Here is a 57,113-nt window from a genome sequence, read left to right as displayed (position 1 = left end):
CTCACCGCGCGTCAGGGCCGAGTGCATCCGCTCCACCTGAATGACGACTTCGCGCACGGCCATGCCTGCCAACGCCTCTACCCGCTGGGTCACATGACGACGCACCTCTCCGCACCGCGCGCCGACATCGCACGGGTACTCCAGATCGAGACTGATTCGCACCCGGGCCGTGTCGTGGCGACAGGCGACCGTCGCGTGCGGGGCGTTGCCGCCGCGCGGCACCGCCCCCAGCGCCTCACGGGCCGCCTGGGAGGCGATCTTCGCGACCACCCGGTCGGCGATCCGGGTGCCGCCGCGCTCCGCGGGGCCGACGGTCTGACCGGCCACCCGCGTCACCGCCGCCGGCCGCCGCGCGAGCGGAAGAAGTCGCCGGCTTCGAGGTCGCCGTCCACGAACCGCCCCGCGACGAAACCGATGGCGCCCAACGCCGCCACCAGTAGAAACGCTGGGAATCCGCCCCAGAACCCGGCGAACCCCAGAACCATGCCGTACACCATGCCGACCACGGGCATGCTCATCCTGTGCTCCTTGGTGAGTGGCGGCCGAACCGTGTGCGGGACGGGTCATCGCCTTCGTGACGCTATTGGAGGCGGGTCTCGCCCTCTTCCTCCTCCTCGTCCGGGAGCTTCACATCGCTGACGGCGATGTTGACCTCCACGACCTCGAGTCCGGTCATCCGCTCCACGGCCGCGATCACGTTCTCCCGGACGTCCCGGGCGACGTCGGAGATCGCCACGCCGTAGTCGATGACGATCTCCAGGTCGAGCGCGGTCTGCACCTCGCCGACCTCGGCCTTGACGCCTCGCGACACGGACGGGGTGCCGCCCGGCACCCGCTCTCGCATGGCGCCGAAGGTGCGGGCGATGCCGCTGCCCATGGCGTGTACGCCGATGACGTCCCGGGCGGCGAGCCCGGCGATCTTCTCGACGACGCCGTCGGCGATCGTGGTGCGGCCACGGACGGCGGGCTCGCCCAGCCGCCGCGTGGCCGTCTTGCGCTGCTGGTCGGTCTGGCGGTCCGGAGAGCTCTTCTCGGCGGTCCCCTGCCCGCTCCATCCCTGGGTGTCGGCCATTGCGATTCATCCCTTTCATCAGGAGATGTACTCCTTGGCGGGGAAATCAACCTCTTTCACCACAGTAAGGGCGCGGGTCCGGCTCCGCGCTGGGGATACGGCCGATACGGCAGTATGGGGGCGTTCGGCGCTGTAGCCGGCGACCATGGCCGGCCATACCTGCGCTTCCCGGAGAGCCGGCCTTGGGGCTCATACAGCCTCGGACTGCCCCTTGAGGCTCGTACGGCCTCGGACTGCCCCCCTTGGGGCTCGTACAGCCTGGGACTGGCCCCCTTGGGGCCGGTACAGCCTCGGACTGCCCCCCCTTGAGGCTGGTACAGCCTGGGACTGGCCCCCTTGGGGCCGGGGGCCGGAGCGACCGTCTCGTCGCGGACTGTCGCTCCCCCACTGCCTTCAGGGCGGGGGAGGTACCCCCCGCGCCGCACCCTTTTCGGGCGCTTCGCGCATCGGCCAGGCGGCGGGGGATAAAGCGGGGCCGCCACAGCGGCGCGAGAGGCGCCATCCGGCCCTCGCGGCCCTGGCGGCCCGGCGCGGTCTACTCCCCCACGCCCGCCAGATCCCGGAGCCGGCGTGCCTGGGCGGCGCGCTCGGCGGCGCGCTGCTCGTCGTAGGAACGCCCCGCCGCGCCCTGGAGCAGGGCCTTGGTCTCGATGACGGCATCACGCGGCGCGGCGAGCAGGGCCGCCGCCAGGTCGTGGGTGGCGGCATCCAGCTCCGCGCGGGGCACGACCAGGTTCACCAGGCCGGTGCGGGCCGCCTCGTCGGCGTGCACGTAACGGCCGGTGGCGCAGATCTCCAGAGCCCTGGCATAGCCGACGAGCCCGACGAGGGGGTGGGTGCCGGCGAGGTCGGGAACGAGGCCCAGGCTGGTCTCGCGCATGGCGAACTGTGCGTCGTCCGCGGCCACGCGCAGGTCCGTGGCGAGGGCGAGCTGGAACCCGGCGCCGATGGCATGCCCCTGCACGGCGGCGATGGAGATCACGTCGGGGCGCCGCCACCAGGCGAAGGCCTCCTGGTAGGAGGCGATGGCGGCGTCGAGTTCGGCGTCGGGACGGCGTGCCAGGTCACCGAAGGAGGGCTCGCCTTCGATGCCCTCCGGGGTGAAGGCCTTCCTGTCGAGCCCCGCGGAGAAGGAGGGACCCTCCGCGCGCAGCACCACGACGCGGACGCTGCCGGGCAGGGCGCGTCCCACTTCCGCCAGCGTAAGCCACAGCGTCACGCTCTGTGCATTGCGCTTGGCAGGGTTGGTGAGCGTCACCGTGGCGATCGATTCGTCGACGGTGAGCCGCACGCCGTCCTTGTCGATTACCGGGGCGGGGGAAGCCATGAGTCCTCCGATGGGCCGCAGTCAGGCAGGGCGCTGCTCTCCGGAGAGGACGACGCCCATAAGTGACTGCACAGTAACCACCCGGCCGACCGGCGTTCCACCCAGGTCCCGTGACACCGGGTGGAGGCACCGCCCAGGCCCCTGGGGCACTGGGCGAGTGCGGCCGGGTGGCACCACCGGAGGGGGTGGGCCACCCGCCGTCAGCCGGCGGAGGCCTTCTTGCCCCGCGTGGCCCCGCCGCGTCCCCGCAGCGTGACCCCGGACTCACTCAGCATCCGGTGGACGAAGCCATACGAGCGGCCGGTCTCCTCGGCCAGTGCCCGAATGCTCGCACCGGAGTCGTACTTCTTCTTCAGGTCTGCCGCGAGCTTGTCGCGCGCGGCGCCGGTCACCCGGCTGCCCTTCTTCAGAGTCTCGGCCACCCGTGCCTCCTCATGGGAAGTGCGCTCTGGACTCTCATGATCACCCCTAGCGGGCTTCCTGGCCACCCATTCGGCAAGGTCCATAGAACACCGAGGGGTCCCACAAAGATGATCGGCACAATTGGAATGATCAATTCCGAAGTCTGGCCTCATCGTGACGCACCGCAATCGATGGCAAAAGGCCAGCTCAGCGCGCGATAAGGGAAAAGCCGAGGAGTGGAACGCCTCGGCAGCTTAATACGTGTATGACACACCGCAGTACCAGCCGATCTCACACAGATGGTGGATCACGGATCGGCCGAATGATCCATCCGCGGAGACGCGCGAGTTCGATCTCGCCGACGTGCCCGGCCTCCGCGGACCCCGAAGCGGCGGCCGAGGGTCGCGGCCGAGGGCGACCGAAGGCGGCCGAGGGGTACCGGGGCCGCCCGGCCAGGGGCGACGGCGATGCCCGGGGGCCCGCCGCCGGCGGTGACGACCGCCGGGCCCCAGGCGGGCGGCGGGGGCCCCTCAGGCCAGGGCGACCAGGTCGGCGTAGGTCGCGCCCCACAGGTCCTCGACGCCGTCCGGCAGCAGGATGATCCGCTCGGGCTGGAGGGCCTCCACGGCGCCCTCGTCGTGCGTGACGAGGACGACGGCGCCGCGGTAGGTGCGCAGGGCGCCGAGGATCTCCTCGCGGCTGGCCGGGTCGAGGTTGTTGGTCGGCTCGTCGAGCAGCAGGACGTTGGCGGAGGAGACCACGAGGGTGGCCAGTGCGAGCCGGGTCTTCTCGCCGCCGGAGAGCACCCCGGCCGGCTTGTCGACGTCGTCCCCGGAGAACAGGAACGAGCCGAGCACCTTGCGCACCTGCACCAGGTCCAGGTCGGGCGCGGAGGAGCGCATGTTCTCCAGCACCGTGCGCTCCGGGTCGAGGGTCTCGTGCTCCTGCGCGTAGTAGCCGAGCTTGAGGCCGTGCCCCTCGACGACCTGGCCGGTGTCCGGCTTCTCGACGCCCGCGAGCAGCCGCAGCAGGGTGGTCTTGCCGGCGCCGTTCAGCCCGAGGATGACGACGCGGGAGCCCTTGTCGATGGCGAGGTCGACATCGGTGAAGATCTCCAGCGAGCCGTACGACTTCGACAGGCTCTCGGCGGTCAGGGGTGTCCTGCCGCAGGGGGCGGGCTCGGGGAAGCGCAGCTTGGCGACCTTGTCGGACTGCCGGACGTCGTCGAGGCCGGCCAGCAGCCGCTCCGCGCGGCGGGCCATGTTCTGCGCGGCGACGGTCTTGGTGGCCTTGGCGCGCATCTTGTCGGCCTGCGCGTTCAGCGCGGCGGCCTTCTTCTCGGCGTTCTGCCGTTCGCGCCTGCGGCGCTTCTCGTCGGCCTCCCGCTGCTGCTGGTAGAGCCTCCAGCCCATGTTGTAGATATCGATCATGGAGCGGTTGGCGTCGAGGTAGAAGACCTTGTTGACGACGGTCTCCACCAGGTCGACGTCGTGCGAGATCACGATGAACCCGCCGCGGTAGCTCCTGAGGTAGTCCCGCAGCCAGACGATCGAGTCGGCGTCGAGATGGTTGGTGGGCTCGTCGAGCAGCAGGGTGTCGGCGTCCGAGAAGAGGATCCTGGCCAGCTCGATACGGCGGCGCTGGCCGCCGGAGAGGGTGTGCAGCGGCTGGCCGAGCACGCGGTCCGGGAGGTTCAGGGCGGCGGCGATGGTGGCGGCCTCGGCCTCGGCCGCGTAGCCGCCCTTGGTGAGGAACTCGGTCTCCTGGCGCTCGTACTGCTTGAGGGCCTTCTCCTGGGTGGCGCCCTTGCCGGTGGCGATGCGCTGCTCGTTCTCCCGCATCTTGCGGATCAGGACGTCCAGGCCGCGGGCGGACAGCACGCGGTCGCGGGCGAGGACGTCAAGGTCGCCGGTGCGCGGGTCCTGCGGGAGGTAGCCGACCTCGCCGCTGCGGGTGACGGTGCCGGAGGCGGGGATGCCCTCTCCCGCGAGCACCTTCGTGAGGGTGGTCTTGCCGGCGCCGTTGCGGCCGACGAGGCCGATGCGATCGCCCTTGGCGACGCGGAAGCTGGCGGACTCGATGAGGATGCGGGCACCCGCGCGCAGTTCGATGGCGGAGGCGGTGATCACGGACAGACTCCAGGGCGGTGGCGGAGAGAGGACGGCGGACACGACGAGTCGGGCTGGGCCGCGCGTGGCCCGCCACGGGGCGCGAGGGTGCGCAGGGGCGGACAGGCGGCGGGCACGCCGTCTAATGCGCGTGGAGAATGGCCATGGAGGAAATTCTACCGGTACCGTGCAACCGCTTTTCTCCCGTCCCGTCCACTGCCCGGCCACCGGCCGGCGGGCGGTTCCGCGGCTGCCCGGCCATCGGGCGAGCGGACGGTTCCGCGTCGTTCCGGGGTCGCCGGCGAAGCGTCCGGGCTTTCGGGTGCCCCCGCGCCCCGGCCGCCGGTGACGGGCCGGGCACGCACCGCTGAGCGCCCCTTCCGGCCCTTCGAGCCCGGACGGCGGCTACGCGCCCCCGGTGTGGACCTGGAAGGCGGCGCGCCGCACCACCTTGGCGAGGGCCGGGTCGGGGTGGGCGGCGGCGAGGGCCACCAGGACCTGGACGGTGCGGGGGTGGCCGATGGCGCGTACGTCGTCCAGGAGCGCGGGGACGGTGCCCTGGACCGCCGACTCCAGGTGGCGGACGAGCAGCGTGCCCTCGCCGTGGTCGGAGACGGCCGCGGCGGTGTCCACCCAGAGCCAGGTGGCCTCCTCACGGGTGAGCGCGGTGTGCGCCTCCTCCGGGTCGACGCCGTCGTGCTCGGCGAGCCACAGCAGCGCGTAAGGGCGCAGCGACGTTTCCTCCAGGGCCGCTCTGACCTCCGCCTCGGCGGGGGCGCCGACGACGCGCAGCGCGTCGAACGCGAGGCCGCGCAGCAGGGCGTCCTCGCCCCGGGCGGCGGTGAGGAGGTCGCTGACGGCGCTGCCGACGGGCCGGGCGGCGAGCCAGGCGCGGTACTCCGCGCGTGCCGCGTTGGGGCGCAGCTGGGCGCAGCCGCGCAGCATGTCCTCGGCGGACTGCTCGATGTTGCCCGCCGGGCTCTGCGCGGCCACGCAGATCTGCTCCAGCTTGACCCAGACGGCCCAGCTCCCCAGCGGTGTCAGGGTGACCTGCTCCTCGGCCCAGGTGAGCGCGCCGACCCGGGCGAGCGCGTCCAGCGCCCAGTCCAGCAGCGGTTCGAGCGGGGCGTCAGCGTCCTCGACCGGCTGCGGCTGGGGGCCGTGGGGGATCTCGCAGCGCTCCGTACGCAGTTCCGTGACGCGCTGCCGGAGCAGGTCGAGGAGCTGGGACACGGGCACGGGCCCGGCGGAGAGCTGGAGCAGCGAGAGCACCTGCGGCATGGCCTCGATGAGCTCCGCGACGGTGGCGCGGGCGAGGCCGTCGGGGCTGTCGCCGGTCAGCGACCAGGCGTCGAAGAGAGCGACCCAGCCGCGGAGCACGGCGCTGTCGTCCCGATCCCAGGCGCGCAGCCGCCAGCCGGCGCGCGCGGTGCCGCCGTGCAGCTCGATCAGCCCGGCCAGGCGTGCGGTGTCCCAGTCGGCGCGTGCCTGCTGGTGCGTCAGGCCCAGGTCCGCCGCGGCCCGTTCGACCGCCGCCCCCGACAGCGCGCCGGAGCCGTCGAGCGTGGCCTCTCCCCCGCCGGGCCGCACCGCCCGGTCGGCCCAGTGCGCGATGCGTACCGCTCCCGCGAGACCGCGCCGTGCGATGCGTGCCAGTTCCGCGGGCGCCGGGGTGCCTTCCGGCGGCGGGGGCGCCGGGCGGCGGAGGCGCCCGGCCGTCACCGCCTGGGAAGCGGTGGCCAGCGGCCGGGAGCGGACGAGTCGGAGCCTGGAGTCGCGCGGGGTACGGGACGTCACGGGAGCAGTCTTCCTGTTGACGGTCCGAATTCCCAAACGGAATGGCAAGAGGGGAAGAACTAAACGCTGGTGGGAAGGTATCTAACCGGGCCACACCCCGACTAACCGGAATGGACTGTTACCGGCCACTCCGGGCCCCGTCCCTGGGACTGGGCACGCCGCGCGGGGCCGAACGGCACCAGCGGGACACCGGACGCCCGTGTCAACGGAGCGCCGGCACGCTCCCCCACAGCGGGCTTGCGGACGGGCCGCCGGCACGATAGGGCGCCCGGCCCCGCACCCCGGTGCGTGCTCCCCGTACGGCGGGACCGTACGGGGGCCGCATGGAGGCCGGATCGGCGCCCTATGGAGGCCGGACCGGCGCCGTATGAGGGCCGTTCCGGAGCCGTAGACGGACCGCATCCGGGCGGTGCCGGCGCACGCCGTACTTACGTCAGCGGGACGAGGAAGCGCCGGAGCTGCTCTTCGTACTCCGCCGGATCGGCGTTCCACAGCGCGCCGTGCGGGGCGTGGCGCACGGTGTGCAGGCTGACGAGGGACGACAGGCGGTCGGCCAGCCGGAGCGACGGCTCCCAGGGGGCGATGGCGTCGTCCGGGCCGTGCAGCACGAGCGTGGGCACCCGAATCGCGTCGGGAGCGAAGACCGGCGGGACCCGCTCGGCGCCCCGTCCCCCGCGGCCCTCGGCGGCGCGCACCGCGAGCGGCAGCAGCAGGCGCGGGGTGCCGCGCGCGGCGGCGAGCGCGCGCACGGTGGCCGCCCAGTCGAGCACCGGGGAGTCCAGCACGAGGCCCGCGATGCGGTCGCGCAGCGGGGAGCGTGCCGCGGTGTGCAGGGCCATGGTGGCGCCGGTGGACCAGCCGTACAGGATGACGCGCTCCGCTCCCTTGCGTACGGCGTGTCCGAGCGCGGCGTCCACGTCCCGCCACTCGGTCTCGCCGAGGTGGTCGAGCCCGTCAGGGGAGCGGGGGGCGCCGGGGTCGCCGCGGTGGGCGGGGATGAGCACGGGGAACTTGTGGCGGTTCAGGAAGTCGAGGACGACCATGGGGTGTTCGCGCGTGGTGGCGAGGCCGTGCACGGCGATCACCCAGGTGTCGCGGGCCGCCGGGACGAACCAGGCGGGCAGCGGGCCCAGCTCGGACGGGACGTCGGTCTCGGTGTAGTCGAGGCCCAGCGCGGAGCGCGGGTCGCCGGTGTGCACCTGGGGGGTGAGCCACACCCTCGCGCCCGGTTCCAGGGTGCCGCGGGTGACGCGTTCGAGCCGGCGGACCACCGTGTCGGGGGTGTGCTCCGCCGCCTCGTCGAGGGGGCCGACGACCGCGTGGACGCCCCTGGCCGAGCCGTCGACGAGTCCGTACACCCCGGGCCGCCCGGAGGCGAAGCCGCGGGTGAGGGCGATCCGGTCGGCGGTGACGTCGTGCACGGTGAGTCTGGGCTCGGTGGGCAGCGGCCGGCCGGGGCTGATCCTCAGGGCCGCGCCGCCCGCCCACCGCCCCGCGGCGATCGCTGCGGCGCCGGCGCCCACCGCGGCGGTGACGGCGGCCGCGGCGGCACGCGCGGCCGTCGGTGTGCCCAGGGGCCCCGGGCGTGCCGCACGCGCCGCGCCGGCGAGGGCATGGGTGGCGGCCCGAGTCGTCCTCCCCGGTTCCGATGCGAGTGTTCTGGGGATGCGCACCGCTCCAGTGTCGGCGTCGGGACGGCCGACGGCCACCCGAATGCGGAGTCGGATCGCGAACGGTGGCCCGTGCGGCGGCCTGGCGCCCGGCCGGCGGTGCCTCAGCCCCGCCGTTGGCCGTAGCCCCGCAGCTTCTCCTGTACGGCGTCCAGTTGCCCGGTGGACAGCAGGCTCGGCGCCATTCCCGGCACCGCGCTCGCGGCGAGCCAGACGCGGCACATCCATTCGAGCTGGGCGGTGCGGTCGTAGGCCTGGTCGAGGGTGCTGCCGTAGGTGACGGTGCCGTGGTTCCGGAGCAGGCACCCGGTGCGGCCGTCGAGGGCTTCCAGCATGTTCCGGGCCAGTTCGTCGGTGCCGTAGAGGGCGTAGGGCGCGACCCTCACGGGGCCGCCCAGCGCGGCGGACATGTAGTGGACGAGCGGCAGTTCGGGGACGAGCGTGGAGACGGCCGTGGCGTGCACGGCATGGGTGTGCACCACGGCCGCCGCTGAGGTGGTGCGGTAGACCGCGAGGTGCATCGGCAGCTCGCTGGTGGGGGCGAGGGTGCCGAGCACCTGCCGCCCGTCGAGGTCGACGCCCACGGCGTCCCGCGGGGTGAGCCGGTCGTAGGAGACACCGCTCGGGGTGACGAGGACGGTGTCCCCGACCCGCACCGAGACGTTGCCGGAGGTGCCGACGACCAGCCCGTCGGCGACGGTCCTGCGTGCCGCCTCGACGAGCTCCGCCCACGCGCGGGCCAGCGCCTCGTCCTCCGCACCCTTGCCCGCGCCGTCGCCCGCACCGCCACCTGCGGCGTCCTCGGCGGCACTCCCACCCGGCTGCTGATCGACCATCTCGTCCGTCATGCCGACGATCCTGCCACCGCGCCGGCACCGGCACCGCTCGGGCATCGGCACGGCTCCGGCATCGGCACGACATCGCTATCGGTATCGCTATCGGCATCGGCATCGGCACGGAGGACCGCTGCCGCCGCGGGCAGAGCTCAAGGAGCTTTATCGATATATAAATCCACTGACCCGGCGACCTGGCGACCTGGCGGCACGACGACACCACCGCCCCGCACCCCGCCTCCCCGTGTGGGCCTGCGCACACTCTCCCGCCGCAGGTCAGCGGCTGGTTGACGGGATCTTCGGGGCATGGTGGACTGCCGGGGCCAAGTACGGCGGCAGGAGAGGAAGCCGGTGCGAATCCGGCGCGGTCCCGCCACTGTCACCGGGGAGCACTCCCCCACATCGGACGTCACGGCTCGGAGTACTCCCAGTGCCATCGAGGGCACCGGGAGAGGGCTGGAAGGCCGGGGGAACTGCGGATCCGGGAGCCAGGAGACTCTCGCCGTCGTCCCGTCGAGCCAGGGCGAGGACCCTGAGTGAGGACACACACCGATGCCGGGACGGCACGCGGCCTTCTCCCGACGCGGGGTCATATCCCCCGCCCCGCTCCCGGGCGCCGTGGGCGCCACCGCCGGACTCCTTGGCGACCTGCTGCTCGGCGACCCGCGCCGCGGACACCCCGTCGCCGCGTTCGGGCGCGCCGCGGGCGCCGTGGAACGCCGACTCTGGCGCGACCACCGGGGCTGGGGCGCCCTGCACACCGCGCTGTGCGCCGGCGGCGCCGTCGGCCTCGCCGCGCTGGCCGCCCGCGCCGCGCGCCGCTCCCCCGCCGCCACGGCGGGACTGACGGCCGCCGCGACCTGGGCCGTGGTCGGCGGCACCTCGCTGGGCCGCGAAGCACGCGCGATCGGCGCCGCGCTGGCGGCGGGTGACGTCGCGGCGGCCCGGCGGCGGCTGCCCAACCTGTGCGGCCGCGACCCCGAGGCGCTGGACAGCGCGCAGCTCGCCCGCGCCGTGGTGGAGTCCGTCGCCGAGAACACCTCGGACGCCGTGGTCGGCGCCCTGCTGTGGGGCGCGGTGGCCGGGGTGCCGGGCCTGGTGGGCTTCCGGGCCGTCAACACCCTGGACGCCATGGTCGGCCACAAGTCCCCCCGGTACCGCAGGTTCGGCTGGGCGTCGGCCCGGCTCGACGACCTCGTGGGCTGGCCCGGAGCCCGGCTGACGGCGGCCCTCGCCGCGGTGCTGGGCCCGGACCCGGCCGGCGCGGTGCGGGTCTGGCGGGCCGACGCGCACCGGCACCCGAGCCCCAACGCCGGGGTGGTGGAGGCCGCGTTCGCGGGGGCGCTGAGGGTGCGGCTCGGCGGTGCGCTGTCCTACGGGGGACGCGCGGAGCTGCGCCCGGTGCTGGGCGACGGAGGACGGGACGTGGCGGTGGCGGACGTCGAGCGGGCGGTGCGGCTGTCCCGGCGGGTGAGCTGGGGGGCGCTGGTCGTGCTGGTCGGCGCCCGGCTCGGACGGGCGGGAGTCGCCCGGGTGCGGTCCAGGGCCTGTCGTCAAACTCCCGTCGTTCGCACGGAGGGCGGGCCGCGCGGCGTCAGGTGGATTCTCTCGGCGTGCCGGGTGCAAGCCCTCGTACTGGATGTACTTGGGCTTACGCCCGGTGCGGCGAGAGGGCGTGCATGGCGCCGCGCGGCAGACGGGAGTTCGACGACAGGGCCTAGGGCCGTGCCCGGTGCCGTGTCAGGCGTCCTCCCGGCCCCCGCCGGCCCCGGAGCCGGGCCGCGGCAGGCCGCCGCATGAGCCACGGGCTGCTGGTGGCCGGCACCACGTCCGACGCGGGCAAGAGCGTGGTGACCGCCGGGATCTGCCGCTGGCTGGCGCGGCAGGGCGTGCGGGTAGCGCCGTTCAAGGCGCAGAACATGTCGCTGAACTCGTTCGTCACCCGCGAGGGCGCCGAGATCGGCCGCGCGCAGGCGATGCAGGCCCAGGCGGCGCGGGTGGAGCCGAGCGCCCTGATGAACCCGGTGCTGCTGAAGCCGGGCGGCGACCGGCGCAGCCAGGTGGTGCTGATGGGCCACCCGGTCGGCGAGATGAGCGCGCGCGGCTACCACGGCGGGCGCCAGGAGCGGCTGCTCGGCACCGTGCTGGACTGCCTGGACCGGCTGCGCGCCGAGCACGACGTCGTGATCTGCGAGGGCGCCGGGTCGCCCGCGGAGATCAACCTGCGCCGCACCGACATCGTGAACATGGGCCTCGCCCGCGCCGCCGGGCTGCCCGTGCTGGTGGTCGGCGACATCGACCGCGGCGGCGTCTTCGCGTCGTTCTTCGGCACGCTCGCCCTGCTGGACAAGGCGGATCAGAAGCTGGTGGCCGGATTCCTCGTCAACAAGTTCCGGGGCGACGTGACGCTGCTCGATCCCGGCCTCGACATGCTGCGGGACCTCACCGGGCGGTCCACGTACGGGGTGCTGCCGTTCCGCACCGGTCTCGGGATCGACGAGGAGGACGGGCTGCGCGTCTCCCTGCGCGGCACGGTCCGGGAGAGCACACCGGCGGGGCCGGTCGGGCAGGATGTGCTGCGGGTCGCCGTGTGCGCGGTGCCGCTGATGTCGAACTTCACCGATGTGGACGCGCTGGCGGCGGAGCCCGGCGTGGTGGTGCGGTTCGTGGACCGGCCCGAGGAGACGGCCGACGCGGACCTCGTGATCGTGCCGGGCACCCGCGGCACGGTCCTCGCGCTGCGCTGGCTCCAGCAGCGCGGCCTCGCCGGCGCGCTGGCCCGCCGGGCCGCCGAGGGCCGGCCGGTGCTGGGCATCTGCGGCGGCTTCCAGATCCTGGGCGAGCACATCGACGACACCGCGCGCGTCGAGTCCCGCGAGCCGTCCGCCGACGGGCTCGGCCTGCTGCCGCTGCGGGTCCGCTTCGTCCCGGAGAAGACGCTCGGCCGGCCGCGCGGGCAGGCGCTCGGCGAGCAGGTCGAGGGCTACGAGATCCACCACGGCGTCGCCGACGTGCAGGGCGGGGAGGCGTTCCTCGACGGCTGCCGGGTCGGCTCGGTGTGGGGCACGCACTGGCACGGCTCGCTGGAGTCGGACGGGTTCCGGCGGGCGTTCCTGCGGACGGTCGCGGCCGCCGCCGGCCGGCGTTTCGTGCCGGCTCCCGACACCGCGTTCGCGGCGCTCCGCGAGGAGCAGCTCGAACGCCTCGGTGACCTGATCGAGCAGCACGCGGACACGGACGCGCTGTGGCGCCTCATCGAGGAGGGCCCGCCGCCTGGGCTGCCGTTCGTCCCGCCGGGCGCGCCGTGACCGCGCCGGCGCCCGCCCCACGACCCCGCCCCTCGGCGTTCACCAGAAGGAGTGATCCCAGCGTGCAGACCCCCTACCCGCTCACCGCGATCGTCGGCATGGCGGACCTGCGGCTCGCGCTGCTGGTGAACGCCGTCTCGCCCGAAGTGGGCGGCGTCCTCGTGCGCGGCGAGAAGGGCACCGCCAAGAGCACCGCGGTACGGGCGCTCGCGGCGGTGCTGCCGGACGTCCGCGTCGTCACCGGCTGCCGGTTCAACTGCGACCCCGGCGCGCCCGACCCGCGCTGCCCGGACGGTCCCCACACCCAGTCGTCCGGCACCGCCCGGCCGACCCGGATGGTGGAGCTTCCGGTGGGCGCCTCCGAGGACCGGGTGGTCGGCTCGCTGGACATCGAACGGGCGCTCGCGGAGGGGGTGAAGGCCTTCGAGCCGGGACTGCTCGCGGACGCGCACCGCGGCATCCTCTACGTCGACGAGGTCAACCTGCTCCACGACCACGTCATCGACCTGCTGCTGGACGCCGCCGCGATGGGCGCCTCGTACGTGGAGCGCGAGGGCGTCTCCGTACGGCACGCCGCCCGGTTCCTGCTGGTCGGCACGATGAACCCGGAGGAGGGCGAGCTGCGGCCGCAGCTGCTCGACCGGTTCGGCCTGACCGTGGAGGTCAGCGCGTCGAGGGAGCCCGACGAGCGCGTCGAGGTGGTGCGCCGCCGGCTCGCGTACGACGCCGAGCCGGCGTCCTTCGCGGCGCACTGGGCGGATGAGGAGGCGCGCCTGCGGGAGCGGATCGCGGCGGCGCGCTCCCTGCTGCCCGAGGTGGTGCTCGGCGACGGTGTGCTGCGCCAGATCGCGGCGACCTGCGCGGCCTTCGAGGTCGACGGCATGCGCGCGGACATCGTGATGGCCCGTACCGCGAAAGCCCTCGCCGCCTGGGCCGGCCGCACGGAGGTGCTGCGGGAGGACGTCCGCACGGCGGCGCTGCTGGCGCTGCCGCACCGGCGCCGCCGCAACCCCTTCGACGCGCCCGGGCTCGACGAGGACAAGCTCGACGAGACGCTGGAGCAGTACGACGAGCCGGAGGAGCCGCAGCAGGCAGGGCAGCCGGAGCAGGACGGCGCGCCGGGCGACCCCGGTGACGACGGCACCGACGACGACCCCGATCCCGACGGCCCCGGCGACGGGGGCGGTGGCGGCGGCACGCCTCCCGGTGCCACCGGTCCGGACGGCGGGGGCCCGCCGCCACCGCCCGGCCGCAGCGAGGACGCGCCCCCGCCCGAGGCCGAGTCCGACGCGCCCGGCATCCCCGCCCAGAGCCCCCCGCCGGCAGGCGGCGCCGCCGAGCAGCCCGCGGTGCGGGCCGGTGAGCCGTTCCGCGCCAGGCTGCTGACGGTGCCGGGGCTCGGCGAGGGCGCGGCCGGCCGGCGGTCACGTGCGATCACCGAGCAGGGCCGCACCACCGGGGCACGGCAGCCGCGGGGCGCCCTGACGAAGCTGCACCTGGCCGCCACCGTCAGGGCCGCGGCACCCCACCAGCGGGCCCGCGGCCGCACCGGCGCGGGCCTGAAGGTGCGCCGCGAGGACCTGCGGCAGGCGGTGCGGGAGGGCCGCGAGGGCAACCTCGTGCTGTTCGTCGTGGACGCCTCCGGGTCGATGGCCGCGCGGCGCCGGATGGGCGCCGTGAAGGGCGCAGTGCTGTCGCTGCTGCTGGACGCCTACCAACGGCGCGACAAGGTGGGCCTCGTGACGTTCCGTGCCGCGGCGGCCGACGTGGCGCTGCCGCCGACCTCGTCCGTGGACGCCGCCGCGACCCGGCTGGACGCGCTGCCGACGGGCGGGCGCACCCCGCTCGCGGCCGGGCTGCTCCGTGCCCACGAGGTGCTGCGCGTGGAGCGGCTGCGGGACCCGGCGCGCCGGCCGCTGATGGTGGTCGTCACCGACGGGCGGGCGACCGGCGGTGCCGATCCGCTCGGCCGGGCGGGCCGCGCCGCGGGGCTGTTCGCCGCGGACGGCACCGCGTCGGTGGTGGTGGACTGCGAGACGGGGCCGGTGCGGCTGGGGCTCGCCGGCCGGCTGGCCGGGCAGCTCGGCGGCGCCGCGGTCAGCCTGGCGGAGCTGCGCGCGGACGCGCTGGCCGGGCTGGTCAGGGACGTCCGCGGCGCTGCGCGGGCACCGGGCGGCGCGGCAGCACCGCCGCCGCGTGTCCCGGGCGGGGCCGGGCCGCGTTCACCGCAGGCCCCGACGACCGAGGGCGCCGCGGGCGCCGACCGTATCCGTACCGATGGGAGGGCCGCGTAGTGCCCAAGGGACAGCCCGCCGTCGTCCCCGACGACGGCCTCACCACCCGCCAGCGCCGCGGCCGTCCGCTGCTGCTGGTGCACACCGGGCCCGGCAAGGGCAAGTCGACGGCCGCGTTCGGACTCGCGCTGCGCGCCTGGAACCAGGGCTGGCCGATCGGGGTGTTCCAGTTCGTCAAGTCGGCGAAGTGGCGCGTCGGCGAGGAGAACGCGCTGCGGGTGCTGGGTGCCTCCGGCGAGGGCGGCACGGTCGCGTGGCACAAGATGGGCGAGGGCTGGTCGTGGATCCAGCGCCCGGCGGTCGGCGACGCCTCGGGCCAGGAGACCAACGAGGCCCGGGTCCGCGAGGGCTGGGAGCAGGTCAAGCGCGACCTGGCCGCGCAGACGTACCGCCTGTACGTGCTGGACGAGTTCACCTACCCGCTGCACTGGGGCTGGATCGACACGGAGGAGGTCATCTCCGTCCTGCGCGACCGCCCCGGCACCCAGCACGTGGTGATCACCGGCAGGAACGCCCCCGGGCCCCTGTGCGACGTCGCCGACCTGGTGACCGAGATGACCAAGGTCCGCCACCCGATGGACACGGGCCAGAAGGGCCAGAAGGGCATCGAGTGGTGAGCCCGGGTCCCACCCCCCGGCAAGGCCACGGGGAACGGGTCGATCGACCACGGCCACGACAAGACCGACAGGCGACCACCGGCCACGACAACCGCGCGCCCCGAAAGGGGCGCGGGGAACTGCGCGAACAACCACGACGAACCCGCAACACCCCCACCCACCTCAAGGGGCACACCCCCAGGGGGCGCGGGGAACTGCGCAACCCACCCCAGCCACAACAAACCCGCCACACCCCCACCCACCCCAGGGGACACACCCCCAAGGGGCGCGGGGAACTGCGCACTCCACCCCAGCCACGACGAGACCGCCACACCACCACGCCCCCGAACAGTCACCCGCAAGGCCGCGCGCAGCGCACAAACGCATCCGGCACCCGAACCGGAACCGGAGCCCCCCGATGACCGCGGTACCGCGGCTGATCATCGCCGCCCCGGCATCCGGCAGCGGCAAGACGACCGTCGCCACGGGCCTGATGGCCGCCTACACGGCAAGCGGCCTCACGGTCTCCCCGCACAAGGTCGGCCCCGACTACATCGACCCGGGCTACCACGCGCTGGCCACCGGCCGCCCCGGCCGCAACCTCGACGCGTTCCTGTGCGGCACGGACCTCGTCGCGCCGCTGTTCGCGCACGGCGCCGCCGGCTGCGACCTCGCCGTCGTCGAGGGTGTGATGGGCCTGTACGACGGCGCCTCCGGACGCGGCGACCTGGCCTCCACCGCACAGGTCGCGACCCTGCTGAAGGCCCCCGTGGTCCTCGTCGTGGACGCCTCGGCGCAGTCCCGGTCGGTGGCCGCGCTGGTGCACGGCTTCGCGTCGTGGGACTCCACCGTGCGGATCGGCGGCGTGATCCTGAACAAGGTGGGCTCCGACCGGCACGAGGCGCTGCTGAGGGAGGCGCTGGACGAGTCGGGCGTGCCGGTGCTCGGCGCGTTGCGCCGCGCCGAGCAGGTGCGCACCCCGAGCCGGCACCTCGGCCTGGTGCCGGCCGCCGAGCGCCATGCGGAGGCCCTGGAGGCCGTGCGCGCCATGGCCGAGCAGGTCAGGGCCGGCTGCGACCTGCCCGCCCTGCTGGCACTGGCCCGCACTGCGGGTACCACGCCGGAGGACGCCTGGGACCCGGCGGCGGCGATCGCGGCGGCCGGCGCGATGGCCGCACCCCCGTTCCCGTCTCCGACCGCTTCCGCCTCCGCAGCTGCCGAACCGCCCGCCACGCCGCCGGCCACGGGCACGGTCCGCCCCCCGCGGATCGCGGTGGCCGGCGGCCCGGCCTTCACGTTCTCGTACACCGAGCACATCGAACTGCTGGCCGCGGCCGGCGCGGAGGTCGCCTTCTTCGACCCGCTGCGCGACGAGGGCCTGCCCGACGGCACGGACGGGCTGGTGATCGGGGGCGGCTTCCCCGAGGTGTACGCGCCCGAGCTGTCCGCCAACGAGCCGCTGCGCAAGGCGGTCGGCGCGCTGGCGGGATCCGGTGCGCCGGTGGCGGCCGAGTGCGCGGGGCTGCTGTACCTGGCGCGGTCCCTGGACGGCGCCCCGATGTGCGGGGTGCTGGACGCCGAGGCCCGGATGACGTCGAAGCTGACGCTGGGGTACCGGGAGGCGGTCGCGGTGTCCGGCAGCGCACTCGCCGCGCCGGGCACCCGGATGCGCGGACACGAGTTCCACCGCACCGTCCTGGAGCCGGGCGCCGGCGAGCATCCCGCCTGGGGCCTGCACGGCGGACAACGGCGCGTCGAGGGCTTCGTCGAGGGGGGCGTGCACGCCAGCTATCTGCACACGCACTGGGCCGGGCGGCCCGACGTGGTGCGGCGCTTCACGGACCGGTGCGCGCAGCCGTGACCGCGGCCCGGGGGTGGCGCCGCGGCAGCGGACGGCACCGCGTGCCCTCCGGCACCGCGACGCCGTCGCGCTCACTCGACGGCCGTGCCGATCACCACCCACATCAGGGCCACCCCGGCGACCGTGCAGAGCAGGGTCGAGCGGGCCGGGTGGCGGTGGCTGGCCTCGGGGAGGATCTCGGCGGCCGCGATGTAGAGCAACGCGCCCCCGAAGAAGCCGAGATAGCAGGCGAGGGCCTGCTCGGGAATGGTGAACAGCAGCGTGGACGCGGCTCCCGCCACGGGCGCGAGCGCGTCCGCGAACAGCATCGCCACGGCGCTGCGCGGCGCGTTGCCGGACTGCCTGGTCAGCGTGTACGTGTTGAAGCCGTCCGCGAAGTCGTGGGTGACGACGGCGAGTGCGACGGTCAGGCCCATGGCCTCGTCCACCTGGAAGGACGCGCCGATCGCGACGCCGTCGGCGATGCTGTGGCCGACCATCGCGGCGGCAGCTCCCAGGCCGACCTGGGGCACCTGGTCCCGCCGGTGGGCGCCGTGCTCGGCCTGCCGCAGGGCGAGCAGCCGCTCGACGACGTGCGCGACGAGGAACCCGGTGACGAACAGCAGCAGCGCGGCCGGCACGCCGTACACGTGCTCCCCGGCGCCCGCCAGCGCCTCCGGCAGCAGATCGAAGCCGACGACGCCGAGCATCAGGCCGCCGGCGAACCCGAGCACCAGGTGGCGGCGGTCGGCCACGAACCGGGCCGCCCAGCCGCCGACCAGCGTCATCAGGAACGATCCCAGCGCCACGAGCACGACCATGGTCCTTTCGTAGCCGATCGGTACGCACCGCGCACACGAGGGGTGGCCCCGGGGCCGCTCGTCGTGGGAGTGGGGGCCGGCCGGGGCGTGCCCGCGGACGAGGTGGTGCGGCTGGTCACCGGCGTGCTCGACGCGGCGGGGCTGCCGCTGGACGAGGTCGCCGAGCTGGCCACCGTCGAGGCGCGGGCCGCCGAGCCGGGGCTGCGGCGGGCCGCCGCGCTGCTGGGCGTGCCGCTGGCGGCGTACTCGGCGAGCGCGCTGGCCCTGGTACGGGTGCCGCATCCGTCGCAGGTCGCGCAATCGGCCGTCGGTACGCCCTCGGTGGCGGAGGCCGCGGCGCTGCTGCGGGGCGGCCGGCTGGTCGTGCCGAAGACCGTCTCGGCAGGCCGCCCGGCCCGCGCGACCTGCGCGGTGGCCCGGCTGCCCGACCCGGCACCGGGTCCGGCGGTGCCACCGGCCGGCGCACGGCGGAGCCCGGCGGGGACCGCCCGGCAGGCCACCCCGGCCACGGCGGGCGGCAACGGCCCACGGAGACGGCGGGATGACAGCACAGGGACAGGGCGGGATGAGGGCACGGCAGGGCCGCGAGAGACCCCTGCGGGGAGCCCGCGGCAGAACGGCCGGGGCCCGGCGGAAGGATGGGGCGCATGAGCGCAGTCCACGACCTGCGGCACCACGGTGACGCGGAGGTCCGCGACGGCGGGCTCGTCGACCTCGCGGTGAACGTCCGGTCCGGCACTCCCCCGCCGTGGCTGCGGGCCCGGCTCGCCGCGTCGCTGGACGGGCTCGCGGCCTACCCGGACGACCGGGCCGCGCGGGCGGCGGTCGCGGAACGGCACGGGCTGCCGGTGGAGCGCGTGCTGCTGACGGCGGGCGCCGCGGAGGCGTTCGTCCTGCTGGCACGGGCGCTGCGGGTGAGCAGGCCGGTGGTGGTGCACCCGCAGTTCACCGAGCCGGAGGCGGCGCTGCTCGACGCCGGGCACCGCGTCGGCCGCGTGCTGCTCGACGCCCGGGACGGCTTCCGGCTGCGCCCGGGTGCCGTGCCCGAGGACGCCGACATGGTGGTGCTCGGCAACCCGACCAATCCGACGTCCGTACTGCATCCGGCCGGTCAGGTGGCGGCGCTCGCCAGGCCCGGCCGGGTGCTGGTGGTGGACGAGGCGTTCATGGACGCGGTGCCCGGCGAGCCGGAGTCCCTGGCGGGCCGCACCGACGTGCCGGGGCTCGTGGTGCTGCGCAGCCTCACCAAGACGTGGGGACTGGCCGGGCTGCGGGCGGGCTACGTCCTCGCGGCCCCGGACACCGTCTCCGAACTGGCGCGGGCGCAGCCGCTGTGGCCGGTCTCCACCCCCGCGCTCGTCGCGACGGAGTCCTGCATGGCGCCGGAGGCACTGGCCGAGGCGGCCCGGTCGGCCGAGGCCGTCGCGGCCGATCGGGACCACCTGGTCGCCGGGCTCGCCCGGCTGGCCGCCGCGGCCGGCCCGGACGGGGACCGCGGCCCGTGGGTGGCGGGACCCGCGCGTGCGTCCTTCGTGCTGGTGCGGCTGGCCGGGGCGGAGAAGGCCCGGACCCGGCTGCGGGAGCGCGGGTTCGCGGTGCGCCGCGCCGACACCTTCCCCGGGCTGGGGCCCGACTGGCTGCGGATCGCGGTACGGGACCGTGCCACCACGGACCGCTTCCTTACGGCGCTGGCCGCGGTAATCGGATGTGAGCAGCCGCTGCTCGGGAACGCGTAGGTACTGATCGGGAACGCCTAAGTGCTGCTCGGGCGTGGGCAACCGCCTTTCGCGCGGGCGTGGGCGCTGCTCGGGCGTGCGGGGTCGAGTGGCTCATCGGCCCATCTGGGTGATCATGTCGATCAGGGCACGGGCCATGTCCTCGCGGGAGGCGGCCTCGTCCATCTCGGGGCCTTCGAAGGCGGCGATCTCGGGGCTGCGGGGGAACATGGCCTGCTCGTACTCGGTGAGCGCGGCCTCGGTGTCGTCGGGGTGCGCGGCGAGGGCCTCGGCGAGTTCGGCGCCGTCGAGCATGGCCAGGTTGGCACCCTCGCCGTTCGGGGGCGAGAGGTGGGCGGCGTCGCCGATCAGGGTCACCCCCGGCACCCGGTCCCACCGGTGCTCGACCGGCAGGGCGTGGTGGGGGCGCGGGACCGGCGGGGTGTCGCCGTCGGTGATCAGGGCGGTGAGTTCCGGCGCCCAGCCCTCGAACTCCTGCGCGATCCGCGCGGTTGCCGCGGCGGCGTCGGCGAAGTCGATCGCGGCGAACCACTCCTGAGGCCTGGCCAGCGACACGTAGGTGTGCAGGGTGTCGCCGCTCTCCCGGTGGGCGAAGATCTCCCTGCCCTGCCCGGGCGCCATCATGGACCCGCCGCCGACCGCCTTCGCGGCGGCCGGGTGCCGGGTGTCGGCGTCGAACAGGTAGGTCTCGACGAACGACGTGCCGGCGTACTCCGGTACGGCGGTGGAGAGCAGGGGCCGGACCCGTGACCACGCGCCGTCCGCGCCGACCAGCAGGCCGGTGACGGCGGTACCGCCGCCGGCGAACGCCACCTCGTGCCGGCCCCCGCCGAGGGAACGGGTGCCGCTGGCCTTGTGCCCCCACCGGACGGTGCCGGCCGGAAGCGCGTCGAGCAGGATCTGCCGCAGGTCGCCGCGCTGCGCCTCGGGGCGCCCGCCCGTGCCGTCGTCGGCCTTGTCGAGCAGGACGGTGCCGTCCTGGTCGAGGACGCGCATCGCCTGACGGCCCTCCAGGACGATGGCGTGGAACTCGTCCATCAGGCCGGCCGCCTTGAGGGCGAGCTGCCCGTTGTAGTCGTGGATGTCGAGCATCCCGCCCTGGGCGCGCGCCGACGGGGAGGGCTCCGCCTCGTAGACCGTGGACGGGATGCCGTGGACGTGCAGGACGCGGGCCAGCGTGAGTCCGCCGAGTCCGGCGCCGATGATCGTGACGGGAGTGTGCATGGTGGCTCCTCGGGACGGGGCCGCCGGGAGGCTCCGGCGGCCGTCTCCCGAAAGGTGCCAAGTCCCGCCGACGTGGGACCGACATCCGGCCTACAGCCCCCGACATCCGCCCTACAACGGCCCCTGACATCCGCCCTACAGCCCCGACAGACGGCCGACACGGCAGGTCGGCGCGGCAGCCGCTCGGGGCGGCGCCCTCGGCGTCCACCCGGCGCCCACACCGCGGGCGTGCCGGATCGGGGGGACGGGACGGACGGCGCTACCCGAACACCCGCCCGTTCAGCACCACATGCCGCGGGTGCGCGAGGACGCCGACGTCGGCGCGCGGGTCCGCGTCGTAGACCACCAGGTCCGCGGGGGCGCCCTCGTCGAGACTCGGGCGGCCGAGCCAGCCGCGGGCGCCCCAGGTGGCGGCGGACAGGGCGTCGAGCGGCGGCAGGCCCGCGCGCACCAGCTCCACCACCTCGCCCGCCACCAGGCCGTGGGCGAGGCCCCCGCCGGCGTCGGTGCCGGTGAAGATCGGGATCCCGGCGTCGTAGGCGGCGCGCACGGTGTCGTAGCGGCGCTCGTGGAGCCTGAGCATGTGCGCCGACCAGCGGGGGTACCGTTCCTCGCCGCCGGCGGCGAGTTCGGGGAAGGTCGCGATGTTGACCAGCGTCGGCACGATGGCGACGCCGCACTCCGCGAAGAGCGGGATGGTGTCCTCGGTGAGCCCGGTGGCGTGCTCGATGCAGTCGATGCCCGCCTCGACCAGGTCGCGCAGGGAGTCCTCGGCGAAGCAGTGGGCGGTGACCCGGGCGCCCAGGCGGTGCGCCTCGGTGATGGCCGCCTCGACGGCGTCGCGCGGCCAGCAGGCCGTGAGGTCGCCCGCGTCCCGGTCGATCCAGTCGCCGACGAGCTTGACCCAGCCGTCACCGCGGCGCGCCTCCCCGGCGACGTAGGCGACGAGGTCCGGGGGCTCGATCTCGTGGGCGTAGTTGCGGATGTAGCGGCGGGTGCGGGCGATGTGCCGCCCGGCGCGGATGATCTTCGGGAGGTCGTCGCGGTCGTCGATCCAGCGGGTGTCGGAGGGCGATCCCGCGTCGCGCAGCAGCAGGGCGCCTACCTCGCGTTCGGTGAGGGCCTGCTTCTCCGCGGTCTCGACCGGCACCCCGCCGTGCGCGTCGAGGCCGACGTGGCAGTGCGCGTCCACGAGGCCGGGCAGCGCCCAGCCGGTGACGGTGCGCACGTCGCGTGCGCTCGCGGGCCGGTCGTAGGTGACCCGGCCGCCGAGCACCCAGAGTTCGTCGCGCACGCCCTGCGGCCCCGTGAGGATGCGGCCCTTGACATGCAGCACGGGGGCGCCGGGACCGGTGGGACCGCCGGGTGAACCGGATGGAGCGGTCGCGCGGGCCGGGCGCTCCGGGAGAGCCTGATCGTCCATGAGTGCAGCTTAGGAGGCGGCGGGGCCCACACGGCCCGTGGCCAGGGCCTACCCTCGGTCAGGCAGCCGCTCCGGGCGGCGTGCGCGCCGCACGCGCCCTGCGGCCACTGCCCTGACCTGCACCGACCGCCCACGGACCGGAGGCACGCCTCGTGACGCACCCCTTCCTCGACCTGGCTCCTTACACCCCGGCGCAGTTCGCCGCCGTGGAGCGCCGGCTCGCCCGGCTGCTGTCCACCGAGCACGATGTCGTGATCATGCAGGGTGAGGCGCTGCTGCCGCTGGAGGGGTGCATCCGCGGTGCCGCCGGGCCCGGCACCACCGCGCTGAACGTGATCACGGGGCCGTACGGGCAGACGTTCGGCGGCTGGCTGCGGGACTGCGGCGCCACGGTGGTGGACCTGGCCGTGCCGTACCACACGGCGGTGGCGCCGGAGCAGGTCGCTCAGGCGCTGGCCGCCCACCCCGAGATCGACTTCGTCTCGCTCGTGCACGCCGAGGCGGCGACCGGGAACACCAACCCGGTCGCGGAGATCGGCGAGGTGGTGCGGGCGCACGGCGCGCTGATGATGCTGGACGCGGTGGCTTCGGTGGCGGCCGAGCCGCTGCTGCCGGACGCGTGGGGCGTGGACCTGTGCGTGGTCGGCCCGCAGAAGGCGATGGGCGGGCCGGCGGGGGTCTCCGCGGCCGTCGTGAGCGAGCGTGCCTGGCAGCGTCTGGCGGCCAATCCGCGGGCGCCGCGGCGTTCGTACCTGTCGCTGCTCGACTGGAAGGAGCGGTGGATCGACGGCGGCCGGGCGGCGCTGCTGCACGCGCCCGCGCAACTGGAGATGCTGGCGCTCGAAGCGTGTGTGGACCGCATCGAGCAGGACGGGCTGGAGACGGTGATGGGCCGGCACGCCGCCGCCGCTGCGGCCACCCGGGCGGGCGCGGTGGCGCTCGGCGGGGGTCTCGAACCGTTCGTGCCCGACGTGCGGGCCGCGGCACCCGTGGCCACCACGCTGCGGGTGCCCGCGGACGCCGACGCCGCGAGCCTGGTGGCGCGGGCGCTGGCCGCGGATCCGGCGCTGCCGCTGGCCGCCGGCGGCGGGGCGCTGGCCGGGGAGATGATCCGGATCAACCACTACGGTCCGGAAGCCGCCCGGGGCGCCGTGCTCGCGGGGCTCACGGCTCTGGGGGAGGCGCTGGCCGAGTCGGGGGCGACGGTCGATGTCGACGGGGCGCGGGAGGCGGTGGAGCGGAGCTGGGAGGGCTGACGTCCTTGGGTGCCGACCTCTTGTGGGCGCCGGGCCGGTGGCGTCTGCCCCGTTCGGCGGGTGGCGACCTTGCGGTGTCGTCGCGACTGGTCGCTCCCCCACTGCCTTGAAGGCGTGGGAGGTACTTCCACCCCGCGCCCCTTCGTGGGCGCAGGTCAGAACCCTGCCGGGCCAAAGGCTTGCCACCGGCCGCTCGCCGGGCTTTATCGTGAATTTGACACGACCCGTACGGCGGAATTTCAGAATGCGTTTTCTCGCAGCATCCCGTATTCTTCTGCCCCGTTTCCGGCCTCGTAAACGCCCCAGTTCCCTGACGGTTCCTTACGAAATCCTGGCGAGCCCCTGTCACGTTACGTACATGTGACAGACTCCACAATGCGTCCGTTTCGCCCGGAAATTACCAGGCAAACCACCCGTATCGCCGACCTCATCGCGCGCACCTCGCGCACGCGCGATAACATACGTGCGCCTCGCCCGTAACCCTCGCTCGCGATGCATCTTCCGGAATTGCTAGGTAAATTGAATAAGCATGACCGCTGCACAAGCAGACCTGCAACCGCAATTCCTGGAAATGCCCGAGGGCCTGCGGCTCGACTGCCCCCGGGTAGCGGACGGAGCGACCCTCTGGCGCATAGCCAGAGACTCCAGAACCCTCGACCTCAACTCCCCGTACAGCTACCTGCTGTGGTGCCGTGACTTCGCTGGGACGTCCGTCGTGGGCCGCAACCCCGACGGCGAGCCGGTCGCCTTCATCACCGGCTACATCCGGCCGGAGCGGCCCCGCACCCTCGTCGTGTGGCAGGTGGCCGTCGACGAGAGCCAGCGCGGCAAGGGCCTGGCGGCCGCGCTGCTGGACGGGCTGACCGCCCGGGTCTCGGCCGACCGCGGCCTGATCGGCCTGGAGACCACGGTCACCCCCGGCAACGTCCCTTCGGAGCGACTGTTTACCTCGTTCGCCAAACGGCACTCGGTGCCACTGGAGCGCGAGGTGCTCTTCCCCGCGGGAGTCTTTCCGGAGGGCGAACACCATGACCCCGAGGTGCTGTACCGCATCGGACCCCTGGACTTCTGAGTCCGGGCGGCGACCGCCGCACCCGGACCCCTGCACGAGCACTCCCCCTGACACCCCTCACATCCCAGATCCCAGGAGCATGCTGTGACCATCACCCAGCCGGACCTGAGTGTCTTCGAGACCCTGGAGTCGGAGGTGCGCAGCTACTGCCGCGGCTGGCCCACCGTCTTCGACCGCGCACAGGGCAGCCGCATGTACGACGAGGACGGCCACGAGTACCTGGACTTCTTCGCCGGAGCCGGATCACTGAACTACGGCCACAACAACGCCGTGCTGAAACGTGCCCTCATCGACTACCTGGAGCGGGACGGCGTCACGCACGGTCTCGACATGTCCACCACGGCGAAGCGGGCGTTCCTGGAGTCCTTCCAGAACATCGTGCTGCGCCCGCGGGACCTGCCGTACAAGGTCATGTTCCCCGGCCCCACGGGCACCAACGCCGTCGAGTCGGCTCTCAAGCTGGCCCGCAAGGTCAAGGGCCGCGAGTCCATCATCTCGTTCACCAACGCCTTCCACGGCATGTCACTGGGCTCGCTCGCGGTGACCGGCAACGCCTTCAAGCGGGCGGGCGCCGGCATCCCGCTGGTGCACGGCACCCCGATGCCGTTCGACCACTACCTGGACGGCCGGGTGCCGGACTTCCTGTGGTTCGAGCGGCTCCTGGAGGACCAGGGCTCCGGCCTCAACCAGCCCGCTGCGGTGATCGTGGAGACCGTGCAGGGCGAGGGCGGCATCAACGTCGCCCGCCCCGAGTGGCTGCACGCCCTCGCCGAACTGTGCGCGCGCCGCGACATGCTGCTCATCGTGGACGACATCCAGATGGGCTGCGGCCGGACCGGTGCCTTCTTCTCGTTCGAGGAGTCCGGCATCACCCCGGACATCGTCACCGTCTCGAAGTCGATCAGCGGCTACGGGCTGCCGATGTCGCTGTGCCTGTTCAAGCCCGAGCTGGACGTCTGGGAGCCGGGCGAGCACAACGGCACCTTCCGCGGCAACAACCCGGCCTTCGTCACGGCCGCCGCGGCCCTGGAGACGTACTGGACCGACGGTTTCGCGATGGAGAAGCAGACCCTCTCGCGCGGCCAGCAGGTCGCCGAGGCGCTGGGCTCGATCCAGGACGAGCACCGCGGCGAGATCAAGGAGCACCGCGGCCGGGGTCTGGTGTGGGGCATGGAGTTCCACGACAAGGAGCGGGCCGGGGCCGTCGCCCGGCGCGCGTTCGAGCTGGGGCTGCTGGTGGAGACGTCCGGACCGGAGAGCGAGGTCATCAAGCTCCTTCCGGCCCTCACCATCACCCCCGAGGAGCTGGACGAGGGTCTGCGCACCCTCGCCCGCGCGGTCCGCGAGACGAGCTGAGCCGCACACCCGGCCCGGCATGTCCGGGCCGGGGCCGGCCCGTCCCCGTGAGACCGAGATCCGAATAACACCGCCACAGAATGGCAGAGCACAGAGAAGAGGCGTCGAGCCACCGTGATCGTCCGATCTTTCAAGGACATCGAAGGAACCGACCGGCACATCAAGTCGAAGTCGGGCACCTGGGAGAGCAAGCGGGTCGTGCTGGCGAAGGAGAAGGTCGGCTTCTCCCTCCACGAGACCATCATCTACGCGGGTACAGAGACGTCGATGTGGTACGCGAACCACATCGAGGCCGTCCTCTGCGTCGAGGGCGAGGCAGAGCTGACCAACGACGAGACCGGCGAGAAGCACTGGATCACTCCCGGAACGATGTACCTGCTGGACGGCCACGAGCGGCACACCGTGCGGCCCATGACGGACTTCCGATGTGTCTGCGTCTTCAACCCGCCCGTGACCGGCCGGGAGGACCACGACGAGAACGGTGTGTATCCCCTGTTGACGGAGGAGGCCTGAGCGATGACCGTCACCCCTGAGAAGACCAACGACCTGTACCCGAGCCGTGGCGCCACGGAGGTCTCCACTCCGCGCCAGGACCCGGTCGTCTGGAGCGAGCCGGGCGCGCCGGGACCGATTGGCGGCCAGGACCTCGCGTCCCTGGAGCGTGACGGCTTCCTGGCCATCGACCAGCTCATCACCCCGGACGAGGTGGCGACCTACCGCGCAGAGCTGGACAGGCTCGTGGCCGACCCCGGGATCCGGGCCGACGAGCGCTCGATCATCGAGCCCCAGTCGCAGGAGATCCGCTCGGTCTTCGAGATCCACAAGATCAGCGAGGTGTTCGCGAACCTGGTGCGCGACGAGCGCGTGGTCGGCCGTGCCCGGCAGATCCTCGGCTCCGACGTCTACGTGCACCAGTCGCGCATCAACGTGAAGCCGGGCTTCGGCGCCTCCGGCTTCTACTGGCACTCGGACTTCGAGACCTGGCACGCGGAGGACGGCCTGCCGAACATGCGGGCCGTCTCCGTGTCGATCGCGCTCACCGAGAACTTCGACACCAACGGCGGGCTGATGATCATGCCCGGTTCGCACCTGACGTTCCTCGGCTGCGCGGGGGCGACGCCGAAGGACAACTACAAGAAGTCGCTCCAGATGCAGGACGCGGGCACGCCGTCCAACGAGGCGCTGACGGGCTTCGCCGAGAAGCACGGCATCAAGCTCTTCACCGGCAAGGCGGGCTCGGCCACCTGGTTCGACTGCAACTGCATGCACGGCTCGGGGGACAACATCACCCCCTTCCCGCGCAGCAACGTCTTCATCGTCTTCAACAGCGTGGAGAACGAGGCGGTCGAGCCGTTCGCGGCCCCCGTCCGCCGTCCGGACTTCATCGGCGCCCGGGACTTCACGCCCGTGCGCTGAGCCGTCCCCCGGAGGCGTGAAGGGCCCGGTACCCCTCGGGGTGCCGGGCCCTCGCCGTGCCCGGACGGGGTCCGGACGTGGGCCTGAACCAGGGCACGGGACCTCGTGCGCCCACGGGGGCCCGCCGCTCTCAGGCGGCGAGCGCCGCCAGGAGGCGGTCCACGTCCCCGGAGGAGTTGTAGAGGTGGAAGGCGACGCGGAGGTTGCCCGCGCGGTTGGACAGTTGGATGCCCGCGGCGCTCAGTTCCGGCTGGCGGTGCCCCAGGCCCGGCACGGAGACGATCGCGGAGCCGGGCGCCGGCAGCGGCTCGTGGCCGAGGCGTGCGAGGCCCGCGCGGAACCGGTCGGCGAGAGCCAGGTCGTGGGCTCCGATCGCCTCGACACCCAGGTCCTCCAGAAGGGCGAGCGAGTGCTGGGCACCGGCGTACGAGAACAGGCTGGGGCTCTCGTCGAAGCGGCGCGCGGAGTGGGCGAGCTCGCGCACGGGGCCGTAGCAGCTGTCCCAGGGGCGCTCCCCGGCGACCCAGCCCGCGAAGACGGGGACGAGCCCGCCGAAGTCCTCGGGAACCACCAGGAAGGCCACGCCACGCGGGCAGCAGAGCCACTTGAAGGCGACGGCCGCGAGGTAGTCGTACTCCGTCGCGTCCAGCGGGAGCCAGCTGGCGGCCTGGGAGGCGTCGACGAACGTGCGGGCGCCGTGGGCGCGGGCTGCCTCGCGGAGCGCGGGCAGGTCGGCGACCCGGCCGTCCGCGGACTGCGCGGCGCTCACCGCGACCAGGGCGGTGCCGGGCCGCACGGCTTCGGGGACGGCCTCCAGGGGGACGCTGCGGACCTTGAGGCCGGGACGCATGTGGAAGGCGGTCACGACGGAGCTGAAGTCGCCGTCGGCGGTGACGACTTCCGCGCCCTCGGGCAGCGAGGCGGCGATGAGGCCGGCGTAGACGGCGACCGAGGCGCCCGCGGCCACCCGGGTGACGGGGGCCGACAGCAGGCGGGCGAATCCGGCACGGGCGCGCTCCACGTAGTCGTGGAGGACATCGGAGCTCTCGCCCTTGGCCACGAGCTGGACGGCCTGCTGCACGGCGTCCACGGTGCGGCCGGGCAGCAGGCCGGTGCTGGCCGTGTTCAGGAAGGTGGTGGAGGGGGTGAATTCGGCAGGGGCGAGGCTTTCGACGGTGGGCTCCATACGTCCACTGTGCGGTCCCGTCGCGTGCCGGTCCAGCGACTATCGGTGCACGGTACGTGTTAGCCCCGCTTCCGGGTCACCCGTACGCGGGGGTCCCACCCGCCCGTATGTGGGGCTTCGCCCCGGCCCACCTAAGGGCGCGGGGATGGGGGTACCTCCCACGCCTTTAGGGCAGTGGGGGAGCGAGCGACCACCACCCTGCCGGTGGCCCGGAGACGGCAGAGACTGCCCCCTCCGGACGGTGACGACCTGACGGTCCCGTCGTGGTTGCTCGCGCAGTTCCCCGCGCCCCTTAGACGGGGCTTCGCCCCGATCAGCCACCACCTGCCGGTGGCCCGGAGACGGCAGAGACTGCCCCTCTGGACGGTGACGACCTGACGGTCTCGTCGTGGCTGGTCGCGCAGTTCGCCGCGCCCCTAAAGGAAGGCCGGGGCGGCCCCGCATGGAACTGCTCCACCGTGGTGACCGGGGCCGCGGGGAACCCCCGCGATCTACCGCTCCAGGCTGCCGTTGAAGCGGCGCGGCAGGCCCAGCGGGTTGTCGTCGCGCAACTCCGGCGGGAGCAGTGCCTCCGGCGCGCCCTGGTACGTCACCGGGCGCAGCCAGCGCTCGATGGCCGTGGCGCCCACCGAGGTGGACGTGGAGGTGGTGGCCGGGTAGGGGCCGCCGTGGTGCTGGGCGGGTGCCACCGCGACGCCGGTCGGCCAGCCGTCGACGAGCACGCGGCCGGCCAGCGGGGTCAGCTCGGCGAGGAGTTCGGCGCCCCGGCCGTCCTCGCCCGCCGCCTCGCCGGTCGACAGGTGCACGGTCGCCGTGAGGTTGCCGGGCAGCCGGGAGAGCACCGCGGCGGCCTCGGCGTCGTCGTCGTAGCGCGCGAGCACCGTGACCGGCCCGAAGCACTCGTCCAGCAGCAGGTCGTGCTCGCCGGAGGCGGTCAGCCTGGCGGCCGGCACGGTCAGGAAGCCGGCGCTGACGGTGTGCTCGCCGCCCGCGCCCGGCGTCACCGGCGCGTCGACGTCCGGCAGGGCGGCGCGGTCGGCGACGCCGGCCACGAAGTTGTCCCGCATGCGGTGGTCGAGCAGCACCCCGGCCTCGGTGTTGCTGACCGCGTCGGTGAGGGCCTTGGCGAGCCGGTCGCCCCCCGCGCCGGTCGGCGCGAGCACCAGGCCCGGCTTGACGCAGAACTGCCCGACGCCCAGCGTCATGGAGCCGGCGAGCCCGGCGCCGATCTGCTCGGCGCGCTCGGTGGCCGCGGCCTCGGTGACCACCACCGGGTTCAGCGAGCCCAGTTCGCCGTGGAAGGGGATCGGCACCGGCCGCGCGGCGGCGGCGTCGAACAGCGCACGTCCGCCGCGCACCGAGCCGGTGAACCCGGCGGCGGAGACCTGAGGGTGCTTGATCAGGTCGATGCCGGCCTGGAGGCCGTGCACCAGGCCGACCACGCCCGCGGGGATGCCGTGCTGCTCGGCGGCGCGCCGCAGCAGCGCGGCGACCAGCTCGGAGAGGGCCGGGTGGTCGGGGTGGGCCTTGACGACCACGGGGCAGCCCGCGGCGAGCGCGCTCGCGGTGTCGCCGCCGGCCACCGAGAAGGCGAACGGGAAGTTCGAGGCGGAGTAGACGGCGACGACGCCCAGCGGCACCTTGTAGCGGCGCAGGTCGGGGATCGGCGGGGTGGCTGTGGCGTCGGGGTGGTTGATCACCACGCCGAGGAACTCGCCCTCGTCGACGACCCCGGCGAAGGCCCTCAGCTGGTACGTGGTGCGGGCCAGCTCACCGCCGAGGCGCACCGGGCCGAGCGCCGTCTCGGCGTCCGCGGCCTCCACGAGCTGGTCCTTCGCGCCGTCCAGCACATCGGCGGCGGTCCGCAGGAAGGCGGCGCGCACCACGCGGTCGGCGAGGGCGCCGCGTACGGCGTGCGCCGCGCTGACGGCCTGATCGACCTCCTGGGTTGTGGCTTCCACCGCAACCTGCTCGCGCTGCTTTCCGGTTCGGGGGTCGACACTCCAGACTGGTGCTGCTGCCACCGCGGATTCCTCCAGATATAGGCGACTCACCAGGGCCGTGCAGCTTGTTCGGTATGCTGAACGCTGTCTCTGATGATGAATCTGCTTCTGGAGACTATATCTTCCAGTCACGGGCGAACGAAGGGGTCGAGGACGATGACGGCAGTCGAGACGGGCGGCGGCGCGCAGGTCAAGTCCGCGGTGCGGACGGTTGAGCTGCTGGAGTACTTCGCCGGCCGCCCGGGGATGCACTCGCTGGCCGCCGTCCAGGAGGCCGTCGGATACCCGAAGTCCTCCCTCTACATGCTGCTACGCACGCTGGTCGACCTCGGCTGGGTCGAGACGGACGCCACGGGGACACGCTACGGCATCGGGGTGCGGGCGCTGCTGGTGGGCACCTCGTACATCGACGGCGACGAGGTGGTGGCGGCCGCGCGCCCCACGCTCGACAGGCTCTCCGACGACACCACGGAGACCATCCACCTGGCCCGCCTGGACGGCACGAACGTCGTCTACCTCGCCACCCGCCAGTCGCAGCACTACCTGCGCCCCTTCACCCGGGTCGGCCGCCGGCTGCCCGCCCACTCCACCTCGCTCGGCAAGGCGCTGCTCGCCACGTACTCCGACGAGCAGGTGCGCAAGATGCTGCCGGAGACGCTGGCGCAGCTCACCGAGCACACCATCACCGACCGCGAGAAGCTCATCGAGGAGCTGCACCAGGTGCGCGAGCAGGGCTTCGCGGTGGACCGCGAGGAGAACACGCTCGGGCTGCGCTGCTTCGGGGTCGCCATCCCCTACCGGACGCCCGCGCGGGACGCGATCAGCTGCTCGGTGCCGGTGGCGCGGCTCACGCCCGCGCACGAGCAGATGGTCAAGGACGCCCTCTTCGACGCACGCGACCGCCTGACGCTGGCCACCCGCAGGCTCTGAAGCCACCAGCGGGCTCTGAACCCTCCGCGGTAGCGGCCACTCCGCCGTGAGTCCGCCATAAGGGGGAGCCGAATCAGCACGGAGCAGGAGGCGCGCCTGCCCCGCGGGACGGGAGTGTGGGGGCATGACGCGCCGTTCACGCACCACTCCCCCGGGCCGGGTCCGCGCGGCGGCCGGGGTGCTGTTCGGGCGCCGGGCCCGGCGGCGGTGGGTCCACCTGGTGCTCGGCGGGGCGCTCGCCATGCCGTACTTCTTCGTCGGCGAGACCGTGGTCGGCCCGCTGGCCGGCTCGTCCCCGGAGGTCTTCACCTCCTTGTCCGGGCAACTGGCGTCGCTCGCCGTGGGGCTGCCGCTCGCCGCCCTCACCGCCCTCTTCCCGCTCACCCGGCCCATGTCGGTGGCCGCGGTGCGCGCGTTGTGCGGGGTGCCGGCGGACCTGCTCAGCGACTCGCCGGCGCCACGGGGCGCACGCGGTCGTACCGCGCTCTGGTTCACGCTCCACTTGGGCACCGGCGCGGTGCTCAGCGGAATGTCGCTGGCGGTACCGCCGTTCGCGGCGGTACTCGTCGCGCTGCCGGTGTCGGCGGCACTCCGCGACACGGGCACCGGCCTGCCCGGGGTGCCCGACCACGCCTGGGTGCTGGCGCTGGCGCCGCCGGCCGGCGCCCTGGCGCTCCTCGCGCTCGCCGGGTGTGCCGCGGGAGCCGGCGCCCTGCTGGCGCGCTGGGCGCCCCGGTTGCTGGGCCCCACGGCGGGCGACCGGCTGGCGGCGGCCGAGCGGCGCGCGGCGGACCTGGCGGCGCGCAACCGGCTCGCGCGCGATCTGCACGACTCGGTGGGGCACGCCCTGAGCGCGGTCACCCTCCAGGCGAGCGCCGCCCGCAGGGTGCTGGAGCGCGACCCGGAGTTCGTGCGGGAGGCCCTGGCAGCGATCGAGGACACCACCCGGCGCACCGTCGGCGAGCTGGACGCCGTGCTGAGCCTGCTCCGCGGCGATCCCGACTCCTCCCCGACGTCCCCCGGCGACCACCCCGGAGACGGCACCGGCGACGGCAACGGCAACGGCAACGACAACGACAACGACAACGACAACGACAACGACACCGTAGCGAGCCACGCACGGCCACCCGGCTCCGGGCGGCCCCGGGCGCCGTCCCCCACGCTCGCCTCCGACCTGTCCGGGCTGCTGCACCGCAGCCGCGCCGCCGGCATCCGCCTGGCCGCCGCCGTCCCGGGCCCCGACGCGCTCGCCGCACTGCCGCCCGCCGTCTCCCACGAGGGGTACCGCATCGTCCAGGAGGCCCTGAGCAACGCGCTGCGCCACACCGGCGGAAGGGCCCCGGTGCGCCTGGACGTCACCGTGGCCGGCGGCGAGCTGGAGATCCTGGCGGAGAACCCGCTGCCGGACCCCGTGCTGCCGGACCGCCCGGTCACGCCGACCGGGCACCCGCGGCACCCGGCCACGGATCCGGGACCGCCCGCGGCGCAGCCGGAGCAGCCGGTGCGCAGCGGCGGCGGGAACGGCCTGCGGGGCATGGCCGACCGCGTCCGGCTGCTGGGCGGCAGCCTGCGGGCGGGGCCCACGGAGACGGAGACGGAGACGGAGACAGGGACGGAGACGGAGACCGAGGCAGGGCGCTGGCGGCTGCGCGTACGGCTGCCGCTGAAGCCGGCGACCGACTACATGAAGACAGATCCCCATGTCGACAAACACACCCCCGCGCCGTACCTCCCGAGCACTCCGAGCCCCACCCCACCCACCCGCGAGGACGTTCATGACTGAGCACGCCGCCGTCCGCGTCGTCGTCGCCGACGACGAGCGCATGGTGCGCAGCGCGCTGCGCGCCATCCTGGACGCCGAGCCGGACCTCACCGTCGTGGGCGAGGCCGCCACCGGCGCAGAGGCCGTCTCCGCGGTGCGCGAACTGCGCCCGGACGTCGTGCTGATGGACGTCCGGATGCCCGGCATCGACGGGATCCGGGCCACCGAGCACATCCTGCGCACGCTGGAGGTGCCGCCGCGCATCGTGGTCGTCACCACCTTCGAGAACGACGCATACGTGTACGCGGCCCTGCGCGCCGGCGCCGCCGGGTTCCTGCTGAAGCGGGCGGACGCCGACGCGCTGGTGCAGGCGGTGCGCATGGTGGTGCGCAGCGACACCCTGCTGTACCCGGCCGCGGTGCGCGCGCTCGCCGAAGCGCACGCCGCGGCGGCGGCTCCCGCGCCGCCCTGGGTGGCCCGGCTGACCGCGCGGGAGGGCGAGGTGCTGCGGCTGATGGCGACCGGGCTCACCAACGCCGAGATCGCCCTGCGCCTCGGCGTCGGCTCCGCCACCGTCAAGACGCACGTGGCGGCGGTGCTGGCGAAGACGGGTGCCCGGGACCGCACCCAGGCGGTGATCGCGGCGTACGAGGCGGGCTTCACGAAGCCGGCGCGGTAGCGCGAATCGCCCTGCGACCGTGAGCCGCCCGCGAGCTGTGGGCCCCGTGCCGGACGGGCCCGTACCCGCCCGGCACCGCGCGTTCCGTTGCCCCCGGCCTCACGTGCGCGGCGGTGTCCAGTTCCCCGGGTACGCCGCCGGCGTGCGGCCCGGGTCGGCGCCGAGCCCTGCGCCGGGGTGGGCGGCGTTGCGGACATCGTCGGCGCCCTTGACCTGCGTGACGCGATCATGACATTCATGGATGCGCATGCGGCGCCTCATCCCTCCTGCTCGTTCCACTCGGCCTGGGCCTTGTCGAGCTGGTCGGCGAGGGTGTCCAGGAAGTCCTTCGCCGACTCCCTGCCGAGCAGCACCTTCTGGAGGTTGGGCTCGTTGTCGGCCTTGCTGATGGTGTTCCAGTCGGGCAGGTAGTACGGGAGCTGGACGATCTTGATGCTGCCGTCGTAGAGCGCGGCGGCGGCCAGCTTGGTCGCCTCGGACTTCTGGATCCAGGGATCGCCCACCGCCTCGGTGTTGGCCGGGATCGCGCCGGCCGCCTCGTTCCAGGTGCTGTTGGCCGCGTGCGAGAGGGCGAACTCGATGAAGGTCCAGGCCGCGGCCTTGTTCTTGCTCGACTTGAACAGGGCGAGGCCGTCGACCGGGTTGGAGACCTGCACCCGGGTGCCGTCGGCCAGCGTGGGGTTGGGCAGGCCGCGGAACTTGCCGGGGCCCAGCGCCTTCAGGTGGTCCTGGTAGGAGCCGAGGTTGTGGCTCAGCATCCCGATGGTGCCGCTGTCCCACTGCGCGACCATCTTCTTGAAGTCGTTGTTGACGTCGGCCGACGGCGTGTCCTTCTTGTACAGGCCGAGATAGCGCTCCAGGGCCGCCACGTTCCGGGGGTCGTTGACGGTGGTCGTGGTGGCCCTGCCGCCGGACGTCTTCCAGAACGAGGTGATGCCGGACTGCCCGTACATCGCGTCCAGCGCCGGGGCGATGGAGCCCTCGCCGCCGCGCAGGGTGAACCCGAAGCGGTTGCGGGCCCGGTCGGTCAGCTTGCCGGCGGCCTCGTAGAAGCGGTCCCAGGTGGTGGGGGCAGGCAGGCCCGCGGCCTTGAACAGGTCGGTGCGGTACCAGAGCGTCCCGTTGTTCGCGGAGGTCGGCACCGTGTAGAGGTGGTCGCCGCCGCCCGCCGACCGGACGCTGTCGACCATGCTCCGGTTCAGCTTGCCCTTCAGGCCGCTGTCGTCGATGCGTCCCTCCACCGGCTCCAGGGCGCCCTGGGCCGCGATCCCGGCGAGCATCGCCGTGCCCACTCCGCCCACGTCGGGCAGGCCGCCGCCCTGGATGGCGGTGTCGTACTTGGACTGGGCGTTCTCGGCCGGGATGCCGACGTACTTGACGTGGATGTCGGAGTGCGCCTTCTCGAAGTCGGCGATGATCTTCTTCCACACGTCGGTGCGGACGCCGCCGTTGTTGTCCCAGAAGGTGATCTCGCCCTTTCCGGAGCCCTCGGCGCCCTTGTCCCCGCCGGCGCCGCTGCCGTCGTCGCCGCAGGCCGCGGCGGTCAGGGCCAGGACGGTGGCGGCGGCGAGCGCCAGGGCGGCGCGGCTCACCCGACGTCCGGGAGCCGTGGCCCCGCCTTCTGGTCGGCCGCGGGTGCTGCTGTGCGTGCTGCCCGTGTCGGTCATGTCGGCTCTCCTTCTTCAGCTTCGGCGCTGTCGTTGTCGCCGTCGCTGTCGCTGTGCGGATGTGGTCGCCCGGCGGGCCGGACGGGGTGAGTGGTGACGGGCCCGGCGGGCAGTGGAGCAGGATCACGGGTGCGGAGGTGCGGGTATGGGGGTGCGGGTGCGGAGGTGCGGGTGCGCGGTTGGAGATGCGGGGTGCGGGGGGTGCGGGGTGACGGTCAGGCGTCGCGTGGCGCGGGCCGGGCCCAGGCGGCGCCCAGCTCCGCGTAGCCGCAGAGCTGTTCGGCGGCTGCCGACACGAGGCCGTCGATGCCGCGCACGACCCGCCGGGAGGGGGCGCCCGGCGGGGAGTACCAGGCGTCCGGCGGGAGGGGCACGGGGTCGGGCGCGCGTCGAATCGCTTCAACGACCCGCATGAAGGCGCCCGTGGTGCGTATGCCGGCCAGCAGTCCGGCGCGTCCCGCCAGGTGGTCGAGCAGGTTCTCCAGCAGGTCGATGCGGTCGTGCACCCGTTCCTGGGGCGGGTGTCCGGTGCGGTCCAGGCGGACCCGGTCCTGCCGGTACCAGAGGGTGACGCGGCCGTGGGTGCCGTGCACCACGACGTAGGGCTCGCCGGGCTCGGCGGCGCAGAGGGTGGCGGCGACGGCGACGCGGTCGCCGCGGGTGGTGGTGACACGGGCCCAGGAGGTGTCGTCGGACTCGATGGCGTGGGCCCGGAACAGCTCGGTCTCCACCTGCGCCACGTCGTCCGCGCCCGTCGCCCCGGCCAGCGCGAGGGCCGTGGCCACGGCGTGCGCCAGCGGGTTGGTGAGCGCCCCGTCGACCACGTCGGCCCCGTCAAGACGCCGCCGGCCCGCCCAGGGCGCCCGGCGGAAGTACGCCTCGTCGCGCACCCACGCCCCCGCCGCACCGATGCCCAGCACCTCGCCGATCGCGCCGTCCTCGACCAGTTCCCGGACGGCGGGCAGCGCGCCGGAGCCCAGTGACTGGAAGCCGATCTGGCAGGCGACCCGGGCCTTCTCCACCGCCTCGGTGAGCCGCAGGTACTGCGCGAAGGACGGAGCGGGCGGCTTCTCCAGCAGCAGATGGACGCCGTGCTCCACGGCGGTCAGCGCCAGTTCGGTGTGCGTGTGGATGGGGGTGCACACGACGGCGGCGGCCGGCCGGGTCCGGGCCAGCAGCACCCCCAGGTCGGCGGAGTGCGCCGGCTCCCCGAGACCCGCCGTCTCGGCGTCCGCCAGCGGGGCGAGGTCGCAGACGCCCACCAGGCGGACCCGGCCCAGGGCCACCAGGCGCCGGATGTTCTCCAGGTGGCTGCGGCCGTGCCCGCGGGCGCCCACCAGGACCACCGGCACCGGCTCCGCCTGCCCGGCCAACGTGCCGCTCATCCCTTCACCGCCCCGGCGCTGAAGCCGGTGACCAGCCACTTCTGGATGAACGCGAAGACGATCACCACGGGCACGGCGGCGATCACCCCGCCCGCGGCGAGCGCGCCGAGGTCGACGCTGTCGGCGCCCATCAGGGTGTTGAGGCCGACCGGGATGGTCTGCTTGTCCTGGTCGCTGAGGAACATCAGGGCGAACAGGAAGTGGTTCCAGCTGTGCACGAACGCGAAGGAGCCCACGGCGATCAGGCCGGGCCGCAGCAGCGGCAGCACCACCGAGCAGAACGCCCGGAACCGCCCGCAGCCGTCCACCCAGGCGGCCTCCTCCAGCGAGTACGGCACGTTCTTCACGAAGCCGCTGAGCAGCATGATCGACAGCGGCAGCTGGAAGACGGTCTCGGCGACGACCACGCTGGCCAGCGAGTTGATCATCCGCAGGTTGGCGAAGATCTGGAAGAGCGGCACCAGCATCAGCGCGCCCGGGATGAACTGCGAGCAGAGCAGCGCGAGGGTGAAGGCGCGCTTGACGCGGAAGTCGAAGCGGGCGAGCGCGTAGCCGCCCGCGAGCGCCACGACCGTGGTCATCAGCAGCGAGCAGACCCCGACGAGCAGGCTGTTGCCGAAGAACGTTCCGAAGCTCCGCTCGGTCCACACCTTCTCGAAGTGCTCCGACGTCAGCGGCCACGGCAGCAGCGAGGTGGAGCCGGCCGGCCGCAGCGCGAAGAGCAGCATCCAGTAGAACGGGACCAGCGTGAACAGCAGGTACAGCCCGAGTGGCAGGTAGATCTGCCAGCGCGGCACCTCGTCCCAGGAGCGCCTGCGGCGCCCGGCGCCCGCCCGGTGGCCGGGCGGAACGGACAGCGCGGGCACGGTCATCGGGGCCGGCGGTGATGTCACGGGTTCTCGCCCCCGAACTTGCTCAGCCTGAGGTACACCAGCGAGCCGAAGAGCAGGATCACGAAGGCCACCGAGGTCAGCGCGGAGGCGTACCCGAAGTCGTGCGAGTCGACGGCGATGGAGGCGATGCGCAGCGGCAGCGTCGTGGTCTCGCCCGCGGGGCCGCCGCCGGTGAGGGTGTAGAGCAGGTCGACGTTGTTGAACTCCCACACCGCGCGGAGCAGCGTGGAGAGGATGATCGCGTCCTTCAGGTGCGGCAGCGTGATGTGGAAGAACTGCCGCGCCCTGCTGGCGCCGTCGACCTCGGCCGCCTCGTAGAGGTCCTTCGGCACGGACTGGAGGTCGGCGAGGATGAGGATGGCGAAGAAGGGCACGCCGCGCCAGAGCTCCGCGACCACCACCGCCGGGAAGACCGTGCCGGTGCCCGAGAGCCAGGACGTGCCGTAGGAGCCCATCCCGAGGTCGGCGAGGTAGCGCGTGACACCCGTCTGGGAGTTGTAGAGCAGCAGCCAGATGGTGGAGGTCAGCACGCCGGAGACGGCCCAGGGCGAGAAGACCAGGGAGCGCGCCAGGGCCCGGCCCACGAAGGTCTGGTTGACCAGCAGCGCGAGGGCGAGGCCGAGCAGGAGTTGCAGCACCACCTCGGTGCCGACCCACTTCAGGCTGAAGCCCAGCGTCGAGAGGAACTGCGGGTCGTCGGTGAACGCGGTGACGAAGTTGGCGGCGCCCGCGAAGCCGTTCCGCCAGGGCTTGGTGGGGTTGTAGTGCTGGAGGCTGTAATAGAAGACGCTGAGCACCGGGTAGGCGATGAAGCCCAGCATCAGCAGCACGGCCGGCGCGATCAGCAGGTACGGCAGGCGGCGCGGGGCGGCCCTGGTGCGGCTGCGTATCGCACGGGCGGAGGGGGGCGGCGGCTCGCCCGCGGTCTGCCGTGGCACGGCTGCGGCGTGGGCCATCAGTCTCCTAGCGAGGGGACCCGGGGCTGAAGCCGAGGGGGAAATCGCTTCCCTGGCCTGTGGTATTTTCTTTTCGCCCCGAAAGGGGTCGGTTCGGGCTGGACCGCAACCCTTGGGTTGGAAGCCTGCCGCTTCAGCGGCGGGTGGAGTCACGACTGCTCTCCGTTCTCGTCCGGCGGAACACAGGGCGGTGCATGACGTGCGAGGCCGTGCATGACGTGCACGGTGGTGCGGTGAAGCGCTTCGACGACGGTGGTACCGCTCCCGATTCCCGGTAGGGGCGGCCCCCTGAGGGGTGCGGAGGTACTTCGGTGCCGGGTGGGCCGGGTCCGGGCGGGCTCGGTTCCCGGTGCCCCGAGGGGGCTGACGGGACGTCAGCCCGCGTACGGGTCGGGCACCTTCCCGGGGCGGGCCAGGAAGGCGAAGTCGCAGCCGGTGTCCGCCTGGGTGATCTGCTCGCTGTAGAGCGCGCCGTAGCCGCGTTCGTACCGCGGGGGCGGTGGCGTCCAGGCGGCCTGGCGGCGTGCCAGCTCCTCGTCGGACACCTCAAGTGTCAGGGTCCGCTCCGCCACGTCGAGCGTGATCAGGTCCCCGGTGCGGACGAGGGCCAGCGGGCCGCCGACGTACGACTCGGGCGCGATGTGCAGCACGCAGGTGCCGTACGAGGTGCCGCTCATGCGGGCGTCGGAGATCCGCACCATGTCCCGTACGCCCTGCTTCAGCAGGTAGTCGGGCAGCGGCAGCATGCCGTACTCGGGCATGCCGGGGCCGCCCTTGGGGCCCGCGCCGCGCAGCACGAGGACGTGGTTGGGGGTGATGCCGAGGGCCGGGTCGTCGATGGTGCGCTGGAGGGTCTTGTAGTCGTCGAAGACGACCGCGGGCCCGGTGTGCTTCAGCAGCCGCGGATCGGCGGCGATGTGCTTGATGACGGCGCCGTCGGGGCAGAGGTTGCCGCGCAGCACGGCCACGCCGCCCTCGGTCGCGACCGGGTCGTCCCGGGTGCGGATCACGTCGTCGTCGTGGACGAGGGCGCCCGCGAGCTGGTCGCCGAGGCGGTCGTGGGCGACGGTGGGCCGCTCCAGGTGCAGCAGGTCGGAGATCCGGGACAGGAACCCGGGCAGCCCGCCGGCGAAGTGGAAGTCCTCCATCAGGTACGGGCCGCCGCCGGGCCTGACGTTGGCGAGCACCGGCACCGTCCGGGAGATCCGGTCGAAGTCGTCGAGCGTGAGCGGCACCCCGGCGCGGCCCGCCATGGCGATCAGGTGGATCACCGCGTTGGTGGAGCCGCCGAGCCCGAGCACGCAGGTCACCGCGTCCTCGAAGGCCTCACGGGTGAGCATCTCGGAGATCCTGCGGTCCCTGCGGATCAGCTCGACGATCCGGCGCCCGGAGGCCGCGGCCATGCGGTCGTGGCCGGAGTCCACGGCCGGGATGGAGGAGGCACCGGGCAGGGTGACGCCTAGGGCCTCCGCCGCGGCGGTGAGGGTGGACGCGGTGCCCATGGTCATGCAGTGGCCGGGCGAGCGGGCGAGGCCGCTCTCCAGCTCGGCGAGCTCGCAGTCGCCGATGGTCCCGGCACGCCGCTCGTCCCAGTACTTCCACATGTCCGTACCGGAGCCGAGCACCTCGCCGCGCCAGTGTCCTGGCAGCATCGGCCCGGCCGGCACGAAGACCGCGGGCAGGTCGACGGAGGCGGCGCCCATCAGCAGCGCGGGCGTGGACTTGTCGCAGCCGCCCATCAGCACGGCGCCGTCGACGGGGTAGGAGCGCAGCAGCTCCTCGGTCTCCATCGCGAGCATGTTGCGGTAGAGCATCGGGGTCGGCTTCTGGAACGTCTCGGAGAGCGTGGAGACGGGGAACTCCAGCGGGAAGCCGCCCGCCTGCCACACGCCCCGCTTGACGGCCTGGGCGCGGTCCCGCAGGTGGACGTGGCAGGGGTTGATGTCCGACCAGGTGTTGAGGATCGCGACGACCGGCTTGCCGAGGTGCTCCTCGGGGAGGTAGCCGAGCTGCCGGGTGCGGGCGCGGTGGCTGAACGAGCGCAGGCCGGAGGAGATCGAGCTGCCGTACCACTGGTGGCTGCGGAGTTCTTCGGGGCCGCACGCGGGGGTGCCGGCACCGTCCGGGGCGCCCGAGCCGTCAGGGGTGTCCGGGTCCGCCGGGGTGCCCGCGCCGGCCGGGGTGCCGGGGCCCGCGCTCACCGGGACCACCCCGCGACGATCGCGGCGACCTCGGCGCGCCGGTCCTCGGGCAGGGTGCTGCTGGGTGGCCGCACGTCGCGGCGGCACAGGCCGAGCCCGGCCAGCGCCTCCTTGACGACGCTGACGTTGTCGGCGGAGCCGTCCGCGCCGCGCAGCTCCTCGAACCGGCGGATCCGCTCCCACCCCCGCATGGCGGCCGGGTAGTCGCCCGAGCGGAGCGCTTCGAGCAGCGAGAGCGAGATGTCGGGGGCGACGTTCACCAGGCCGGAGGTGAAGCCCGTGGCGCCCGCGGAGAAGTACGACGGCGCGTACGGCTCGGCGAGTCCGGCCACCCAGACGAACCGTGCGAGGCCCGCGTCGCGCGCGAAGGAGGCGAAGTGCACGGCGTCCGGCACCGCGTACTTCACGCCGATGACGTTGGGGCAGGCGTCGGCGAGCTCGGCGAGCCGGGCGCCGGGGATCCGGGGATTTCGGACGTAGGGCACCACGCCCAGCTCGGGGACCGCCTCGGCGATGGCACGGTGGTAGTCGACCCAGCCCTGCGCGGAGACGTACGGGTGGACCGGCTGGTGGACCATCACCATCGCGGCGCCTAGGTCGCGGGCGTGCCGCGCCCCCGCGACGGCGGTGGGCACGTCGTGCCCGACGCCCGCGAGGATGGTCGCCCGCTCCCCCGCCTCCGCCACGGTCAGCTCGGTGACGGTGCGGCGCTCCTCGGGGCTGAGGGCGTAGAACTCGCCTGTGTTGCCGTTCGGCGTGAGGGTGCGCACCCCTCCGTCGAGGAGGCGGTGCAGCAGCTTGGCGTGGGCGGCGCGGTCGAGCGTCCCGTCCTCGGCGAACGGCGTCACGGGGATCGCCACGACATCGGCGAGTGCGGCCCGCTGGGCTGCGAAGGTCATGCGACGGCCCCTCCTTCGGCGGCCCCCGCGGGGCGCGGGGCGCCCGGGGTGCCTGCGGTGTCGGCTGTGGTGTCGGCTGCTGGGGTGTCCACGGCGGCAGGGGCCGCGGGGTCGCCGGCGACGGCGGCCACGGTGGTGTGCGCGCCGGCTCGTTCGGCGGTGGCGCCGGGCGCGGCGGCGTGGTCGCCGCTGTCCGCGGCATGGTGCTCGATGGCGGCGGCGAGGTCGCCGGCCCCGGCCTCGGGCGGGTAGGCGCGGGCCACGAACGACGCGATGTGGGCGTGCAGGGCGTCCGCCGCGCCGTCCGCGTCACCGGCGAGCGCGAGCCGCAGGATCTCCCGGTGCTCGCCGGCCTCGCGGTCCCAGGACGGCTGGGCCGCCCAGGCGACGGCGGAGACGAGCGCGGCCTGGTCCCGCACCTCGTCGAGCATCCGGCCGAGCAGCGGATTGCCGCACGGCGCGTACAGCGCGCGGTGGAACGCGCGGTTGGCGAGGGAGCGCTCGGCGGTGTCGGCGGCGCCGTCCGCACGCTCCAGCGCCTCTCGGGCCGCCGTGAGGGACGCGCCGCTCAGCACGGTGCGGCGCAGTGCCTCGGGCTCCAGCAGCAGCCGGACGTCGTACACCTCGCGGGCCATGTCGGCGTCCACCCGGCGCACGGTGACGCCCTTGTACTGGCTCATCACCACGAGCCCGGTGCCGGCGAGCGTCTTCAGCGCCTCCCGCACGGGCGTCTTGGAGACGCCGAACTGCGCGGCGAGCTCGCTCTCCACCAGCGCCTGCCCCGGGCTCAGCCCCCCGGTCAGGATGCGGTGCTTGATCCCTTCCAGCACGAACTGCGTGCGGGACGGTATCGGCGTCGGCACGGACGTCATGGCTCCTCGGATTCCACTGCCGCGTCTCATATATGACGTATGAAGTACGACGCGCACGAAGGTAGGAGCCGAGGGGCCGTTCGTCAATGGAGCGGACGGGGCGTGCCGTTGCCGACGCCCATCTCGCACCAGACCGTCTTGCCCGAGGGCGGATACGGCTCGACGCCCCAGCGAGTGGCGAGCGACCGGACGAGCAGCAGCCCGTGCCCGCTCTCGGGGTACGCGGCGGCGGAGCCGGGACGAGGATCGGTGCCGCTCCGAGGCCCCTCGGCCGGCCGCGGCAGGCACTCCCCTCGCGCGTCGGTCACCTCGATCCGGAGCACCGGGCCGGGTTCGTCCTGCTGGCGGGCCGGGGTGTCGTCCACGGTGAGGCGCAGGCGGAAGTCCCGGCCCTCCACCCGTCCGTGCAGCACCGCGTTCGACGCCAACTCGGCAACGAGGAGGGCGGCGGTCCCCGAGGTCTCCGTGCCGTGCGGCCAGCCCCAGGCCTCGAACTGGTTCACCGCGAGGAGACGGGCCAGCCGTGCCCCTCGCCGCGTGGCGCTGAACTGCTGGGTGAACGTCCGGGCGGGGCTGAGGGACCCGGCTCGGGAAGGGGGGTAGCTCGAAGGGGAATTCACAGAGTAACCGTCCCGTCACGCATTTACTCTGCACAGGGTGCTCAGAAGTACGTCACGCCGATGTACGAGCCGGGTCCGTGTTTGTACGGGTGCCCGGGGGTGACGCATCGGCCGTCACCGGAGTTGGTCCGGTACCTGTCGATTCCGAGGAGTGTGCGTATGGGTGACCGCCAGGCTGTCAAGCGCAAGGGCGCCGGGAGACTCCGCGGCGACGACCGCCCCCGGATCTGGACGGGATACGGGAAACTGCTCAAGCATTTCCGCGAGTTAGCCGGACTCACCCAGTCGGAACTGGCCGACGCCGTCGGCTACTCGTGCGAGCAGGTCGCCTCCATCGAACAGGGCCGGCGCCCGGCCAAAGCGGCGTTCACGGAGGCAGCGGAGCGGGTGCTGAACGCGGGCGGTGCGCTGCTGGCGCTCCAGGAGGACGTGGACCTGGCGCGGCTGCCCCTGTTCTTCCAGGACTTCGCGGCGATCGAGGCGGAGGCGGTCAGCCGGTTCTCGTACGACCCGCTGTTGATCCCGGGGTTGTTGCAGACGGAGGAGTACGCGAGGGCGTTGCAGAACGCCCACTTCCCTCCGCTGGATGACGAGTTGGTCGAGGAACATGTCGCTGGCCGGATGGCTCGGCAGGCACTCATCGGGCGCAAGCAGTCCCCCATCGTGTTCGTGTTCATCATCGAGGAGACCGCCCTCCACCGCAGGGTCGGCGGGGATGCGGTGATGAGGAGACAACTTCAGTGGCTCCTGGAGTGTGCGCAGCTTCGCAACGTCGAGGTGCAGATCATGCCCACCTCACGAGTTGCCCACAGCGGGCTCAACGGCGCCATGGTGCTCCTTGAGGACCTGGAACGGCGGCAGTTCGTCTACATCGAGGCCCAGGGCGTCGGCACTGTGCTCTCCGATCGGCAACAGGTGAGCGAGTTCTGGTTGCGGTATGGGATGCTTCGTTCACAGGCCCTCGACACCGAGGAGTCCGTGCTTCTCATCCAGCGCGCGGCGGGAGACCTATGAATACCAGTCAGTCCGCAGAGAGTTCCGTTGGCCTTACCTGGTTCAAGAGCAGCTACAGCGGCACAAATGGGGGCGACTGCGTCGAGGTCGCGATATCCCCCGGAACCGTGCACCTGCGTGACTCGAAGAACGAACCCGGGCCGCGGCTCACGCTCGCACGCACCGCCTGGGAGGACTTCATCTCCTTCGCGACATCGACGAGTCGCTTGCCGGTGTGAAACGCGGTAGCTAGAACTCAAGACGTGACCGGGGGATTTCCGGCACGCAGATCCGCCATCGCCGCAGTCATTTCGGCATCAAGCCAGAGAATCTCGGTGTAAACCCCGATCACCGGGCGCGAGTCGAAGTACGTGTAGCGACTTCCACCCGGGGAGAACTTTGCGGCCTGCACGGCGGGGCCGAACCTGGCCGCCAGGTCCGCGGCTGCTGCTTCGAAGTCGTGGACCTGGAAGCCCAGGTGGTGAAGGCCGCCTTCCGGGTGCCCGTCGAGGAACTCGGTGTACAGATCGGGGTCTCCCTCAGGGCGGGGCTGAATGACTTCGATATTGATGTCACCGATGTAGCCCAGCGCGATGTTCACGTGAAGATCGATCGGCTCACCGCCGTAGGTCGCCTCGAAAACAGGGGCGTTTTCCAGGATCCAGAATCCCGCGGGGCCATATACCCGTTCCAGCTCGGCGCACCTCGACTCCAGATCCGGTGCGACGACGCACCACTGAAGGAATCCATGGGCCAACTGATTACTGGCCGGCCGAGCGAGGTCGAATGCGGTAAGCTTCTGCACCGTTTCGTTCACGTGAATATCGTGACACCGTCCAGGCCAGTCCGCCAGCGGCGCCTTTCCGCCCTCCCGTGGGGAGCCGCCGTGGCTCCCGACAGAGCCTGATCACCCGCGACCAAGATCCGCTTTCACCTGGAGTCAGTGCGGGAACGGGCAGCGCCCGCCGTCGTCATCCGCCGTGGGGGCGGCCGCTGGGCCGGCCGCGCGGGACGCGAAGGGCACGGTGGCGTGAGCGGCAGGGGGCAGCGGGTTGCCCTCGGTGTCATGGGTGGCGAACCACGTGGCCGCGATCCCCCGGCGGCGGGCGTCGAGCACCATCCAGGTGCCGAGGACGAGTTGGGCCGGCGCCCGCACCACGTCCTCGCACCGGTCGCGTACCCGCAAAAAGCCGCGGACCGCCCGGGCCGCCCCGGACGGCAGGGGCCGCTCGCGGGGCACCAGGAGGCAGGGGCCGCGGTGCGGCAGGGAGCGGGTGTGCGAGACGGCGGTGTCGAGCCTGTAGCGGCCCAGCACCTCGCGGGTGACGGCGCGCATCACCAGCGGCGCGAGCCGCCAGGCCGGGCAGGGGCGGTTGGCGGCGACCCCGAAGGGGATGTGGTGGGCGCTCTTCGTGGACAGGGTCTCCCAGCGCTCGGGCGCGAAGGTGTCCGGGTCGGTGTAGCCGGTGCTGTGGTAGTCGGGGTAGCTGAAGCAGAGGACGGCCCCGGCCGGGATGGCGCTGCCGCCTCCGAGGTCGATGTCCCCGGTGGTGACGCGGTGCGCGATGCCGAAGAGCGGGTAGAGGCGCAGCGTCTCGTTCATGACGTGGTCGAAGTAGCGGTCGTCCGCGGGGTCCTCCGCCAGCCGCCGCTGCACGTCCCGGTGCTCGGCGAGGACGAGCAGCAGGTGGGCCATGGCCTCCGACATCTGGACGACGGCCGTGTTGAAGAAGGTGCCCTGGAGGTAGTAGGCGCGCTGCCGGGTGGACAGGCTCCGGGGCAGCTCGTGCGGCACCTCGCCGGCGGCCACCCGGCGCACCAGGTAGCGGGTGAGCCGGGCGCGGCGGTGCATCCGGCGGGGGCGGGTGCACTTCAGGGCGCTGACCACGTCGTCGGCGTTGTCGGTGATGAGCCGCCGGGCCGCGGGCGGGCAGGGCCCGTGGAAGACCAGCTCGTAGAAGAACGACGCCCAGATCGGCATCATCAGGTCGCGCAGCCTGACCAGCGTCGGCCGCCCCGCGGGCAGTTCGTCCAGCACCGCGGCGGCGCACCGGGCGGCCGCCGTGGAGAGGGCGCCGCTCGACCCGGCGAGCACGGCCTGCGTGCAGCGGGCCACCTCGTCGTAGCGCTCGCCGGCCTCCAGGTGCTCCTGGTGGATGTCGGGCCCCGGTGAGAGCCAGTACCAGAACAGGTCCGAGAGGGCGGCGCCCTTGCTGCGGCCGTTCGCGGCGGGGTGGCTGTAGATCTCCTCGAAGCGCTCGGGGCCGATCTCGGCGTTCGGGATCGTGATGCCCTCGTCGCCGTTGACCTTGGAGAAGATCTTCATCCGCAGGGCGACCACGGAGCGCGGCAGCCACAGCGGGGTGGAGAGGACCAGGCCGGCGGCGGCGAGCCGGGCGGCGGTGCGGTACCGGGTCACGTTCGCGGTGCTTCCCACCAAGGGGGCCTCCGAGTCCGTTCACGATCGGCGGCTTTCAGGCGCAGGCACCAGCCTGCGCTCCTCAAGTGACGCGGAAAGATCCGACAGCACGTTACTTTAGGCTTCAATGATGCTCTAGACCTCACGTCAGGTGACGTGGACCACACGTGCAGCTAACCCGTCCGCCCGGCCACGGCGCACGGAACCCGGGATTCGTTACTGCTGGAAGCCGGGCCTCACCCCTCGTCGCCATTGCCTCACTTGGTGTAGGCGGCCGAGATCTGGCCGAGCAGCGACGCGAACGGCATGTCGAGTGCCGCGTAGACCTCAGGCGCCTCGGGCGCGGCGTTGTCCGCGAGGATCTCGACCATGAGCGTGGCGTAGTCGCTGACGATGACCCCCGCCTGCTGGAGCCGTATCAGCCCGACCTCGTGCTTGGCGTCGGAGAAGGTGCCGCAGGCGTCCATCGCCACGTAGGTGTCGTAGCCTTCCGCGGCCGCCGCGATGGCGGGCATGGTGGCGCACACCTCCAGCGAGATCCCGGTGAAGATCAGCTTCTGGCGCTCGGTCGCCTTGATCTTGTCCCGGACCCGGCTGTCGTGCCACGCGTTGACCGTGCTGCGGTCGATGATCTCCTGGTGGTTCGGGATGATCTCGTCGAGCTCGGGGATGATGGGGCCCCACATGCTGTCCGAGGCGGTCGTGGTGACCACGGTCGGCACGCCCAGCACCCGCGCGGCCTTCGCGAGGGCGGTCACGTTGTGCTTGAGCTCCAGCAGGCTCGTGTCCCGGACCCCGCTGTAGAGACCCACCTGGTGATCCGCCAGGATCAGCGCCGCGTTGTCGGCGGTGAGGACCTCGTGGAACTTGCTGTCAGCCATGACGTTCACCTCCACAATCAGGACATACTGCCCAGGCTCTCAAGCTGAGGTGCCAGACTCAAACAGCTCCCTCACCAGGACGGACCCGCCTCCTCCCGCCCCGCAGCGCTCCCGTGCACGGCCTGCGCCGCACCGTCCGGGCCCGCCAACGGCGGTGCAGTAGGGTGACGCCATGCGGAGCACCTTCGGTGTGCTGGGGGAGATCTGCGCCCATACGGACGGCCGGACGGTCGAGCTCGGCCCCGCCAGGCAGCGGTGCGTGCTGGCGGCGCTGTTGGCCAACGCGAACCGCCAGGTGTCCGCCGACGAACTCGCCGAGCGCGTCTGGGGCCCCGCGGTACCCCGCCGGACCGCCGGCACCCTGCGTAGCTACCTCTCCCGCCTGCGCACCGCCCTCCAGGCAACCGGCACATGCCACATACGGCACGGAGCCGGTGGCTACCTCCTTGAGGTCGACGAGGCGGACGTCGACCTGCACGCCTTCCACCGGTTGCTGACCCGGGCCCGCACAGAGCCGGACGACGCCGCGGCGGCGCTGTACGAGCAGGCCCTCGGCCTGTGGCGCGGCGAGGCGTTCGCCGACGCGGACACCCCCTGGTTCGCGGCCCAGCGCGGTGTCCTGGACGCCGAGCGGCTGGCCGCCCAGCTCGACCTGGCGGACATCGAGCTGCGCCTCGGCCACCACGACCGGCTCCTCGCGGAGCTGTCCGCCCGCGCGTCCGCGCACCCGCTGAACGAGCGGGCGGTCGGGCAGTTGATGCTCGCGCTGTACCGCGCGGGCCGCAGGGCCGAGGCGCTCGGGCGGTACCAGGACACCCGGCGGCGGCTGGCCGGCGAGCTGGGCATCGACCCCGGCCCGGCGCTCTGGCGCCTGCACAACCAGATCCTCTCCGCGGACCCCGAGCTGGCCCGGCCCGCGCCCACCCCGTACCCCGCACCGCCGACCCAGGCGCCCAAGACCCTGACAACGATGCCGGTGCCGCGCCAGCTCCCGGCGCCGCCGCCGCTGTTCACGGGCCGCGGACGCGAACTCGCCGCGCTGGACGGCGCCCTGCGGGCGGGGCCCCGCAGCGACCGGTCGGTGGCGATCGCGGCGATCTGCGGCACCGGCGGCATCGGCAAGACCTGGCTGGCACTGCACTGGGCGCACCGGAACATCGAGAACTTCCCCGACGGCCAGCTCTATGTGAACCTCCGCGGCTTCGCGCCCGCGAGCCCTCCCACGCCACCCGAGGCGGCCGTGCGCACCTTCCTCGACGCGCTCGGTGTCGCCCCCGCGGCGATACCGGTGGACGTGGAGGCGCAGACGGCGCTGTACCGCAGCCTGGTGGCCGGCAAGCGGATGCTGATCGTCCTCGACAACGCCCGGGACACCACGCAGCTCGCCCCGCTGCTGCCCGGAACGTCCTCCTGCACCGTGCTGGTGACCAGCCGTCACCAGCTGGCCGGTCTGGTGGCGGGCCACGGCGCCCACCCGCTGGCCCTGGACACGCTCGACCCGGTCGAGGCACGGCACCTGCTGGCCCGGCACCTCGGCGCGGAGCGCATGGCGGCCGAACCGCGGCCGGCGGCCGACCTGCTGGAGCACTGCGCCGGGCTGCCGCTGGCGCTCGGCATCGTCGCCGCCCGCGCCACCATGCACCCGGACTTCCCGCTGGCCGCGCTGGCCGAGGAGCTGCGCGGGGACACCACCCGGCTGGACGCCCTGGACGCCGGGGAGCTCACCGCCGACCTCAGAACCGTCTTCTCCTGGTCGTACCAGGCGCTCACCCCGGCCGCCGCCGGGCTGCTCCGGCTGCTGGGCAGCCACCCCGGACCGGACATCTCCCGGCCCGCGGCGGCCAGCCTCGCCGGGCTCACCGCCGAGGGGGTGCGCCCGCTGCTCGCCGAGCTGGTCCGCGCGAGCCTGATCACGGAGCCGGTGCCCGGCCGGTTCGGCTTCCACGACCTGCTGCGCGCCTACGCCGCCGAGCAGGCGCGGGCACGGCTCCCGGCCGGCGAACGGCGCGCCGCCCTGCACCGCGTCCTGGACCACTACGTGCACACGGCGCACGCCGCCGCGCTGCTGCTGTATCCGCACCGCCACCCGATCGCGCTGCCCGCTCCGGTGCCGGGGGCCGTCGTCGTCGGGCTCGACGGCCACCAGCAGGCGATGGGCTGGTTCACCGCGGAGCACGCGGTACTGCTCGGCGTCCTCCGGCAGGCCGCCGAGGGCGGGGCTGGGAACGGGACCGGGGCCGGGAACGGGAACGGGGCCGGGAACGAGGCCGGGCGGGAAGCCGGGGACACGGCCGCTCAAGGGACTCAAGGGGCTCAAGGGACCCAGGGGACTCAAGGGACTCAGGGGACGGCCGAGGGAGCCGCCCAAGGCTTCCCCGCCCACGCCTGGCAGCTCGCCTGGGCCCTGGAGGACTACTTCGACCGCCAGGGCCACTGGCACGACCACCTGCACACGCACCTCGTCGCGCTCGCCGCCGCGAACCGCGGCACCGACCCGGCCGGCCGCGCCCACGCACACAACGGTCTCGCCAGGCCCTGCGCCCGGCTGGGCCGGTACGCGGACGCCCTCGACCACCTGGAGCGTGCGCTCGCGTCCTTCACGGAGCTGGGCGACCACGTCGGGCAGGCCCGCGCGCACCACGGAATGGCCTGGGTGTTCGGGCTCCAGGGGCAGCACGACACGGCGCTCGGCCACGCCGAACAGGCGCTGTTCCTCTACCGGGTCAGGGGCAACCGCCCCGGTATGGCCCTCGCCCTCAACGGCGTCGGCTGGTACCACACCCTGCTCGGCCGCCACCGCAGCGCGCTGGACTACTGCGAGCAGGCGCTCGCCCTCCACCGGGAACTGGGCCACCGGCACGGGGAGGCCGCGGCCTGGGACAGCCTCGGCCACGCCCACCGCCACCTCGGCCACCACGAGCAGGCCATCACCTGCTGCCGGCGCGCCCTGCGGCTCTTCCAGGAGGCCGGCGACCGTTACGCCGAGGCCGAGGCCCTGCTCTCACTGGGCGACGCCCACGAGGCCGCCGGCGACTCCGGCGCGGCCGGGGCCACCTGGCAGGACGCCCTGGAGATCCTCAGCCAGCTCGGCCACCCCGACGCGGAGCAGGCCCGCGCGAGGCTCCGCGACCGCACGGCCCACCCGGTCAGCGCGGTGGCGACCAGCGCGGATCACGGCCGCTGAGCCCGATCACGCGGTCCAGCAGCGGCGCGCCGTCCGGCACCGGCACGACGGGGCCGAAGATCCCCCCGCGGGACGGGTCCTGCGCGCTCGGCGCCAGCATGGCGTGCGCCGCGCGCAGGGCGGCCTCGTCGGGTGCGTAGTCCTGGCCGGTGGCGCGTGCCAGGTCCCAGCCGTGCACGACGAGTTCGTCGGAGACGACGAGGCCGGCGACGGCGCCGGGAAGGTCCACCCCGCCCGCGCGGGTCTCGCCCGCCCAGGCGTCCGGGTCGAGCCAGGCGCCGGCCAGTTCGTCGAGGACCTCGGGCAGGGTGGCACGCCAGTCGGGGCCCACGTCGGGCAGCGTCCGGTCGGGCGGGGTGGCGGTGGTGGCGCCGAGGTCCTTGCGGGCGGCGTCCCGGAAGGCCACGGCCAGGCCGGCGAGGTGGCCGATCAGATTGCGCACGGCCATCTCCGGGCAGGGCGTGCGGCCTGCGAGCTGTTCGTCCGTGACGCGTTCCGCCAGCCGCGCCAGCACGCGGACCTGCGGCCGCAGGTCCACCGTCCGCGCCGCATCCGTGGTGCCGTCGGTCATGTGGTGCTCCTCTCCGAGGATTCTGAAGCAGGGCGCACGGGCGGTGGGGTGCCCCACGCGTCCGTGCGGTCTGCCGCGTGTTCGTGAGCGGATCCCGCCGGCCGGGGGGCGTCCCACCGTCCGCGGGAGGCCCCGCCCGTAGGAAGTCCTGTCCGTCGGAGGCCCCGTCCGTGGGAAGTCCTGTCCGCGGGAGGTCCGTCGCATCCATGACCACCGCGGGCCGCGAAACTCATCGCTCCGGTCCGGACGACGCATCCCTGCGGCCCGGCCGTGCCGCGGCCACCGCCGTACCTAGGGCAGTCCCCCGATCCCGACCGGGGGTCCTTAGATCCACGATGACCTGGCATGACATGGTCACTGACGCGCGTCCTGCGGGACCGCAACGCGGGGCTGTACCTGGCTGGGGTAGTGGTCTCGGGCTTCGGGACGTCGGCGATGTTCCTGGCGAGCGGCATCTGGGTGAAGGAGCTGACGGGTTCCAACGGCCTGGCGGCACTGGTCACGTTCGCCGTGTGGGCGCCGAGCCTCGCCGGGCCGCTGCTGGGCGCCCTGGCCGACCGCACCCGCCGCCGGCCCCTGCTGGTGTGGCTGGACCTCTGCCTGGCCGCGCTGCTGCTCTCCCTGTTCGCCGTGGACTCGGCGGGCCGGCTGTGGATCCTCTTCGGCGTGCTGCTGGCGTACGGGGCGGGCAGTGTCGTGTCGGACGCCGCGGAGTCCGCCCTCGTGGTGGCGGCCGTCGACAAGAGCCTGCTGGGCGACTTCAACGGGCTGCGGATGTCCGCGCAGGAGGGCATGAAACTGGTGGCGCCGCTGGCCGGGGCGGGCCTCCTGGCGGCCTACGGCGGCGCCCGGGTCGCCCTCCTGGACGCGGTCACCTTCGTGGCCGCCGCGGGGCTCTGCCTGCTGCTGAAGGTGCGCGAGGAGCCGCCCCGGCCGCGGACGGCGGGCTGGTGGGCCCAGACCGCCGAGGGTGCCAGGCATCTGTGGGGCCGGCCGGAGCTGCGGCGGCTGGTCGTCGCGGGCGGTGTGACCCTGCTGCTGGCCTCGCTCAGCAGCTCGACGCTCTACGCGATGATCGACGCCCTCGGCCGCCCGCCGGAGTTCGCCGGGGTGCTGTACCCGGTGCAGGGCGTCGGGTCCGTGCTGGTCGGGGCGGCATCCGGACCGCTGCTTCGGCGGCTCGGGGAGCGGCGCTTCGGGGCGTACGGGATCGCGCTGACCGCGGTGGCGACGGCGGCCCGCGCGCTGCCCTACGACGCGGTGGCGCTGGTCAGCAACGGGGCGATCGGGCTGGGGCTGCCGTGCGTGCTGATCGCCGCGTTCACGGCGGTCCAGCGACAGACGCCCGGCGCCCTGCTGGGCCGGGTGTCCGCCACCGCCAACACGCTGATGTTCGCGCCGAACGCCCTGGGTCTCGGCCTGGGCGCGGCCCTGGTCGAAACGGTCGACTTCCGGGTCCTGCTGCCCGTCTACGGTGCGTTGGGCCTGCTCACGGCTGGGGCACTGCTGTGGCGGCGCCCGGAACCCGTACCCCAGGGGCCGGTCACCCCCGGACCCGTCTCACCGGCCGACCAGTAGGACGCGCAGGTCATGGCTCCTCACGCGCCCTGGCGCAGGGCGGCGGCCATCCACGCGCGGAGTGCCGCCGCCCGGTCCGGTGGAGCTCGTTCACACCCGTCACCAGGGGATCTCAAGCGGCCTCAGAGTCAAGGAACCGGCCTAGGATCGGCGGTATGGCCCTGCGACCTGTTCAGGTGAACATCAAGGCCCTTGATGCCCCGGCCGTCGGCCGTTTCTGGGCGGAGGCGCTCGGCTGGAGTGCCTACAGCCCCGGCGTGACCACCTACGTCGGACCCGCCGGCGGCGCCGTCTGGCCGGACCCGGTCTTCGTCTGCGTCGACGTCGTTCCCGTCCCGGAAGCCAAGACGACGACGAAGAACCGCCTGCACCTCGATCTCGCCACCACCTCCGCGGCCCACCAGGAGGAGCTGGTCGCGCGCCTGAAGGCCCTCGGTGCGACGCCCGCCCACGTGGGCCAGGGCGACGTGCCGTGGACGGTCCTCGCCGACCCGGAGGGCAACGAGTTCTGCGTGCTGCAACCGCGGGAGGTCGACCGGGACACCGGGCCCATCGCCGCGGTGGTGGTCGACTGCGAGGACCCGCGGGCCATGGCCCGGTTCTGGGGTGAGGCGATGGACTGGACCCTGCACGAGGTGACGGACGACCACGCGGCCCTGCGCTCCGCCAAGGGCGTCGGCCCGCACCTGGAGTTCCTCCGCACACCCGGCGCGAAGACGGTGCCGGACCGCGTCCACCTCGACCTGCTGCCGTACCCCGGTGACGACAAGGCAGCGGAGGTCGCCCGGCTCCGGGCCCTCGGCGCGACCGACCTCGACATCGGCCAGGTCGACGTCCCGTGGACTTGCCTGGCCGACCCGGAGGGGCACGAGTTCTGCGTCCTGGCCCTGTCCTGAGGCGGAGCCGGAGTGGCGACCTGCGGGCCGTTGAACGAATCCCCTCAGAGAGCAGGGTGGAGGTCGCGCACCCGGCTCAGCGTCTCCAGCAGCGAGGCGACGTGCAGGATCGTCGACTCCGCGTGCCAGCCGGCCGCCACCTGTACGCCGATCGGCATACCGTCGCTGCTCGTGCCGAACCGCATGGACAACGCCGGCAGGCCCGTCAGGTTGAACGGGACTGTCGTCGACGACACGTGGAAGGTGCCCACGGTCTGGCCGTCGAGGGTGAACTCCCCGAGCTGGTGCTCGTGGGCGGGGATCGTCGTCACCGGGAGCAGCAGCGCGTCGTACTGGTGGAAGTACTCCGCGAAACCGTCCCGCAGCCGCCCGACGCCCTGTTCGGCCCGGACGTAGTCCTCCACGGACGTGTCGGGCATGCCGAACAGGGTCTTTGAGTAGCTGAACATCTGGTCCTCATGACCCGCGGTGACCTCCCGGAAGGCCGGCTTCACCTCCATGACGCTCAGCTTGTTCCAGAGTTCGAGAGGGTTGTCCCGCTCAAGGGCCGGGATGCTCACGGCATCGACCCGGACGCCCGCCCCCTGCAGGGCGTCAGCCGCCGCCCGCACGGTCGCCGCGACCTCCGCATCGGTCGGGCCGAGTCCCGAGTCCACCAGCCAGCCGACGCGCACAGGCCGGTGAGGCGAGGCGCCGAGGCCGGCGTCGAACTCGCCCGGGACGGTGGCGAAACCGTCGGCGCCGTCAGGACCGGCCAGCAGCGCATAGGCGAGGGCGAGGTCGCGGATGCTGCGGGCCATGGGACCGGCGTGCCAGTCACGGCGCGGCTCCCGCGGCCAGATCCCCGTCATCGGGATGCGCCCGTGCGTCGGCTTGAAGGACACGACACCGGTGTCGGCCGCCGGCCCGCGCACCGAGATGGACAGGTCGCTCGCGAGTCCGAGCGGCGACATCCCCGCCGCGATCGCCGCGGACTCCCCGCCGCTCGAACCGCCCGGCGAGCGGTCGAGGTCCCAGGGGTTGTTCGTCCTGCCCGTCAGGAGGTTGTCGGACTCGACCCAGTACGAGAACTCCGGGAGGTTGGTCTTCGCCAGCAGGATCGCTCCGGCACGCTTGATGCGTGCCACAGCGGTGGCGTCCGTGTCCGGGACACGCCCCGCGAAGATCGGCGAACCGCGCTGGGTGAGCACTCCGGCGGTGTCGAACGAGTCCTTGACCGTGAAGGGCACGCCGTGGAGCGGCCCCACCTCCCCGCCCGCCGCCAGCTCCTCGTCCGCCGCCCTCGCGGCCTCCAGCGCACCCTCGGCGAGCGTGACGATGGCGTTGATGCTCGGATTCGTGGCCTCGATGCGGTCGAGGTGCGCCTGCACCACCTCGGCGGAGGAGACCTTCCCGCTACGGATCAGCTCGGCGAGTTCGCTCGCGTCGGAGTGAATGAGGTCGGTGGTCATGACGCAGCCTTTCTAGACCGGTCTACTCCAGATTCTCAGACCGTTCTGCTGTTTGCTGTCGCGTCCGGATTCGCGTCCGGATTCGCGTCCGGGTTCGGGTTCGCTGTTCCGGTTCGGGTTCGGTGAGCCGCGGGCAGCTGCGGCTCGTCAGACGTGGAGGACCTGGCGCGTGACCGCCATGGCGCGGTCGAGCTGACCGGGGCCGCCATGTATCTTCGCGATCATGCTCGCCCCGATCCACAGGCCGTAGAGCGTCTCTGCTGTCGCGCGAGCGCCCTCATCGACGGACACGGACCCGTCCGCGATGCCGCGGACGATCATCTTCTCGATCCGTTCGACTATCTCCGCCGTTCCCGCCTTGGTCGCCATGCGCATCGCCTGCGACAGGTCGGAGATCTCCGCGCCCAGCTTGACGACCAGGCATCCGCCCTGGCAGTCGTCCGCGACCTGCGTGTCGTAGAAGTACTGCCAGTACCGCATCAGGTGCTGCCCGGCAGTGGCTTCCGTGTCGGCGACGATGCCGTCCATGGTGGCGAAGTAGTCGTCGAAGTAGCTCTTCATCATCGCCTCGCCGAAGGCGTCCTTGGAGCCGAAGTGGTGGTAGAACGACCCCTTCGGGACACCGGCCGCGGCGAGCACCTCGTTGATGCCGACCGCGGCGTACCCCCTGGCGACGACGATCCGCCGAGCGGCGTCCAGGATGCTTCGGCGCGTTTCCGTCTTGGCGACTGGCATGCCTCGACCGTAGCACCGGATTAGACCGGTCGTCTAGAAGTTCTGGAGGTGCGCTTGCACGGCCCGCGACGCAGACACCACGAAGCAGGAAGCAGGAAGGGATCACTCGTACCACCACGTGACGAGTTCTGCGGCAAGGTCACGCGCCTGACTCGAACCGGCCGCCGCCGCGACCTCGATGACGCGAGGATCGAGCAGGTCGGCAGGCGGATCACATACGTGCTCGCGGTGTCGCGCCAGGCCGCCTGTGTGAGGGGCTGCCGCATCGAGACGAGCGACTGGGGCCCCAGGGTGCGCGCTGCCCTTTCCGCGTCTCGCGGTGACAAGTCGTTGTAGAAGACCTCCTCAGCGCCGATCATCTCGATGTACCGCTCGTTCTCGTGGACTCCCCAGTGGGGCGGGTAGCTTCCGCCCCGATTGCCGAGCATGGACTCGCCGACGTCCAGCACGAAGGAGTTCAGATAGACGATGTGTTTCACCGCACCGACCCCCGCGAGCCCTTCGCTGACGGGGACGCCTCCGTAAGAGTGCGCGCAGACGACAACCGGGCCCTTGACGTCCAGAACGAGATCTTTGACGGCCCGCGCGTCCTCGTACATGCTTCCCAGCTGATCGACGGGGACCGGAGCGCTGGAGGGGAGCTGGATGGTGCGGATGTCAACGTCGGGGAGCTCTTCGATCAGGACATCCCACACCTCCTCGCGGTGGAAGGAGCCGTGAACGAGGACGAGAGTGGGCAGTGCCATTCCGGAGTTCTCCTTCATCAGACGGTCACCTGCGGTCCGGAACGGCCACGGGTCG

Annotated in this window: 48 protein-coding genes, 2 pseudogenes and 1 riboswitch (2 of these 51 only partly in view); of the genes and pseudogenes, 20 read left to right on the top strand and 30 right to left on the bottom strand. The window is 73.3% G+C overall.

Going from position 1 to position 57,113, the window contains the following annotated elements; genetic code table 11:
• The 9 genes from Sm713_RS19555 to Sm713_RS19515 form a co-directional block, all read right to left on the bottom strand.
• A protein-coding gene (locus Sm713_RS19555) for an Asp23/Gls24 family envelope stress response protein (RefSeq protein WP_212910877.1) crosses the window boundary here: on the bottom strand, positions 1–327 show its 5' portion. Its footprint begins 21 nt before the window's first position; only the first 327 of its 348 coding nucleotides appear in the window; its start codon is at positions 325–327; its stop codon lies off the left edge, out of view.
• 5 nt (positions 328–332) lie between these two features.
• On the bottom strand, positions 333–518 hold the full coding sequence (locus Sm713_RS19550; RefSeq protein ID WP_212910876.1) for a hypothetical protein: 186 nt from the start codon (positions 516–518) through the stop codon (positions 333–335).
• 62 nt (positions 519–580) lie between these two features.
• The gene (locus tag Sm713_RS19545; protein WP_212910875.1) at positions 581–1,072 is read right to left on the bottom strand and encodes an Asp23/Gls24 family envelope stress response protein; all 492 of its coding nucleotides are present in this window, start codon (positions 1,070–1,072) and stop codon (positions 581–583) included.
• A 535-nt stretch (positions 1,073–1,607) separates the two neighbouring features.
• Entirely contained in the window at positions 1,608–2,399 is a 792-nt protein-coding gene (locus Sm713_RS19540) for an enoyl-CoA hydratase/isomerase family protein (RefSeq protein ID WP_212910874.1), read from the bottom strand.
• A 200-nt stretch (positions 2,400–2,599) separates the two neighbouring features.
• Complete coding sequence (locus Sm713_RS19535; protein WP_212910873.1) at positions 2,600–2,821, bottom strand: helix-turn-helix domain-containing protein; 222 nt, start codon at positions 2,819–2,821, stop codon at positions 2,600–2,602.
• Between the two features lie 510 nt (positions 2,822–3,331).
• Entirely contained in the window at positions 3,332–4,930 is a 1,599-nt protein-coding gene (locus Sm713_RS19530) for an ABC-F family ATP-binding cassette domain-containing protein (protein WP_212910872.1), read from the bottom strand.
• A 384-nt stretch (positions 4,931–5,314) separates the two neighbouring features.
• Positions 5,315–6,706, bottom strand: a complete 1,392-nt coding sequence (locus tag Sm713_RS19525; RefSeq protein WP_212910871.1) for a hypothetical protein — start codon at positions 6,704–6,706, stop codon at positions 5,315–5,317.
• Between the two features lie 428 nt (positions 6,707–7,134).
• Positions 7,135–8,280: a S9 family peptidase gene (locus Sm713_RS19520; RefSeq protein ID WP_249416636.1), complete on the bottom strand. Its 1,146-nt coding sequence runs from the start codon at positions 8,278–8,280 to the stop codon at positions 7,135–7,137.
• 200 nt (positions 8,281–8,480) lie between these two features.
• Positions 8,481–9,224: a class II aldolase/adducin family protein gene (locus Sm713_RS19515; RefSeq protein ID WP_249416394.1), complete on the bottom strand. Its 744-nt coding sequence runs from the start codon at positions 9,222–9,224 to the stop codon at positions 8,481–8,483.
• Positions 9,225–9,549: 325 nt separating this feature from the next.
• A riboswitch (cobalamin riboswitch) is annotated at positions 9,550–9,708 on the top strand.
• 53 nt (positions 9,709–9,761) lie between these two features.
• Here Sm713_RS19515 and Sm713_RS19510 point away from each other — a divergent pair.
• The 5 genes and pseudogenes from Sm713_RS19510 to Sm713_RS19490 all read left to right on the top strand — a co-directional run.
• Positions 9,762–10,733, top strand: a pseudogene (locus Sm713_RS19510) (cobalamin biosynthesis protein); the annotation flags it as partial.
• A gap of 272 nt (positions 10,734–11,005) precedes the next feature.
• Complete coding sequence (locus Sm713_RS19505) at positions 11,006–12,517, top strand: cobyric acid synthase (protein ID WP_212910870.1); 1,512 nt, start codon at positions 11,006–11,008, stop codon at positions 12,515–12,517.
• 62 nt (positions 12,518–12,579) lie between these two features.
• Positions 12,580–14,811, top strand: a complete 2,232-nt coding sequence (locus Sm713_RS19500) for a putative cobaltochelatase (RefSeq protein WP_212910869.1) — start codon at positions 12,580–12,582, stop codon at positions 14,809–14,811.
• Positions 14,811–15,428 carry a cob(I)yrinic acid a,c-diamide adenosyltransferase gene (gene cobO / locus Sm713_RS19495; protein ID WP_212910868.1) on the top strand — a complete coding sequence of 206 codons (618 nt, stop codon included), beginning with the start codon at positions 14,811–14,813 and terminating at the stop codon, positions 15,426–15,428. Before Sm713_RS19500 ends, cobO begins: the two co-directional genes overlap by 1 nt.
• Positions 15,429–15,825: 397 nt before the next feature.
• Positions 15,826–17,268 carry a cobyrinate a,c-diamide synthase gene (locus Sm713_RS19490; protein WP_212910867.1) on the top strand — a complete coding sequence of 481 codons (1,443 nt, stop codon included), beginning with the start codon at positions 15,826–15,828 and terminating at the stop codon, positions 17,266–17,268.
• Between the two features lie 71 nt (positions 17,269–17,339).
• Here Sm713_RS19490 and Sm713_RS19485 read toward each other — a convergent pair whose 3' ends face one another.
• On the bottom strand, positions 17,340–18,068 hold the full coding sequence (locus Sm713_RS19485; RefSeq protein ID WP_212910866.1) for a ZIP family metal transporter: 729 nt from the start codon (positions 18,066–18,068) through the stop codon (positions 17,340–17,342).
• 87 nt (positions 18,069–18,155) lie between these two features.
• Here Sm713_RS19485 and Sm713_RS41705 point away from each other — a divergent pair, with 87 nt between their 5' ends.
• Entirely contained in the window at positions 18,156–18,719 is a 564-nt protein-coding gene (locus tag Sm713_RS41705; RefSeq protein WP_374196008.1) for a cobalamin biosynthesis protein, read from the top strand.
• On the top strand, positions 18,716–19,804 hold the full coding sequence (gene cobC / locus Sm713_RS19475) for an Rv2231c family pyridoxal phosphate-dependent protein CobC (protein ID WP_212910864.1): 1,089 nt from the start codon (positions 18,716–18,718) through the stop codon (positions 19,802–19,804). The genes Sm713_RS41705 and cobC overlap by 4 nt, the downstream gene beginning before the upstream one ends.
• A gap of 93 nt (positions 19,805–19,897) precedes the next feature.
• Here the strand turns inward: cobC and Sm713_RS19470 are convergent, their stop codons facing one another.
• Both Sm713_RS19470 and Sm713_RS19465 read right to left on the bottom strand, forming a co-directional pair.
• Positions 19,898–21,028, bottom strand: a complete 1,131-nt coding sequence (locus tag Sm713_RS19470; protein ID WP_212910863.1) for an NAD(P)/FAD-dependent oxidoreductase — start codon at positions 21,026–21,028, stop codon at positions 19,898–19,900.
• Positions 21,029–21,287: 259 nt separating this feature from the next.
• On the bottom strand, positions 21,288–22,364 hold the full coding sequence (locus tag Sm713_RS19465; RefSeq protein ID WP_249416635.1) for an amidohydrolase family protein: 1,077 nt from the start codon (positions 22,362–22,364) through the stop codon (positions 21,288–21,290).
• A 239-nt stretch (positions 22,365–22,603) separates the two neighbouring features.
• Here Sm713_RS19465 and Sm713_RS19460 point away from each other — a divergent pair, with 239 nt between their 5' ends.
• The 5 genes from Sm713_RS19460 (at position 22,604) to thpD (ending at position 27,551) form a co-directional block, all read left to right on the top strand.
• On the top strand, positions 22,604–23,707 hold the full coding sequence (locus tag Sm713_RS19460) for an alanine--glyoxylate aminotransferase family protein (protein WP_212910861.1): 1,104 nt from the start codon (positions 22,604–22,606) through the stop codon (positions 23,705–23,707).
• 529 nt (positions 23,708–24,236) lie between these two features.
• Positions 24,237–24,779 carry a diaminobutyrate acetyltransferase gene (gene ectA, locus Sm713_RS19455; protein ID WP_212910860.1) on the top strand — a complete coding sequence of 181 codons (543 nt, stop codon included), beginning with the start codon at positions 24,237–24,239 and terminating at the stop codon, positions 24,777–24,779.
• Between the two features lie 84 nt (positions 24,780–24,863).
• Positions 24,864–26,135, top strand: coding sequence for a diaminobutyrate--2-oxoglutarate transaminase (gene ectB, locus Sm713_RS19450; RefSeq protein WP_212910859.1), 1,272 nt, complete (start codon positions 24,864–24,866; stop codon positions 26,133–26,135).
• Positions 26,136–26,249: 114 nt separating this feature from the next.
• Entirely contained in the window at positions 26,250–26,648 is a 399-nt protein-coding gene (locus Sm713_RS19445; protein ID WP_212910858.1) for an ectoine synthase, read from the top strand.
• A gap of 3 nt (positions 26,649–26,651) precedes the next feature.
• Complete coding sequence (gene thpD / locus Sm713_RS19440; RefSeq protein WP_212910857.1) at positions 26,652–27,551, top strand: ectoine hydroxylase; 900 nt, start codon at positions 26,652–26,654, stop codon at positions 27,549–27,551.
• Between the two features lie 130 nt (positions 27,552–27,681).
• Here thpD and Sm713_RS19435 read toward each other — a convergent pair whose 3' ends face one another.
• Entirely contained in the window at positions 27,682–28,737 is a 1,056-nt protein-coding gene (locus Sm713_RS19435) for an aminotransferase class V-fold PLP-dependent enzyme (RefSeq protein WP_212910856.1), read from the bottom strand.
• 491 nt (positions 28,738–29,228) lie between these two features.
• Positions 29,229–30,761 (bottom strand): aldehyde dehydrogenase (NADP(+)), encoded by a 1,533-nt coding sequence (locus Sm713_RS19430; RefSeq protein ID WP_212910855.1) that lies wholly within the window; start codon positions 30,759–30,761, stop codon positions 29,229–29,231.
• Positions 30,762–30,896: 135 nt separating this feature from the next.
• On the opposite strand from Sm713_RS19430, the gene Sm713_RS19425 reads away from it, so the two are divergent.
• From Sm713_RS19425 to Sm713_RS19415, 3 genes are all read left to right on the top strand, one after another.
• Positions 30,897–31,670, top strand: coding sequence for an IclR family transcriptional regulator (locus Sm713_RS19425; protein ID WP_212910854.1), 774 nt, complete (start codon positions 30,897–30,899; stop codon positions 31,668–31,670).
• Positions 31,671–31,794: 124 nt separating this feature from the next.
• Positions 31,795–33,453 (top strand): sensor histidine kinase, encoded by a 1,659-nt coding sequence (locus Sm713_RS19420; RefSeq protein ID WP_212910853.1) that lies wholly within the window; start codon positions 31,795–31,797, stop codon positions 33,451–33,453.
• Positions 33,446–34,111, top strand: coding sequence for a response regulator transcription factor (locus Sm713_RS19415; RefSeq protein WP_212910852.1), 666 nt, complete (start codon positions 33,446–33,448; stop codon positions 34,109–34,111). The genes Sm713_RS19420 and Sm713_RS19415 overlap by 8 nt, the downstream gene beginning before the upstream one ends.
• Positions 34,112–34,210: 99 nt before the next feature.
• Here the strand turns inward: Sm713_RS19415 and Sm713_RS19410 are convergent, their stop codons facing one another.
• From Sm713_RS19410 to Sm713_RS19370, 9 genes and pseudogenes are all read right to left on the bottom strand, one after another.
• Positions 34,211–34,360, bottom strand: coding sequence for a hypothetical protein (locus Sm713_RS19410; RefSeq protein ID WP_212910851.1), 150 nt, complete (start codon positions 34,358–34,360; stop codon positions 34,211–34,213).
• 8 nt (positions 34,361–34,368) lie between these two features.
• Positions 34,369–35,778, bottom strand: coding sequence for a sugar ABC transporter substrate-binding protein (locus Sm713_RS19405; protein ID WP_212910850.1), 1,410 nt, complete (start codon positions 35,776–35,778; stop codon positions 34,369–34,371).
• A 215-nt stretch (positions 35,779–35,993) separates the two neighbouring features.
• Positions 35,994–37,163 carry a Gfo/Idh/MocA family protein gene (locus Sm713_RS19400; protein ID WP_212910849.1) on the bottom strand — a complete coding sequence of 390 codons (1,170 nt, stop codon included), beginning with the start codon at positions 37,161–37,163 and terminating at the stop codon, positions 35,994–35,996.
• Entirely contained in the window at positions 37,160–38,035 is an 876-nt protein-coding gene (locus tag Sm713_RS19395) for a carbohydrate ABC transporter permease (RefSeq protein ID WP_212912122.1), read from the bottom strand. Before Sm713_RS19395 ends, Sm713_RS19400 begins: the two co-directional genes overlap by 4 nt.
• A gap of 17 nt (positions 38,036–38,052) precedes the next feature.
• Positions 38,053–39,012: a carbohydrate ABC transporter permease gene (locus tag Sm713_RS19390; protein ID WP_212910848.1), complete on the bottom strand. Its 960-nt coding sequence runs from the start codon at positions 39,010–39,012 to the stop codon at positions 38,053–38,055.
• A 374-nt stretch (positions 39,013–39,386) separates the two neighbouring features.
• Positions 39,387–41,213, bottom strand: a complete 1,827-nt coding sequence (gene araD / locus Sm713_RS19385) for an L-arabinonate dehydratase (protein ID WP_212910847.1) — start codon at positions 41,211–41,213, stop codon at positions 39,387–39,389.
• The gene (locus tag Sm713_RS19380) at positions 41,210–42,112 is read right to left on the bottom strand and encodes a dihydrodipicolinate synthase family protein (RefSeq protein WP_212910846.1); all 903 of its coding nucleotides are present in this window, start codon (positions 42,110–42,112) and stop codon (positions 41,210–41,212) included. Before Sm713_RS19380 ends, araD begins: the two co-directional genes overlap by 4 nt.
• 245 nt (positions 42,113–42,357) lie before the next feature.
• Positions 42,358–42,984, bottom strand: a pseudogene (locus Sm713_RS19375) (GntR family transcriptional regulator); the annotation flags it as partial.
• 83 nt (positions 42,985–43,067) lie between these two features.
• A complete protein-coding gene (locus Sm713_RS19370; RefSeq protein WP_212910845.1) occupies positions 43,068–43,604 on the bottom strand; it encodes an ATP-binding protein in 537 nt (178 codons plus the stop codon).
• A gap of 159 nt (positions 43,605–43,763) precedes the next feature.
• On the opposite strand from Sm713_RS19370, the gene Sm713_RS19365 reads away from it, so the two are divergent.
• Together Sm713_RS19365 and Sm713_RS19360 are read left to right on the top strand one after the other, a co-directional pair.
• On the top strand, positions 43,764–44,618 hold the full coding sequence (locus Sm713_RS19365) for a helix-turn-helix transcriptional regulator (protein WP_212910844.1): 855 nt from the start codon (positions 43,764–43,766) through the stop codon (positions 44,616–44,618).
• Positions 44,615–44,836: a DUF397 domain-containing protein gene (locus tag Sm713_RS19360; protein ID WP_212910843.1), complete on the top strand. Its 222-nt coding sequence runs from the start codon at positions 44,615–44,617 to the stop codon at positions 44,834–44,836. Before Sm713_RS19365 ends, Sm713_RS19360 begins: the two co-directional genes overlap by 4 nt.
• Positions 44,837–44,853: 17 nt before the next feature.
• Here the strand turns inward: Sm713_RS19360 and Sm713_RS19355 are convergent, their stop codons facing one another.
• From Sm713_RS19355 to Sm713_RS19345, 3 genes are all read right to left on the bottom strand, one after another.
• Entirely contained in the window at positions 44,854–45,414 is a 561-nt protein-coding gene (locus Sm713_RS19355; RefSeq protein WP_212910842.1) for a VOC family protein, read from the bottom strand.
• Between the two features lie 123 nt (positions 45,415–45,537).
• Positions 45,538–47,016 (bottom strand): cytochrome P450, encoded by a 1,479-nt coding sequence (locus tag Sm713_RS19350; protein ID WP_212912121.1) that lies wholly within the window; start codon positions 47,014–47,016, stop codon positions 45,538–45,540.
• Between the two features lie 257 nt (positions 47,017–47,273).
• A complete protein-coding gene (locus Sm713_RS19345; RefSeq protein ID WP_212910841.1) occupies positions 47,274–47,897 on the bottom strand; it encodes an isochorismatase family protein in 624 nt (207 codons plus the stop codon).
• Positions 47,898–48,069: 172 nt separating this feature from the next.
• Here Sm713_RS19345 and Sm713_RS19340 point away from each other — a divergent pair, with 172 nt between their 5' ends.
• Entirely contained in the window at positions 48,070–51,081 is a 3,012-nt protein-coding gene (locus Sm713_RS19340) for a BTAD domain-containing putative transcriptional regulator (RefSeq protein WP_249416391.1), read from the top strand.
• On the opposite strand, the gene Sm713_RS19335 is transcribed toward Sm713_RS19340, so the two are convergent.
• Positions 51,044–51,652 carry a TIGR03086 family metal-binding protein gene (locus Sm713_RS19335; protein WP_212910840.1) on the bottom strand — a complete coding sequence of 203 codons (609 nt, stop codon included), beginning with the start codon at positions 51,650–51,652 and terminating at the stop codon, positions 51,044–51,046. The genes Sm713_RS19340 and Sm713_RS19335 overlap by 38 nt on opposite strands.
• 345 nt (positions 51,653–51,997) lie before the next feature.
• On the opposite strand from Sm713_RS19335, the gene Sm713_RS19330 reads away from it, so the two are divergent.
• Together Sm713_RS19330 and Sm713_RS19325 are read left to right on the top strand one after the other, a co-directional pair.
• Complete coding sequence (locus Sm713_RS19330) at positions 51,998–53,230, top strand: MFS transporter (RefSeq protein ID WP_212910839.1); 1,233 nt, start codon at positions 51,998–52,000, stop codon at positions 53,228–53,230.
• Positions 53,231–53,385: 155 nt separating this feature from the next.
• The gene (locus tag Sm713_RS19325; protein WP_212910838.1) at positions 53,386–54,126 is read left to right on the top strand and encodes a VOC family protein; all 741 of its coding nucleotides are present in this window, start codon (positions 53,386–53,388) and stop codon (positions 54,124–54,126) included.
• Positions 54,127–54,170: 44 nt separating this feature from the next.
• Here the strand turns inward: Sm713_RS19325 and Sm713_RS19320 are convergent, their stop codons facing one another.
• From Sm713_RS19320 to Sm713_RS19310, 3 genes are all read right to left on the bottom strand, one after another.
• The gene (locus tag Sm713_RS19320) at positions 54,171–55,577 is read right to left on the bottom strand and encodes an amidase (RefSeq protein ID WP_212910837.1); all 1,407 of its coding nucleotides are present in this window, start codon (positions 55,575–55,577) and stop codon (positions 54,171–54,173) included.
• A gap of 147 nt (positions 55,578–55,724) precedes the next feature.
• A complete protein-coding gene (locus tag Sm713_RS19315) occupies positions 55,725–56,312 on the bottom strand; it encodes a TetR/AcrR family transcriptional regulator (RefSeq protein WP_212910836.1) in 588 nt (195 codons plus the stop codon).
• A 20-nt stretch (positions 56,313–56,332) separates the two neighbouring features.
• Positions 56,333–57,113, bottom strand: the 3' portion of a protein-coding gene (locus Sm713_RS19310) for an alpha/beta hydrolase (RefSeq protein WP_212910835.1). Its footprint extends 101 nt past the window's final position; only the last 781 of its 882 coding nucleotides appear in the window; the start codon falls outside the window, past its right edge; the stop codon is at positions 56,333–56,335.

Source organism: Streptomyces sp. TS71-3 (genome assembly GCF_018327685.1).
Lineage (GTDB): Bacteria > Actinomycetota > Actinomycetes > Streptomycetales > Streptomycetaceae > Streptomyces.
This window is presented reverse-complemented; position numbering and strand designations above follow the sequence as displayed.

Bases quoted from the DNA above. Each gene is read 5' to 3' on its own strand.
- Sm713_RS19550 (WP_212910876.1), bottom strand. From the start codon at position 518: ATGAGCATGCCCGTGGTCGGCATGGTGTACGGCATGGTTCTGGGGTTC.
- Sm713_RS19545 (WP_212910875.1), bottom strand. From the start codon at position 1,072: ATGGCCGACACCCAGGGATGGAGCGGGCAGGGGACCGCCGAGAAGAGC.
- Sm713_RS19540 (WP_212910874.1), bottom strand. From the start codon at position 2,399: ATGGCTTCCCCCGCCCCGGTAATCGACAAGGACGGCGTGCGGCTCACC.
- Sm713_RS19515 (WP_249416394.1), bottom strand. From the start codon at position 9,224: ATGACGGACGAGATGGTCGATCAGCAGCCGGGTGGGAGTGCCGCCGAG.
- Sm713_RS19505 (WP_212910870.1), top strand. From the start codon at position 11,006: ATGAGCCACGGGCTGCTGGTGGCCGGCACCACGTCCGACGCGGGCAAG.
- Sm713_RS19490 (WP_212910867.1), top strand. From the start codon at position 15,826: ATGACCGCGGTACCGCGGCTGATCATCGCCGCCCCGGCATCCGGCAGC.
- Sm713_RS19485 (WP_212910866.1), bottom strand. From the start codon at position 18,068: ATGGTCGTGCTCGTGGCGCTGGGATCGTTCCTGATGACGCTGGTCGGC.
- cobC (WP_212910864.1), top strand. From the start codon at position 18,716: ATGAGCGCAGTCCACGACCTGCGGCACCACGGTGACGCGGAGGTCCGC.
- Sm713_RS19470 (WP_212910863.1), bottom strand. From the start codon at position 21,028: ATGCACACTCCCGTCACGATCATCGGCGCCGGACTCGGCGGACTCACG.
- ectA (WP_212910860.1), top strand. From the start codon at position 24,237: ATGACCGCTGCACAAGCAGACCTGCAACCGCAATTCCTGGAAATGCCC.
- thpD (WP_212910857.1), top strand. From the start codon at position 26,652: ATGACCGTCACCCCTGAGAAGACCAACGACCTGTACCCGAGCCGTGGC.
- Sm713_RS19435 (WP_212910856.1), bottom strand. From the start codon at position 28,737: ATGGAGCCCACCGTCGAAAGCCTCGCCCCTGCCGAATTCACCCCCTCC.
- Sm713_RS19425 (WP_212910854.1), top strand. From the start codon at position 30,897: ATGACGGCAGTCGAGACGGGCGGCGGCGCGCAGGTCAAGTCCGCGGTG.
- Sm713_RS19420 (WP_212910853.1), top strand. From the start codon at position 31,795: ATGACGCGCCGTTCACGCACCACTCCCCCGGGCCGGGTCCGCGCGGCG.
- Sm713_RS19415 (WP_212910852.1), top strand. From the start codon at position 33,446: ATGACTGAGCACGCCGCCGTCCGCGTCGTCGTCGCCGACGACGAGCGC.
- Sm713_RS19410 (WP_212910851.1), bottom strand. From the start codon at position 34,360: ATGCGCATCCATGAATGTCATGATCGCGTCACGCAGGTCAAGGGCGCC.
- Sm713_RS19405 (WP_212910850.1), bottom strand. From the start codon at position 35,778: ATGACCGACACGGGCAGCACGCACAGCAGCACCCGCGGCCGACCAGAA.
- Sm713_RS19400 (WP_212910849.1), bottom strand. From the start codon at position 37,163: ATGAGCGGCACGTTGGCCGGGCAGGCGGAGCCGGTGCCGGTGGTCCTG.
- Sm713_RS19395 (WP_212912122.1), bottom strand. From the start codon at position 38,035: ATGACCGTGCCCGCGCTGTCCGTTCCGCCCGGCCACCGGGCGGGCGCC.
- Sm713_RS19390 (WP_212910848.1), bottom strand. From the start codon at position 39,012: ATGGCCCACGCCGCAGCCGTGCCACGGCAGACCGCGGGCGAGCCGCCG.
- Sm713_RS19380 (WP_212910846.1), bottom strand. From the start codon at position 42,112: ATGACCTTCGCAGCCCAGCGGGCCGCACTCGCCGATGTCGTGGCGATC.
- Sm713_RS19365 (WP_212910844.1), top strand. From the start codon at position 43,764: ATGGGTGACCGCCAGGCTGTCAAGCGCAAGGGCGCCGGGAGACTCCGC.
- Sm713_RS19360 (WP_212910843.1), top strand. From the start codon at position 44,615: ATGAATACCAGTCAGTCCGCAGAGAGTTCCGTTGGCCTTACCTGGTTC.
- Sm713_RS19345 (WP_212910841.1), bottom strand. From the start codon at position 47,897: ATGGCTGACAGCAAGTTCCACGAGGTCCTCACCGCCGACAACGCGGCG.
- Sm713_RS19340 (WP_249416391.1), top strand. From the start codon at position 48,070: ATGCGGAGCACCTTCGGTGTGCTGGGGGAGATCTGCGCCCATACGGAC.
- Sm713_RS19335 (WP_212910840.1), bottom strand. From the start codon at position 51,652: ATGACCGACGGCACCACGGATGCGGCGCGGACGGTGGACCTGCGGCCG.
- Sm713_RS19330 (WP_212910839.1), top strand. From the start codon at position 51,998: ATGACATGGTCACTGACGCGCGTCCTGCGGGACCGCAACGCGGGGCTG.
- Sm713_RS19325 (WP_212910838.1), top strand. From the start codon at position 53,386: ATGGCCCTGCGACCTGTTCAGGTGAACATCAAGGCCCTTGATGCCCCG.
- Sm713_RS19320 (WP_212910837.1), bottom strand. From the start codon at position 55,577: ATGACCACCGACCTCATTCACTCCGACGCGAGCGAACTCGCCGAGCTG.
- Sm713_RS19315 (WP_212910836.1), bottom strand. From the start codon at position 56,312: ATGCCAGTCGCCAAGACGGAAACGCGCCGAAGCATCCTGGACGCCGCT.